Below are 57,671 nucleotides of genomic sequence, written 5' to 3' on the forward strand. Positions count from 1 at the left end.
CATCTTTCATTTTCCCCTATCATATCAAAGGAATTACCCTTTGTTAACTATCGTACGATTTGACATCTTTTGAAAACTATCACACATTCCGATTCCATCCCACTCCCCTATAATGAACTTATATCGTTACAAGGAGGGGTACTTAATGAATGATATAAGCACACAGCATCCGAAAGTAGTCGTTATTGGGGCAGGAAGCCTGTTTTTTGGTCGTCAGTCCATCTGGCAGATGGTTCACTCCCCCTATTTGAATCAGGGCACGCTGGCTTTGGTCGATACAGACGAGGAACGGCTCTCGAAAATGGTAACTCTGGCGGAGATGGTCGCTAGGCAGAACAACGTATCTTTAAAGATTGAGGGCTCGGTCGATCGTAAACAGGTACTTCCAGGAGCTGACTTCGTTGTACTCAGCTTTGCGGAGCAATCGGTGAAATATCGTGGCATCGACTGCCAGGTCTCTCTAAAATATGGGATTCGCATGTGTTCTGGTGATACGATCGGCCCGGGTGGGATCTTTCGCGCGATGCGAGAATTGCCGGTGATTATGGAATGTGCCAAGGATATTGAGGAACTGTGTCCAGAGGCCTGGGTGATCAACTATATTAACCCGTCAACCGTTCATGGCATCGCATTACATCGCTATGCACCGAAGCTTAAGTCGTTTGCGCTGTGTGATAGTCATCATATGCCGCATAAAAAAGCCTATTACGCGGTAAGAGCTGGCATCATTGAAGAGAAGAGTCAGTTCACCACAGAAATTGACCGAAAATTCGATTTTCGGATCGCTGGAGTCAATCATTTCACTTGGCTGCTCAAAGCCGAGTATGAAGGAAACAATGTGATGCCCACGATCGCTGAAGCCATGCGCAAGATGGCAGGTGAAGAGAACAACGGCGGTGATCGGGGAGCCAAAGCTCTTTTTAACGATGCCATTACCTACGAACTGTATAATATTTTCGGAATCATTCCTACTTGCACGGCACATACGAAGGAATACGTTCGATATTGGCAAGGGCTTGGCAAGACAACGGACACGATTCCACCGTTATCAATCTGGGAGACAGAGGACAGGTATCAGCGGCATGATGAGATGTGGCAGCAGGTGGATGACTTCCTTGCAGGTACTATACCGATTGCCGACTATATGAACACATTTGGCCCGGATCATGCGACCGATATCATTGAAAATATGGTGGGAAATTTGGGCAAGAAGTTCTTTGTCAATACACTCAATCAAGGTGCGGTAACCAATATGAATGCAGATTCCTTCCTGGAACTACTATGCGATGTAGATATGAATGGTGTGAGACCACTCCATGTAGGCGAGATGCCGCGTGGGATCAGAGGGATGCAAGAAATTGTACTGGATACGCATGAGCTTACGGTGGAAGCTGTGCTAGAACAGAGCTATGAGAAGTTGCGAAGAGCGATGCTCACTGACCCGCTCGTGAGTTCCATCCATGACGCGGACCAGATCATCCGTGAATTGTTGGAACTGGAGCGTCAGATGATTCCAGACGTTTGGTACAAGGATAGACTACAGTTCAACTAGGAACAGATATCGATAGAAGACCACGTCGTTTCCTTCAAAAGGATTAACGTGGTCTTTGTTTTTTATCATTACCATATGTCATTTAGGAAGATATTCTATTGCACTTTAAACAAGCCAGCATGGTCTTCATAGTACGAAGTAATAAAATCACGAAATTCTCCAACAGAAGGGGATAACCATTTTTGTTTGACCCAGGAGAGGCTAATTGGATATATCGCTGAATCATCAGCAATTTCTACATAGCTTAACCCGAGTGTTCTACATACGGAGATAGGAAGTAATGCAACACCCTGATCAAGTCTGATAATTTCGAGCAGGGTATGAGAATCGACCTCAAATGCAAGGTTGGGAAGGAAGCCTGCTTTCTCACAGAGGGTGGTTGTAAACCGGCTATATTCCTTATTATCTGCAAGCGAAATAAAGGGCTCATCTGCAACAACACTCAATGAGATGCTTGTCTCTCCGACGTATGCATGATTTGTTGGCACAACCAGAACAATATCCTCCTCGACAAGCACAACACTCTCAATTTCCTCATCCTGAATCGGATGCCCCGTAATGCCCAGATTCAACTCACCTTTCTTCAAACCTGTAATAATCTCAGCGCGCGTTCCAATGCCTTGATGGAGCTTGGTATCAGGAGAAGCGTTGATGTAGTCACTTATGAGACCGGTGAGGAAGCGGGTATTCGTAATGGAGATCCTGATCGTATTGGATATATGATGTTCCTCCGCTTTAATCTCCATCTCTGCATTTTCAATTTCAATAAAAATTCGGTTTACGTGTTTCAATAAGATTGCACCTGAGGCATTTAATTGAATGTTTCGTCCTCTCCTGTGAAATAAAGGCGTACCCAGTTCATCTTCAAGTCGTTTAATCGTCAAGCTTAGGGAAGGTTGAGCAATATTCAATTGTGCAGCTGCCTTGGAGATGTGTTCAGTATAGGCAACGGTCTGAAAGTATTTGAGCTGAAGCAATTCCATTTGTCTGCACCTCTTATTTATTTTGATAAATATATATAGTACTTATTATGTATTATATTAAATTTAAATATTGATGTAGAATTTTTTTATGAGATACAGTTCAAATTTTAAATAACAAAACTTAATTAATGTATGAGGCAGGTGTCTTTGATGAAAATCGATGTGAATAACATAGCTAAAAATCTGAATACACCCCTAACGGCTCCGGCATATCCAATGCCACCGTACAAATTCGTGAATCGTGAATACTTGAACATTATTTATCGAACTGATGAAAAAGCGTTGCGGGCAGCCGTGCCCGAGCCTTTGGAAATTACTGAACCTTTGGTTAAATTCGAAGTGATGTGGATGCCCGATGTATCTGGACTGGGCGCCTACACGGAAGCTGGACAAGTTATCCCTGTGCAATTCAATGGGGAGGAGGGCGATTATGTGCATTCGATGTATGTAGACAATTTCCCCGCGATTGCAAGTGGTCGAGAACTCACCGCCTATCCGAAAAAGCTGGGCGCACCGAAGTTGTATACCGATTCAGATACACTTGTCGGCACACTTGATTATGGAACGCTGCGTGTAGCCACGGCAACGATGGGATATAAACATGTAGAGATGGATAAAGAACTCGCCAAACATGAGATATGCCGACCTAACTTTATGATTAAGATTGCGACAGACTATACCGGGCATTTAAGAGTATGTGATCTGATCCGAACTCAGATTACAGACATCGAAGTAAAAGAGGCTTGGACAGGACCTGCGCGGCTTCAACTGTTCGAACATGCATTGGCACCTCTGGCAGATCTGCCTGTGTTGGAAGTTGTGTCCGCTTCTCATATCCTTACCAACTTAACCTTGAACGCTGCACAACCTGTATACAACTACCTGGAAGAGAAATAAGGAGGAAAAATAAAATGAGAATTGCAATTGTAGGAGCAGGATCATTGGGAACCATCGTAGGTGCATACCTGGCGGATGGCGGAATGGACGTTGAGTTAATTGATGCATACCAGGAGCATGTTGAAGCTTTAAATCAGACGGGTGCTAAAGTGACGGGTACTACGGAGTTTCAGGCAAAAGTAAAAGCTATTACGCCTGATCAGAAATCGGGACAATATGACCTCATTTTACTTTTGACCAAACAACTCTATAACGATTCCATTCTTCAGGAATTACTTCCATTCTTGAAAGAAGACAGCATGGTGTGTTCGTTGCAGAACGGGATTCCGGAAGAAAAAGTCGCTTCTATTGTTGGTGAAAAACGCGTCATCGCAGGCTCTGTTGAGTTTGGCGCTACGTTTATTGAACCAGGTGTATCCAGTCTCACAACGGAGTACACGCAATTTAAGCAGTATGCTTTTCAAATTGGTGAATTGTATGGTGACATCACTGAACGAATTCAACAAGTGAAATCGGTGTTGGACCTTGTGGGCGGAACACATATTTCCGATAACCTGGTTGGAACCAAATGGTCCAAATTGCTGATCAACAATGCATTCAGTGGGTTGTCAGCTGCATTGAATGGGGAATATGGGGACATTATTGATCATGAAGCCGGCATTGTGAGTGCAGCTCATATTGCAGACGAGACGATTAAAGTTGCTCGTGCTAATGGGGTCACATTGGTTAAAATGAATGGATTCGACATCGCTTCACTCGAACTGAACAGCGAAGATGATATCCCTGAACGAGTGAAAACATTACGTTACGTGATGGAGCCATCCAGACTGCTCAAAGCAAGCATGCTTCAAGATCTGGAGAAGAACCGCAAAACGGAAATTGATTATATTAACGGGGTAGTTTCAAGTAAAGCAGAAGGCACCGGAATTGCGACACCTTATAATGATTTGGTTGTAAAGCTGGTCAAATCTGCTGAAGAAACACAAACCGTTCCTGATTTTGACACGAATATAAAAGCTTTTGAAGAATTATTAAGCACACATAAATAAAATTTATTTATTTACAGGTTCATTAGCACAAAATCACATTAAGCAGGGATGTCCTCCGTCATATTTATGACTTGTGAGACATCCTGTTTGTTGTATTGGCTGTTGTATTAATAAATCTAGTCGGAATTTCAGGATTCTCCAACCAAACTCTGATGTGGAGCGTAATCGATATGGATCCGAGGTATGATATGAATAATCAGTTGTTATACAAATTAGGTTGAGCTAATGCCGAGAGGTGATTACGACAAAAAACAGCATGCTGTATAAGGGATTAATAACCGTTGGATAATAATGACATTGACAACTGCAGGTTTTTCCAAAATAATAGAATGTAATTGAATACTGGTACCTTTAATTCAGTCCAGAGAGGCTGGCAAGGGCAGCGGATTTCATAATCACGCGAGAATCAGGGCATATCCCGTCATGGGATGCTCTGTGTCTTCGCGCGGGTTATGATACAAAAAGAGGCTACTTGTCAGTGTAAAACCTGATGAAGTAGCCTCTTTTTTCTGCTTTTTTTGGTATCAGATACACTTTATGTTGGGGGTATTCTGATGAGCAAACAAGATCAAGAGTTTTCATGGCAAGCGGTGCCGAAAGGACAAAGAAACAACTTTTGGAAGACGTTATCCGTCATGCTCGGTTTTACATTTTTCTCAGCAAGCATGCTGGCAGGAGGCACATTGGGCGTCAGCTTGACGTTCATGGAGTTCATTGGCATCGTGCTTGCAGGCAATCTGGTGCTTGGTATCTATACAGGGGCACTGGCCCATATCGCTGCCAAAACAGGCTTGTCCACACATTTGCTCGCTAAGTATGCATTCGGTGCAAAAGGGTCGTATCTGCCTTCGTTCCTGCTAGGCTTCACACAGGTCGGATGGTTCGGAGTCGGCGTAGCCATGTTCGCCATTCCAGTCGCGAAAGCGATGGACTGGAACGTGTATCTGTTGATCATCATATTTGGACTTGCCATGACGGCATCGGCCATCTTCGGTATGAAGTCTCTCGTCATTCTCGGATATATCGCGGTTCCTGCGATTGCCATTCTCGGTGGTTACTCCATGTTCGAAGGTGCAGGTTCGCTGGGAGGTCTGCAAGGGTTGCTTGAATACACGCCAACACAGTCACTTACTGCTGCGGCCGCATTAACGATCTGTATCGGATCATTCATCAGTGGCGGAACACTGACACCCGATTTTGCCCGGTTCTCCCGGACATCCAAACAGGCAGTTACCGCAACCGTTATTGCTTTTTTCCTGGGCAACTCGCTTATGTTTCTGTTCGGAGCAGTTGGCGCAATGGCGTATAACCTGGCTGATATCTCGGAGGTCATGTTCCTGCAAGGATTGATCATCCCGGCGATCATCGTTCTGGGCTTGAATATCTGGACGACCAACGATAATGCACTGTACGCTTCAGGTCTTGGTTTTGCCAACATCACCAAAATTTCAAAGAAATTCTTCGTCGTTGTTAATGGCATCGTCGGTACCGTATTCGCCATGTGGATGTACAACAACTTCGTCAGTTTCCTGAACGTACTTGGCGCGGCGATACCATCCATCGGAGCTATTATTATTGCAGATTACTTCATTGTGAAACGTAGAAACTATAAGCCTTTTGCGGATATGTCTTTCAAAAATGTAAACTGGGTAGCGCTCGTCGCTTGGGCCATCGGCGTGGCATTCGCTCAACTGGCTCCTGGCGTAACACCATTGAATGCACTGCTTGGTACAGCAGTAGCTTATATCATCTTGATGTTGATTGTTCCTGCCAAAGAATCCAAAGAAATGGGGAAAATAAATGATTATACAGAACGCAAAATTGCGGGGTAAAGAAGGATTATGGAGTATTGTTGTGAAAAACGGGAAGTTCGAACAAATCACACAATCACTGGAAGTGACCGACAATGAAGAGATCCTTGATGTCAACGGATCACTTGTACTGCCACCATTTATCGAACCTCATATTCATCTCGATACAACGCTAACAGCAGGCGAGCCGGAGTGGAATCTAAGCGGAACGCTGTTCGAAGGCATCCAGCGCTGGTCAGAGCGCAAGGTATCCCTGACGCTTGAGGATGTCAAAACACGTTCCAAAACGGCGCTAAAGTGGCAATTGGCACAGGGCATCCAGCATGTAAGGACTCATGTGGACGTTACAGATCCAAGCTTGATCGCAGTTAAAGCGATGCTTGAAGTCAAAGAAGAAATGGCTCCATATATGGACATTCAGCTTGTTGCTTTCCCACAGGAAGGCATTCACTCTTATCCAAACGGTGCGGAATTGCTGGAGGAGTCACTGAAAATGGGCGTTGACGTGGTCGGTGGTATTCCACACTTCGAATTCACGCGGGAATACGGCGTTGATTCCATGAAAGTTGCGTTTGATCTGGCTGAAAAATATGATCGGCTCATTGATATCCATTGCGATGAGATCGATGACGAGCAATCTCGTTTCGTAGAAGTCGTTGCCAAGGAAGCTTACGAACGTGGACTCGGCTCACGCACAACGGCAAGTCACACAACAGCAATGGGGTCGTATAATGACGCTTATACGTACAAATTGTTCCGTCTGCTTAAGATGGCTGATTTGAACTTTGTCTCTAATCCGCTAGTCAACATTCACCTGCAGGGACGTTTCGACACGTATCCGAAGAGAAGAGGTCTGACACGTGTTAAAGAGTTGCAGGAAGCAGGTCTGAATGTATGTTTTGGTCACGATGACATTTTCGATCCGTGGTATCCGCTGGGTACGGGCAACATGTTGCAAGTGCTGCACATGGGGATTCATGCGTCGCAGTTGCTTGGTTACGACCAGATCGTGAATTCGCTTGATCTCATTACCAAAAACAGCGCAAGAACGTTACACATTGAAGATGTATACGGTATTGAAGAAGGCAAACCCGCTAACTTTATCGTACTTGAAGCAGAGAACGAGTATGAGGCTGTTCGCAAACAAGCCGGTGTACTGTATTCCTTCAAAGGCGGTCGTAAAATTGCGGAGTCGAAACCGAGGGACACTTCAATCATTTTTGAAGGCAGTTCAGAGAAAGTTACTTTCAATAAATAATCACACTTTCCTTGAAAGTCGCTATTTTAGCGGCTTTTTTTCTTTTTTGTACGGATCACACCGTGCATTATACAACCCAACATTTAACTTACCTTAAGGTTTCCACTAGCAGCTTGCTTCCCGCCTTTCTTACGAACAAAGCTAAGAATCAGCAGCAGCAGTGGTAACAAACCAAATAAAAAAATGGACATATTACCAAGAAAATCGCCCAAAGCTAGCGTTTCCTCCAGGTTTTTGGGTAAATAAGCAATCAAATAGAGCACGGGTAACATCGCAAATTGTATTCCGGTAATATTTTTGAGACGAAACAAATCTCGAATACCAATGGATGCAAAATAGTGCTTGAAGGCATAGGTTGCAAAAATTTGCATTAGCCAAAATACGATGAAAAGCGATTCATAGCGCTCAAATAAAAATCCTTCAATTTCAAAACTCCGAACCATATCAAACGTTGGCCACATCCGTGTCTCAACACCCGACAGAGATAAATTCCCCACGACTGTAACAATTGTTACCATATATATAATCGTACATATAAGTATACTGAAAATAGCCGTCTTATTACTTGCCTTCACGTCTGTCATATAAGCTGTGACGATGAGCAAAACTTCATATCCGGAATAGGAGAGACAAGAAGGCTTAAGTCCCTTCAATACAGGCATAATCCCCTCACCTAGCATGGGTCTGAGATTATTGATATCAAACATTTTCGTACTCAAAAGGAATACCAGTGCGAGCAATGCCAGCGTAACGGGCAGAACGATTGAAAAGACACGAATGATGACCATAAGACCACCCGTTAGCATGTAAATACCAATCCACAAACTAACCATAATGGTGACCCAGCTAGGGGTACGCTCAAGGATGTACATACTTGTAATTTCAGCCATGACTCTGACTTCGAATGAACATAGAACAATAAAATATACGATAATTAGAATTCCTAACAGATAAGAAATCCATTTTCCCGTGATTTCAGGAATAAACTCGAACACCGTTTTACCGGGGAATCTGCGACATAACGTTACAAGAAGAAGGCTGATTGTCATTACGATCAAACCAGCCAGAATGACGGAGATCCATACATCTGGTGTTTTTACCGCCTTGCCAATCGTACGAGGAAGCGTTAGTATTCCTGCACCAAGGATGGAGTTAATAACTACAATTATTACTTCAGAGGTACTGATTGTTGTTGCGGATGTCCTCACAGGCTTCACTCCAAACTGGGAAATTTGTTTGTAGTGTTACCCAATGAAGTTATTTTATGTTATTTAAAATAAATAGAAAAAAAGTGCAGGTTGTTTTCGGTCTGTTCGTAATTACACACAGTATCCTAATAAGTTCATGAATTTGTCTCACTAGTTCAGATATTTCTTGCGAAACAGAAGGGGAGATATTCCAACATTTCGCTTGAAACAGGTAGAAAAGTAGGGAGAATATTGAAATCCTATTTCAGTCGCAATACGATCTATCGACCATTCCGTCGAAACCAGAAGCTGTTTGGCCCGCTCTATCCTGAATTGATGTAAATATTGAACAGGTGTCACACCGTACTTCATTTTCATGCAACGAACGATGTAGCTAGGGTGGAAGTGCAATGCTGACGAGAGAGTTTCATTGGTGATCTCCTCTTGGTAGTTCTGTTGCAGAAATAAGGCTACGCTCTCAGCAAGGCGTGAAGCAGGTGTCTTGGCCATATCTGAGGTGTCATTTTCGAGTATAGCCAAAAAACGGAATAGCAGCTGTTGCTTCTCCCAGAAGGATTCTCCCACGGGCAATAGTACAAGCTGGTGCATCATATCAAATGCGAGCTGGGGGTTTAGCAATGTGGTTTTCTTAGGTATTCGTATGGACTTAGGCTTATCAAATGGCGATAGCGGAATTGCTGCTTCCGACTCTTCTATTAAGGGACCTTGATGCCAGTCCACATGCTCAAAATGAACCCAGTAAAACGTTGCTTCCTGTTCGCAGGGCCTGAACGAGTAATGCTCACCTTCCGGCAGTAATACTAGTGCATCACCTGTAGCAAGTGTCCATTCCGACCCGTTCTCACCGATATGTAGTTCTCCATCGACCACGAGTAGCACATCAAACAGGCCGAAATTTCTTCGATTCGGATGACGGTCTCCTACACGAAACGTTGAACGACCAGATTCCCAGTAATATGGAAGGGGTGGGGTTTGTAACGCAACAATGAATTCTTTGTCCAATGAATCAACCTCATTTTCAGTGTCATTTTGTATAGAAAAAAGCTCATTCCATTACTATTATGGCTTTACGAAAAAGCATATACTCGACGTTGTAAAGAGTCAAATTTTATAAATTCGAGGTGTGTGTAATGGGACAAAAGCAAATTGAAATTCAAGACCAATTTTGGAATACATATTCTGATCTTGTACGAGAAACAGTCATTCCCTATCAATGGGAAGCTCTGAACGACAGGGTGGAGGACGCTGAACCTAGTCATGCCATTCGAAATTTCCGTATTGCTGCTGGCTTGGAGCAAGGCGATTTTGGTGGTTGGGTATTTCAGGATAGTGATCTCTACAAATGGTTGGAGGCCGTTGCTTATTCGCTCCGTCACCATCCCGATCCGAGGTTGGAGCAGATCGCCGATGATTCTATTGAATTGATCGCTCAAGCTCAACATGACAATGGTTATCTGAATACCTATTTCACAATCCAGGAACCTGGGAGACAATGGACCAATCTTTATGAAGCGCATGAACTGTATTGTGCAGGTCATCTAATTGAAGCCGCAGTTGCGTATTATCAGGCGACAGGCAAGCGTAGATTACTCGACATCTCTTGCCGATTCGCTGATCTGATTGATCGTATGTTCGGACCCAAGCCCGGACAGATAAGAGCTTACTGTGGGCATCAGGAAATTGAGTTAGCGTTGGTCAAGCTTCATACCATTACAGGTGAAGAGCGATATCTGAATCTTAGTCGGTTCTTCATAGATGAACGTGGTAAACAGCCTAATTATTTTATCAAGGAGTGGGAAGGTGGTAACCGGACAAACATCTGGTCCCATGGAACGCCTAATCTGGAAATGTATCAATCTCACCTTCCTGTTCGTGAGCAAAAAGTAGCGGTTGGGCACTCTGTTCGGGCAGTTTACATGTACACAGCGATGGCTGATCTTGCGAGATTAACAGGTGACGACGGACTGAAGGAGGCCTGTGAACGACTCTGGTCGAACACAACAGGCAAACAAATGTACATTACCGGCGGCATTGGTTCGACACATCTCGGGGAAGCTTTTACGTTTGATTACGATCTTCCGAATGATTCCGTATACGCAGAGACCTGTGCTTCCATTGGTTTGATTTTCTGGGCGCGCCGCATGCTTCAATTGGAAGCGAAGAGTGAATATGCAGATGTTATGGAGCGAGCGCTGTACAACAATGTTCTCGGTAGCATGTCTAGGGATGGGAAGCATTTCTTCTATGTCAATCCACTTGAGGTATGGCCAGAAGCAAGTCTGAAAAATCCAGATAAACATCACGTCAAGCCCGTCCGACAAAAATGGTTCGGTTGCTCCTGCTGTCCTCCAAATGTCTCACGCTTACTAAGTTCATTGGACGATTATATATACGATATATCAGAAGAAGAGAGATCGATCTATACTCATCTGTATATTGGAAGCAAAGTTTCCTTTCAACTTGCCGACAGTACAATCACATTGCATCAACGTTCTAATCTGCCTTGGAACGGTCATGTTGAATTCTCGGTTCAGCTTCCCAAGGATAGCGAATCTGTCGAATTTGAACTTGCGCTACGTATACCGGATTGGTTCCAGGAGGAACAGCCCGTGTTGAAGGTGAATGGAGAAAGACAAGATTTTCATATTAAGAATGGGTACGCAAAAATAAAGAGAAGTTGGTCAGATGGAAATATAGTAGAGTGGTTGCTTCCGGTTAAGCCAAATTTAATTGCTGCACACCCATCCATTCGGGCAGATGCTGGCAAAGTAGCCATTCAACGCGGCCCGCTCGTGTATTGCATCGAAGAAGCAGACAATGGAGCCCCGCTCACTACAATCGCGTTGGCTGCGGAGCCACAATTAACGGAGTATGCTGATCCAGATCTACTAGGTGGTTGTGTCGTTGTAGAGGGGGTCGGTCGTGTGAATGACGACAGCGATTTATGGTTAGACGGGATACCGTACCGTTCTTATATTAATCAGAGAAAGGCTTTACGTTTTAAGGCCATTCCCTATTATTTGTGGGGGAATCGCCAGGCTGGTGAGATGAGCGTATGGCTACGTTTTTAAAGAGGACGTAGGATCACTGGAGGCTTTTTTCGCAGTCACTTTCCAAATAAGCATAATAGAAAAAACGAAGGCATTGACCTTCGTTTTTTTTCTGTTTTGATGAACTCCACCGACTAGTCATTCTGATAAAACTGAATTTATGTGACAATCATGACTCATGACATTTGGATGCTGCTAACCGTGGAGATATTCAAGTTCTGACAGACATAATCAACAAGTTCAGGAAAACCGATAAGTGAGCAACTACAGCCCAATATTGATAAAAAAGTTGCGAAGCTATGCTGCTTTGGATATGATTAATTAATTGATGATTAAGATAGTGAGGTAGAAAAAATGATCGCAAGAACAGAAGAAGACTTTAATGGTTTGAAAGAAATCGGAAAAATTGTTGGTGCTATTCGAGATGAATTAGTACAAAAAACAGTTCCAGGCATAACAACTAAAGAGCTTGATGATCTAGCCGGAGCACTTTTTGAGAAAGCTGGTGCAGTGTCTGCTCCAAAAAGTGAATATAATTTCCCGGGATTTACTTGTATCAGTGTTAATGAAGAAGTGGCACATGGTATTCCGGGAGAGCGGGTTATTCAAGAAGGGGACATCGTGAATATTGATGTGTCCGGCTCCAAGAACAGCTATTTCGCAGATACTGGAATTTCGTTTGTCGTAGGCGAAGGTGAAGAAGTATTAACGAAAATATGCGACGTTGTTAAACTGGCATTCGAAGCAGGACTTAAGAAAGCAAAACCGGGCTCCAAAAAAAGTGGAATCGGAAAAGCGGTATTCCAAACGGCCAGACAGCATGGACTAACGGTTATTAAAAACCTTACGGGGCATGGTGTTGGACGTGCGATACACGAAGCCCCTGACCACATCTATAATTATAATGATCCATCGGATGATGAATTGTTAAAAGAAGGCATGGTTATTGCATTCGAGCCATTTGTCTCAACTTCAGAAGAAGAAGTATTCCAGACCGGAGACGGCTGGACCTTTGCTACTAAAAACAGCCATGTAGCTCAGATCGAACATACGATTATTCTTACTAAAAATGGTCCAATTATTGTTACTCAATAAATTTGTGCAAACTTGAAGTCGCTAAATTTAGCGACTTTTTTGTTTTCTTGTGTACGTTATAGCAGATCGTAATATCTACGTTAACTTATTAATTTATGTTGAATTTATGGAAGGATTTAACGTATATTTAGGATCTGATGAAAAATAAGAAATCCCCCTAATGTTTCCTGTTATAATTTTGTAGTTTTATAGATTAACATAGCAATTCCAATACATATGTTTACTATTATAGTGCGGGCAGTGGTGAGGTAATGCGAAATGAAAATGAAGCATGTACATTCAACTTTTTCCACTCAGACTTGAAAGGATCGTAATTGTGCTAAAAATAATTAATTTTCTTCTCTTCTTGCTAATCATTTGGGTAGTCATTTTTTATCCTTTTCGTTTGGTTTGGTTTGAAGGTGTAAAACAGATTCCTGCAGACCTTCATGGTGTTTATTTACTTTTCTTGTTCTTTGGATATCTGATCATTTCATCTGCTATGGGACTTATGGTTGGCAAGATGTTTTTCAAACGAAAAGAACAGTAAGTCTGAGTAAAAATAATCAGCCTTTTAAGCCATGTATTCTCCAAAACAGGAGGCGACATATGAATACCATTCTGAAAGTTATAGAAAAGCTAAAGTTGAAGGTCTTACATATTGAAGATGTTCCAGAGTCATATAGTTCTGATGTATACAAACTTACTCTTGTCAGTGGAGAAAATGTATTTGTGAAAATCCCATTTAATAAGGATAAACTATACCGTGAATTTCAGATCCTCGAACGATTGAAGGGTGTAATACCTGTTCCTAAGGTATTGGACATTTGGTACGGGGATGAAAGTGCTGTTGGAGCGTTGCTCCTTTCAGCACTTCAAGGTATGCCTTTTACAGGAGAGATGGATGAGCGTCTTTCTTATCAGATTGGCATGTATCATGCTATGCTCCATGAGGTTAAAACTTCTGGGTATGGTTACCATGGAACTGATGGTTTTAAGTTACTTGACCAAAATAATTGGAGATTATATATCAAAAGTAACTTTGAAAAGTGGAAAGAGCCCTGTAAAGAAATTCTCGACTCTGAATTGTATGAGAGATGTATTCATCACTTTGATGGTGTTTTCTCTGCTTTACCGCATCCTGACGGACCATGCATTGTTCACATGGATTTTAGACCAGGTAATATATTAGTGAATGGTAACGAGGTTGCTGGTATTATTGATTTCGAGAGCGCTCGTAGCGGTTCCTCGGAAATAGATTTCACAAAAGTGAATCGATATATTTGGAAAGTCAATCCGAGAACTAAGATCCCGTATATTAAAGGCTATGAATCAATTCGACCTATGTTGGATCTGGAAAGAGTGCTGCCATTTTACGATCTGTACGATGCTTTCAGCGCAGTTGTTTGGTGTAAAAATAGAGGCATTGAAAAAAATCGTAGATTCCTTCAGGAGAATATTCTTATTTTAAGGAATTCAGTGGGTTATTGAGTAGAATTGATTATATATGATAGGGCTTAATCTCATATGTACTCCATATGATTGTATGCGGTTTCAAAACACCCTAATTGATATAATAAATTCCGTAATTACACCTGGCTTCAAAATAAAAAAATTTGATGAGCATCGTGACTGGGAAAACGAAAATATCCAATGGAAATTTACAATTGAGGCAAATAAATAAATTGAAGATTTATCCCTAGAAAATTTGCTCTTTTGTCGGAGTGACTTTTTCGTGCAGAAATTGCAAGGTATTCATTATGTATTTCCCATAAGCTTACCTTGAAGGGAGGGACTACTACGATGGATTGGTTGGACAGGATGAATGGTGCCATGGAATATATCGAATCAAATCTAGCGGACATTATTTCAATTGATGAAATAGCACAGAGAGCCTGTTGCTCTACCTATCATTTCCAGAGAATGTTTCCATTTATTACTGGCGTATCATTATCGGAGTATATTCGACGTCGACGGTTGACATTGGCAGCATTCGAACTGCAGACAACAGAATCAAAGGTTATTGATGTAGCTATGAAATATGGATATGATTCGCCGGAGGCGTTTGCACGAGCCTTTAAGAATCTTCATGGTATTATGCCTACATCTGCACGCAATACAGGCAACTCTCTAAAAGCCTATCCTCGAATGTCCTTTCACATTTCAATCAAAGGGGATGTCGAAATGAATTACCGTATTGAGCAAAGAGATTCGTTTGAGATGTTTGGAGTATATGGGATTATCAATGCAGATCAGAAAACAGCATTTGCTGAAGTACCTCAATTCCGTATAAAATGTGATGATGATGGCAGCGTTGATCATATGAATGACTTACTGGGACGTTTTGGTGATACCATGTTGCATGCCGCCCTCTATGATCACACGAAAGAATCTTTCAAATACATGATCTGTTATCATGCACCTAAAGGACTTGAGATTCCAGAGAGATTCACAAAACTTGCTGTCCCAGCATTAACGTGGGCGGTTTTCCCCGAGCCGCAAAGTGATATGCAAAAACTATGGGTACGAATCTATTCTGAGTGGTTTCCGACATCTGAATACGAACAGGTTGAGGGCCCTACTTTCGAAATGTATTATGGAATGGCACGGCATGGAAATGTTTCAGGAGAAATCTGGATACCGGTGAAGAAAAAATAACGCACTGATGTTTGCGAAATGCAGGCATTAACGAAGAAGACAACGGAATAAATTCAGCGTATAGTATGGGTCATCCCCACAAAGGATGGCCCTATAACTTGCCGTTACAGACAGCGCCATTAGAGGGAAAGGGAAGATTGTTTGATTATATTATCTTGAGGGGGTTAGATATGGATATTAAAATACGAGAAATAATATCAGATGATTATGCTGAGGTTGTTTTTTTATGGAACGATGTGCTTGGAATGAGCAATGTTAATATTGCAAACTTTCGAGAGACTATGGAAGAGATGAATAGGGAAGGGAATTATAAAACATTTGTCGCATTAATAGAAAATGAAGTGGTCGGATTTGTAACTATTGTTCAAGCTTTATCTGTTGGCGTTCCAATTGGTTATCTACATATTCAAGGTCTTGCGGTTAAAAGAAATGTTCAACACAGGGGAATCGGAACAAAATTACTAAGACAGACTGAAAATTATGCCAAAGAACGGGGAATAGCAAGTATTATATTATGTAGCGGAGTTAAGCGAATCGAAGCCCATGCTTTTTATGAACATAACGGCTATGACAGAGATTCATATTGCTTCGATAAGATGATCGAACTAACTCAAGGTTAAACGGCACTAAATAGGCCCAACTCACTCTGTAATCACAAGAGTAGGATGTTGGGCTTTTTCCGTACTGCATTACATATATCATTAAAACAACCTATACATACGAAGTCATTGATGGATTATATTTCTTCGGTATTGATAAGGCGTAACTCCGTATTCCACTTTGAACAACTGGATAAAATATTGATTTTTTTTGTAACCGACCATTTGCGCGATATCGTGGACCCGGAGTTCCGAATCTTGAAGCAATTGAGAAGCTTTCTCCAGCCTCTTCCTGGAAATGTAGTTTGACACATTTTCGCCCGTCTCCTGTTTAAACAGTTTGGAAAAGTAGACCGGATGCAGATGTGCAACTTTCCCCAGTTCATCCAAGCTAAGGCCATGTGACAGATGATCTTCGATATACGTTTGTACTTTATCGATGATGGTTTGAATGGACATCTGTTTGTTGTTTGTGATCCGACTGACCCGTTCCATGAGAGTTGACGATAGTTCATCAGGATACTGTAACTGGTTGAATATCCAATCCACGGTCTCGGAGGTATCACGATCCTTATCCGTCAGATACACATATCGAATGATCTCCATGAGAAAGATTACTTTTTGCTTTCGGGAACGGATATGATCATATTTTTTAATAATGTGTCCGGCTGACTCCCCATCACCACATGATGGAGAATGGTTGAATATGGCTATGAAGTCTTCTGAGTGTACATCTTCATTAAGGAAGAACCTGTAGAATATCTGTCGGGTCATGTTTCGATCAGTTAACAAAAATGGAGGAGACACGACCGATTGCTCCAGTTTGATAGTCAGTTCTCCAGCAGCTTCTTCCGGAATAAAAGCAGTCAGTCGGGTTCCAGTAGCCCATACTAGACGATCCAATTTGTCTCCGACAGCATATTTTATAACACTCTCCTGTTCTTGTGTGAAACCCTCCAGCTTGAGACAGCAAAAATGGCGTCCCCCTAGAAATGTAGTATAAGCCTCATACTCCTTACTTAATGTCCCGTTATGACCCAGCAGCGAGAGCAGAAACGCCAATCCATCGAAGTTTTCCCATACAATAGATTGGGCGGGCCTTGTCTTTGCAATATTGTTAATGGCTTTGGACATGGCTTTCTCCACGTCATCTTTATCGACAGGTTTGAGCAGATAGTCGAGTGCACCCAGACGAATTCCCTGTTGCGCATATTCGAACTCGGAGTAACCGGAGAGGATGATAACTTTGGTTGACAAGCCATGTTGGTGGACATGTTGAAGCAGATCGATACCAGAGACTTCGGGCATTCGGATGTCAGTAATCAGAATGTCGATGTGATTTTGAGTCAGCATGTCCCTTGCTTCAATCGAATTGGTCATCGTCTCGATCTGGTCAATGCCGAAAGTGTTCCAATCGAGCAAATGCTTCATGTACTCCACGACGTAATGTCCGTCATCCACAATTAATAAACGCATATCAGCTATCTCCTTTCATCTCGGGAATACGGATGAGCAGCAGGACGGACAAGCCGCCCCAATCATTGGTAGTAAAATGTAACCCACTACGTTCGCCGTACGTATTTTTCAGACGTCGATTTACATTCCAGAGCCCTACACCTTTGATTCCTTCAGGCGGGGAGTCGCTCTCAAGCCGAGTCTCCAGGTTGCGGATATCGTCCAGTGAAAGACCCTTCCCGTCATCAGAGACCTTGATCGTTATCGCATCCTCCGTCTGTTTTACATCAATAGTTACTCGATGGGCACCTTGTTGTCCTTCAATCCCATGTTGAATCGCATTTTCAACTACGGGCTGGATGATCAGCGGCGTGAGAGAAAGGGAGGCCAGCTCCGGCGGAAGATCAATGCTGTACTCCATTTTTTTGCTAAGCGCCATAATAATCAGGAAATGTTCTGCAAACTGAAGCTCGCTTTCCAGCGTGACCTCATGCTGATCCAATTTGGTTAAATAACGATAATATTCAGCTAGATGTTTGCTCATGCGCATGACCGAATCAGGTGAAAACTGGGCCACCGACATGATGAAAAACAAACTATTGTACAAAAAATGAGGGTTGATCTGAGCCTGGAGTTGTTGAAGTTCCGCACTTCGCCTGAGCTCCGTTTCGGTCTTCAAGGATACGAACAGATCCTGGATCTCGGTAACCATATGATTAAAACTTTTAAACAGGCTGTAGAATTCTCTATCCGTATTTTCGGTAATACGCGTGTTGTGATTGCCTTGTTCAACCTGTGAAAACTTTCGCTCCAACAAACGAATATTACGGTAATAGTTCCGGTAAAACGTAAAGATCACAACCAGCCCAAGCGTAAAAACGGCTAAAATACTGGCAAAAAAAACCTTGCGATTGCGGTCAAGCGGCTGCAGGAAATCATTCGTCTGTGTATATGTAATCAGATAGGCATCGATGGATTCAATATATCGGGAAAGAACATAGTAATCGTCCGAATTGGTGTGATAATCATATTTTAAAGTGACCTCCGGCTGTGGAGAAACCATATCGGTAACCGCTTTCAAGAGTTCGTTATCGACTTCTTTTTCACTCCATAACTGATCAGTGTTAAACAGAAATAGAGCGTTTGAGCTGTCATTGTTTACAGCCTTTTTCAGCAGATTTTTCAAATAATCGGTATTCAGCTTTACCCCAACAACGTACTGAGTCGGTTCATTTTGTCCGGATTTTTGGATGTAAGGATAGAGGGCAAAGTAATACAAGCTATTGCCGACGATTTGCCAACCCCGTTGATGAACATCCTTGAAAGGAATTCGTGCCTCTGGCGTATTGTTCGTGGACAGAAATGTTTCTTCAGACTTCCAATAGATGCCGATGGACTCGATGGAGCGACTGGATAGAAGCGTTTGCCGCAAGCGATCAACGATATCGTTTTTCTTCATTTGCGAATCGTAATTGCTCAGCTCGATCACATGCCTCTGATAAAACCGGACATCACTGTCAGCTGCATACTGAACCCCGTACATATTTGCCTCGTACATCACTCCATCAAGAATTCCTTTCACATAATCAAGCTGGTTTTTGGAAGCGCCGATCAGATTTTCTTCCAGTGTCTTGGAACTCAATTGATTCATTACGAAAAACAAACTCAACGTTAACAACAGAAAAAAAACAAAAAAATAAATGAATCGTTTCATATACATTTTTCTGATCATATGTGGTTCCTTTCATAACGCCAAACGTAGTAGTGCAAACTCCAGATCGGATTATCCTTAATATAAGCCAAACCTTCGAAAAGCGGAAGGGCAGCATAGGCAATACATGAAAGCGGTTTTAAATTGCTTCAGGTTGGGGTGATGATCTTGAAATTTTGGCATTTTGGAATGAAAGCGCTTTTGTTAAGCTTATCTTCAAGGATCGCTTTTGAAGAGCCATCATAGAGGAGGTATGCAACATTAACGAAACTGTGCCCGCCAGATCCCCGAAAAAAACAAAAACAAAGATTCCCCAGCCATCTTCATTGAAAAAGGAACTTAAGAAAAGCTGGCCTTTGTACGTACTGTGTATTCCCGCTTTTGTGTTTGTCTGCATCTTTTCCTATGGCCCGATGGTAGGATTGCTCATGGCATTTCAGGACTACAAACCATGGCTTGGCATCACAGGTTCACGATGGATCGGGTTAGATAATTTTGAACGAATTTTCCAGTACAAAGAAGCCACACAAGCAATCGTGAATACGCTGATTATCGCCGTTTCCAAAATTATCGTCGGCATTATCGTTCCAATCGTCATGGCTATTTTGCTGAGTGAGATCCGAAATATGGGCATTAAGAAAAGTGTGCAGACACTAGTGTATCTGCCGCATTTCTTGTCTTGGGTTACTGTGGCTGGATTAATGATCGACATTCTCGGATTAGACGGAGGCATCAATCACATCTTGACCCGGATTTTCGGAACCGATCCCATTTACTTCTTGGGTGATCCTGATCTGTTTCGATTCACGGTTGTCATCAGCGACGTGTGGAAGAGCTTTGGCTTCGGCATGATTGTTTATCTGGCTACCATTGCCGGGATCAATCCTTCCTATTACGAAGCGGCTGAGATCGACGGGGCCACACGCCGACAGCAAATTCGGTACGTCACTTTGCCAAGCATGTTGCCCATGATTATCGTCATTTCTACCCTGAGTCTAGGCAATATTCTGGACGCAGGCTTTGATCAAGTATTCAATCTGTACAACCCGCTTGTCTACAGTACAGGAGATATCATTGACACCTATGTCTACCGTTCATCCTTGTTAAACGGGCAATACGGGTTCGGGACCGCTGTTGGACTGTTCAAATCGGGAATCAGCTTGATTTTGATCGTTGTCTCCTACAGGCTGGCCTATAAATATGCCAATTACAAAATATTCTAACAAGGAGGGAGAGGGATCATGTACCATAAGACGACAGGCTATAGAGTATTCTCATATTTTAATTACGCGTTTATGATACTGGCTGGTCTGGCGTGTTTTCTGCCACTGCTTCATCTATTGGCACAATCGCTCAGCAGCAAAGCGGCCATTAGTGGGAATATGGTGTCATTTTGGCCGGTCGGATTCAACGTGGACGCCTATGTCAAAACGTTCAACAATTCCAATTTTAACGGTGCCATGCTGACATCCATTACTCGAACCGTGTTGGGTACAACCATCAGCATGTTTATCCTAATCTGTGCCGGATATGCCCTGTCCAAAGAATTCCGGGGACGCAACGTGCTCATGTGGTTTTTTATCTTCACCATGCTCTTCTCGGGGGGCTTGATACCTTCTTACATATTGATCACAGCCCTTGGATTAAAAGACACGATATGGGCTCTTGTGCTGCCGGGTGCTTTCGGTGCTTATAACCTGATTCTTCTCGTCAATTTTTTCAAAACGATTCCAAAAGCCTTGGAAGAAGCAGCTTTCATTGATGGAGCGTCCTTCTTCGTCATCCTCAGCAAAATATATTTACCATTATCTCTGCCTGGCATAGCGACCGTATCCCTGTTCATTATGGTGGGGCACTGGAACTCCTGGTTTGACGGAATTTTGTATATGTCGGATGCCAGCAAGTATCCGTTGGCTTCGTTCCTGCAAACCGTTGTTGTGCAGAGCAACATGCAGAACATGGCGATGAGCCAGTCCGAGGTGGCAGCCATGTCGGAGCAAAGTATCAAGGCAGCTCAAATTTTTGTCAGCACGCTACCGATCATTTTGGTTTATCCATTTTTGCAGCGTTATTTCGTGAAGGGAATCGTACTGGGAGCCGTCAAAGAATAGTTAGAGTAAAGGGGACATGAATTCATGAAGAAAAGAAATGATTTGTGGAAAACGGTAAGTCTGGTCATACTGTCGGCCATGCTTGTGGCTGGCTGTAGCAAAGGGGAGAGTGCTTCCGAGACCGCACCGGCATCGGTACTCAAAGACGGAAAATATGATCCGCCAATGACGATCACCATCGCCAAACAGCAGGATGAAAATGCGGGAAAGTATATCAATGGGGAGACCTTGAATGACAATGTCTTGACCCGTTGGGGTGAACAAAATCTGGGCATCAAGATCCAAACCACCCTGCTGGGCGGAGATGCCTCCCAGTATAATACCAAGCTGCGGCTGGCGTTGACGGGTTCGGAAAAACTGCCAGACGTTCTGCCCGTCTATGATACCATGCTGGTCAATGATCTGATCGAGTCGGGGCAGGTCAAGGAGATTACGGAAGACATCTCCACTTACATGCCTGACCGGCTTAAAGAAATATACAAACAATATCCGACCACTTTCAATCCAGTGGTTAGGGATGGCAAGGTGTACGGGATGGCCATCGCGCCCAATCTGACGGAAGGCGAAGTCATGTTGATCCGCCAGGACTGGTTGGACCAATTGAATTTGAAAGCGCCAACAACGATTGAGGAGTTTGAGCAAGTCATCGCTGCGTTCAGCAATGAGGACCCGGATGGGAACGGCAAGAAAGACACATACGGCTTTACATTCTCGGGTAAAGATTCCTACAACACAGGCTGGGTCAGCGATCCGGTCATGATTTTCAGCGCATACACGGGTAAACATCTTCCAAGGCAATGGCATAATGACAACGGCAAACTCACCTATGGATCTGTCGCTGCTGGCAACAAAGAGGCACTTGCCAAGTTACGCGATTGGTATGCAAAAGGGTACTTGAACAAAGAATTGGCCACCCAAGGGGCTTGGGACGCACTGTCCGATTTTACGGAGGGGAAAGCTGGCATCATCATTGGTCGTCCTTGGCTTTACGACAGTGTGAAGGACGTAGAGAAGAACGTAGAGGGTGCAAAAATTAGTGCTTATCCGACCATTCAAGGCGTGAACGGTGATAAGACCTATCAGTCCGCCCAATTGAACGATGGTGTGTTCATGTTTAATAAGGACTTTCAGAACATGGAAGCCTTCTTCCTATACTACGATAAAATGTACGACGCAGCGTTCAGCACGGGAGATTTCAAATACGGCTACGCTCAGGGATACGATTACGATATCGTCAACGACGAAGTGACTTTTGATCCAACGAAATTTAATAAGCCATTAGAGGCTATACAAGGCGTTGGGAAGATGGCATTCACCAAAAACACACCGAGTGTTGATGGTCCCGGCCAATCGTACTATGATCTGGCGAATGGTGTTAAAGCCGACACGGGCGTCCTCATTCAAAGCGCTTCAAAGGACCAAACGACCCAGGACGGATACCGGATTTCATATGAAAACAAGGATGTTTTGCTGCCCAATGCGTTTAATGGTCCACCAACACCAACGATGCAAAATGTATGGGAACAGCTGACCACCATGGAACAAGAAACTTTCACCAAAATTATATATGGCAATGAGCCGCTTGAGGCATTTGATACCTTTGTCACACAGTGGCACGAAAAAGGCGGAGACACGGTTATCGAAGAAGTTAACGAATGGTACAACCAAGCCAGCGAGACGGATGTTATGACACTGATGAATTTGAAATAAGTCAATTTTCACCTGAACCAGCCTTCCAACAACAGGGAGGTTGGTTTCCTAAAAAAGGAGATGATGAGACATGATCAAAGGTAAATCGTGGATGGCTGTCGTCATTGCATTGATGTTGTTAACTGTTCATTTAACGTCCTCAGCACAAACCGTTCATGCGGCTGGTGAAGAGACCAAGATAGCTGCAACACTGTTTGTGTTGAAAAATGAATCTGACGTATCCAATGCCAAAATCCATTGGGCACCTGTATCGGGGGCGACTGCATACGAGTTGTACAGATCCGAGAACAATGCGCCATATACGTTAATACAGACCTTAACAGGTATAACGACGGATGATTACGAGCTCAACTTGGGTAACACGTATAAATACCAAGTGAAGGCATACGGTGGGACTTCCTTGTTAACCTCTGCGATCTCGCCAGAATACACCCCTTACAGTCTTCCAGATAACCTCACAACTTTTGATAACACAACGCAATCCACTCTGATGCTTCCGAATGAACTTAAAGTGGGGGATACCTACTATAGGTTTAACTTTGTACAAAAGTCATCAGGCGGTTTTGGCGAAATGATTCAACAGACGTCAACAGATGACATCACATACGGTAACGACAAAGTGGTCCTTTCCTACACGGATCACCCCGATCTGGCGAATTCCAAGTTTGAAGGGATTAACATCCTGTACCATGCGCCTACGAATAAATTTGTTTTTTGGGCTCACTATGAAAACAGTACAGACTACACGCTTGCCAGAGTATCTGTGGCTTCAGCAACGCCTGGAGAAGACTTTATATTTCACAAAAGCTTTCGGCCGGAAGGGAACGAATCCAGAGATATCTCCATTTTCAAAGATGACGATGACTCAGCTTATCTGATCTCTACCGCCAATAATAATTCGGACACGATTCTGTATAAGTTAACCTCTGATTGGCTGGATGTGGATCATCAGGTATCTGTTATATATGAAAATCAACACAGGGAACTACCTAAAATGATCAAAAAGGATGGCATTTATTATTTGTTCTCTTCCCAAGCAGCAGGTTGGTATCCGAGTATTCCTTTGTATTCTTCCGCAGCAAGCATAGACGGAGATTGGTCTGAATTACGGACCATTGGCAACACATCAACCTTCTCGGCGCAATCGGGTTCCGTTATGCAGGTGAAGCCAAACACGGGTGACAACGTGGTTATGGTTGCGTATCGCTGGATGTTCGGTTGGGCAGGTACACAAAATGGAACAACAGAGGAACGATTGCTTCCCGTGTGGTTCTCCGATGGTTATGCATTTTATGATTATTTTGATCAAGTCCTGTACAACACAAGCGATGATACGCTAGTTCCAGTCCAAAATGGAAAACTACTGTCACAAGGTAAACCGGCAACAGCGCAAACGGCTACCGGAACGAACCCTGCAAGTTATGCGAATGACGGCAACTATCAAACCGAATGGGTGGGCACAGGCAGTTCCTGGCCACATTGGTGGAAGGTCGATCTTGGCTCCGTTCAAGCATTGAGTAATGTACAAATCTCCTGGTGGATGCAAAAAGGCTCTGAAGGATTTTACAAATATAAAATAGAAACCAGCACGGATAATGTAAACTGGACCGTGGCGTTGGATCGAACTAACAATACATCTTATGGCTTCACCTCAGATTCTATATCGAACACTGCCGCTAGGTATGTACGGATTAATATGTTAAATGCGACGCTCCATAATAACCCTAACAACTGGTATACCCCAAGGTTATGGGAAGTGAAGGTATTTGGATCGGGTACAAATTAAACGATGTTTTTAAAAGAAAAGAAGAGAAGAGAGGTAACGGTGTGATTAATCAATTAACCAATGGTGGCATCTGGTATGATTCAAGCGGTCAGCCGATCCACGCCCATGGTGGACATATATTATTCCATGACGATTATTATTACTGGTATGGCGAAGATCGAAGAGACGATATATATGTGAGTTGTTATCGTTCCAAGGATCTATTCAACTGGGAGTTTCGAAGCCATATCATTACGATATCTACTCCAGTGGCATCCATTCGAGTTCGGACAAATCTGAGATTAATGAGTGACAAAGGCGGAAAGGTCAATCTCGAACGCCCTAAAGTGCTGTTCAACGCGGTGACTAAGAAGTTCGTACTTTGGGTTCACTATGAGAATGGTGATAATTATAACGATGCCGCATGCGCCATCGCCACCTCGGATTATCCGGATAGCCATTTTGTTTATCATGGCAGCTTTAATCCCTATGGGTATATGTCGCGTGACTGCACACTCTTTCAGGACGATGACGGAAAGGCATATTTCATTTCAGCTGCAAGAGACAATGCGGATCTTCATATCTATCGACTACAGGAGGATTATCTTAATGTGGAACGTCTTGTCGAAACGTTGTGGCAGGGGGAGTATCGGGAGGCGCCAGCCGTATTCAAGCGGAATGGAAAGTATTATATGCTGAGTTCATTTTGCACCGGTTGGGAACCCAATCAAGGGAAGTTCGCGATAGCTGATACGATGGATGGCCCATGGGGAATGCTCAGCGACTTTGGGGATGAAACGACGTATCGAACGCAGCCAGCGTTTGTGCTGAAGCGATCAGAGGAGTACCTGTACTTTGCGGATCGCTGGAACGGATCGGACTACTTTCAGTCCAGCTATGTGGTACTGCCCATTGAGTTCAATGGGGACATTCCCATTCTAAAGGATTATGCCACGTTATCTTTGCGAGAAGATGCACATCTGATTCATTTTGAACGCTAATTTAACGATAAAACGACTGTGAGAAAAGACTTTGATTCTACGAAAAATGTAGGTTCAAAGTCTTTTTGCACAAATTTTATAATTCCAAATCTAACGAATAACGATCGCGAAGTACGGATAAATGGTGGAGCTCATGTCCAGCCATAACATATGCTATCGATCGAGTTGAAGCAGGATTCTCACTGACGAGTCCTCTACAGAGCCAAGCTTCCGGCGTGAGGCGACGGAGCATCAGAATGGTTGAGCGGCGTGTAACGGCATATTCTTCGCTCAAATCGGCCAGTGTATACGCATTGAAGGGATGGCTCTGCATAAGCACGTCCTGATCGTAACCGGGATGATTCGTTTTGTCACCTCTGGCGATACGAAGCAATCGGCTGCTCATAATGCGTTCGTTATCCAGAAGATGGCCGATGACCTCCTTCACGCTCCATTTGCCTTCGTCGTAACGATAATTTGCTTGCTCCTCTGTTAATGAAGAGAGCAACGTTGGTACGATATTGGCTTGCAGTTCCAAGCGTTCGATGATGTTCCCTTCAGGCACAAGCCGGATATAACCTTCATAAAAAGCTCCATATTCATCTGTGTTAGGTCGTTCAACCATGGTAATGCCTCCTTCGGTATTCATAACTATGGAATATATTGTAGCATATATCTTGCTACCAGCATTAAGATAGGCCGATCCGCTTGATTGGCAGAAGGGCCGTTTCATGTGATTTGAACATTATATATCGTTGGGGTGACTGAGTCTAATCTCTACGTCCTATGCCTTTTTTCTGAACAAACTTCTCCAATACCTCCAAAGACTCAGTCACATTTTTGAAGGGCAAGGTGTCCAGCACTTGTTCCCGGTAACTCTTTTTTGCCGCTGCGCTGAGACGGGAGTCAAGTATGCTGAGTATGCCAAGGTCGGTTTCACTACGAATCAAGCGACCCGTTCCTTGCCTTAACCGAAGAAGCATGTCTGGTACAAACACCTCCATGAACGGATTCTTCGTTACAGATGCCTTATATTCATACACAGGATCGGAAGGAACAGGGAAGGGCAGACGAAAGATAATAATCTGTGACAGGTCAGAACCCTCGATATTCACACCTTCCCAGAATACTCCGGTACCCAGGAGTACACCTTTGCTTTTCCTGAACTCAGCGATAACACTGTCCTGGGAAGATCCCTCTTTTTGAACATGGACTGCCCATGTATTTTCACTTCCCCTTGAAATCAACTTCTGGTGAATGTACTTCATGTCCTCCTTTGCTGAGAAAAGGACGATGGTTCTACCGTGAGTCAGATTACAGAGTTCAACCAGTTCCTTATAAGCTGCTTCAAGATAGTTTTCGCGCTGGTCATGGTCATAATATGGAACGTTGTTCGAGATGTACATCATGGCATGATTGGTGTAGTCAAAAGGGGAGGATTTGCGATCCATAAACTCCCCTCTGTAACCGAGGGAATGTGTCAAATATGAGTATTGTTCCTCCAGTGTATCTCCGCCTTGGCACAACGTCGCCGACGTTAGGATTACAGGCACCTTGTCATTAAATAAAGCGTATTTTAGAAATTGGCTTATATCTTTGGGACAGATGCTGATCGTGGCTACACCTAGGGGACTACTCGCCCATGAGAGATAGTTGTCTTCTTTTTCTATCAAGACATGAATGAGGGCAATAAGCCCGTTGATGGCTTCAAAAGCATCATCTATTTCCCGCTCGTGGCGAGAGGTCAAAATGGAAAGGCGTAGACTGAAATCTTTCAGATAACTCAACGCTTGGTTCAACGGTATTCCTATAATCTCCGACACTTTGATTCGGTCGTTATCCTGCTTGGCATGGTGGAGCAGATCCATATTTACCTGTTTGAATATATGCCGGGCACATTTTTTAATAAAATTGGATTGTGAAAAGAGCTCTTTATCCCCGGTCTGCTTCGTGAGCAGCTGCACTGTGGTATCCAGAACGCGGCAGATTCCCCGGTAAGTGAACTCCAGAGTTCTGGCGTCTCGAACTTTTGCTTCCAGATTATGCGCTTCATCAATGACGATCAGAGCAGGCTGTTCCGAGATAATACGCTTGGTTCCTTCTTTTTTCTTCATCAAATCCCGGATGAGCAGGTCTTGGTTCACGATAATAAAATCAATCTCGTGAGCTTTTGCATTCAATTTTGCTCTCATATCATAAAATAAACATGCATTTTTATGCTGGCAACGTTCAAATTTGCAATCATTCACGGAAACGTGGGACCATTCGGCATCACTAACTCCAGCTTTAATATCAGCTCGCTCATCAATCTCATAATCTAATATGCGCTGGGCAAGAGGAGACACGGAGGGGTAGGGATCATCAGACCTGATTAATTCCGCAGCCCTGCTTCGGCAAGCGTACTGACCCATGCCTTTCCCCACAACGGAACGAACCGTTGAGAATCCCAACCGACTGCCAATGATCCTTAAATCTTTATGTATCTGTTCCGAAAGCTGAATGGAGGATGTAGCTATAATGACAGGTTTCTGAGACATTTGATTCGTGAGCAGACTTGGTATCAGGTACGCAAAAGATTTGCCGATTCCAACACCAGCTTCAATCATCGCATGATGTCCATGGATATAAGCATCGGCGATATCGAGTGACATGTCTTGCTGTCCGATCCGCTCTCTAAGACCGATTCGGGGGAACCGGTCATATATTCGGAAGATCGCGTTAACCATAGAACGTTCGATTTCCTTTTGCGGTTCCCGTTGATTTTTTTTATAGAGTTCATTCAACCAATTCATAACGCTCGCCCTCCTTCCGAATGATGATCTTCTTGTACTGCATTTTGGAGACGATTTACTTCACAATGGAGTGTTCACGGCATTTTTTAATCTGGATACGCCTTCCTGTAATTGTTCATCTGACAAATGTGCAAAAGATAAATAGATCCCATACTTCGTACCATCAGACGTTGAACTGTTGACTTCTGAGTATACCACACCTTGTAATCTAGCTGATGCCCGAAAGGCCTCATAAGTGGTCACATTACCTCGCCACCAGCCAAACACGTGCAGACCTGCTTCATTCTCTACCCAATCAAACCATGTCGAGACCTGCTGGTTCAACAGTTTGAGTAAGAGATGGAATTTACGACTGTACAGACGATTCATTCTGCGCAGATGCCGCTCATATTGACCGCTCGTCATAAATGCTGCTAATGCTCGTTGTTCAATCAGGTTGACGGGTCGTGGCTCGTATAATGCCTGCGCCTTTCTAAAGGTATCCGCCAAGGTAGGGGGAAGAACCACATAGCCAAGTCGTACTTCTAAAGGCAAGGTTTTTGTGAAGCTGCCGAGGTAGATAACACGACCTGCTTTATCAAGTGTTTTTAGCGGTTCAACATGCATTCCACGATATCGGAATTCACTATCATAATCATCTTCGACAATCATGGCATCATGCCGATGTGCCCAGTCCAGCAAGGTTTGTCTGCGCTCAAGGCTGAGCATCTCGCCAGTAGGAAATTGTCGTGACGGCGTGACAAACAACATGCGAGCTTCCCAGTCTTGAGGTACAACTCCCTGGCCATCAAGATTGGCTTCTATCAACTTTGCACCCGCAGCCCAAATAGCTTGAGATATCCCGACATAACAAGGACTCTCTGTTACTACATAATCCCCTGGATCTGCAAGTAACTGAGTGAGTAGAGCTATGGCTTGCATGGAACCTGCAGTCACGGCGATATGATCCGGATCGACTTGAATTCCCCGCATTCTCCGAAGATAGGCAGCAATGGCTTCTCTCAATCTAGGCTCACCTGTTGAACTCACCATAGCAGAGGTTGTTTCCAGGTGATGCTCACGATGCCTTATCTCTGCATACAATCGATTATTCCATTCATCGTAAGGAAACTTGGAGAAATCAGGTTGGTATTTGCTAAAGTCGATCACTTCGTCGCTCTCCATACTGAAACTATTGGTATGTGTATCTCTTTGAATCGTCTGTTGTCCCAACTGCTGAATACGATTCCCCCAGGCTGATAAGTGATGGGTACACGTTTTCTCGGTGGACGCATCATTGTTCAAATCCAACTGATACGCGACAAAGGTTCCTCTTCCATGCTCAGAAAGAATGTAACCTTGCGCAGTCAACGTATCATACACTTGATTCACGGTTCCCCGGGAAATGTGATACGTCGCTGCTAACTCTCTAGTAGATGGTAACTTCTCGCCATGTATAAGATGGCCTTCATGAATAGCATCACGAATCGCATGATAAAGAGCCTTCATCTTGGTATATTTTCGGTTTAAATATGAACTGTAAGCTACGTGAAATTGCATATGCCCTCCAGAGTTATCATTGAAGTGGTACAATAAAAATCGAAATTATTGGATCTTTTTATATGACCATTCTCATTTTATACTAAATCATAGTTTAGAGCGATGCCTTTATTGAAAATCACCCAAAAGTTAATAGGAGGTCTACAATTATGCAAACAGGTACAGATCGTGTAAAAAGAGGAATGGCTGAGATGCAAAAAGGTGGCGTCATCATGGACGTTATGAATGCAGAGCAAGCTAAAATCGCTGAGGCGGCAGGGGCAACAGCAGTTATGGCTCTTGAGCGGGTGCCTTCTGATATTCGCGCAGCCGGCGGTGTAGCCCGCATGGCAGATCCAACGATCGTTGAAGAAGTTATGAAAGTTGTGTCTATTCCAGTTATGGCCAAAGCACGTATCGGTCATTACATAGAAGCCAAAGTGCTTGAATCACTGGGTGTGGACTATCTCGATGAAAGTGAAGTTCTTACTCCTGCAGACGAAGTGTTCCATATTGATAAACATGAGTTCACTGTACCATTTGTATGTGGAGCCAAAGATTTGGGAGAGGCTCTTCGCCGTATTGGCGAGGGAGCATCCATGATTCGTACAAAAGGCGAGCCAGGAACGGGCAACATTGTAGAGGCAGTTCGTCATATGCGCCTAATTAACAGCCAGCTTCGCAAAGTGCAAAACATGTCCAAGGACGAGCTGTATGCTGAAGCCAAAAACCTGGGTGTAGCTTATGAGTTACTCCGCGAAATTCATGAAAATGGCAAACTTCCTGTCGTAAACTTTGCAGCAGGTGGTGTAGCTACTCCGGCGGATGCAGCACTAATGATGCACCTTGGAGCAGATGGTGTGTTTGTAGGATCAGGTATTTTCAAATCAGATAACCCTGAGAAATTCGCTCGTGCCATCGTTGAAGCTACAACACATTACACGGATTACAAACTGATTGCCGAAGTATCCAAAAACTTGGGCGCCCCTATGAAAGGGATCGAAATTTCCAAATTGGCTCCAGAAGAGCGCATGTCCAACCGCGGTTGGTAAGATTGCAGGGTATCTGGTTGAATAGGTAGTTTGAACTTTTATAGAGAAGAGCCGATCAATTGAACTTAATTGATCGGTTTTTTTGTTGTTACTGTCTAGTTTGTTGATATGTTCAAAATGCTGTGCCTATAATAAGCGGTATGAAGGAAGGTGCGGACAATTCGCTATTTATATGAGTTTATTCAACATCAGGACGATCTGCCTATGAAACTCTTCGTGAACTCGGTGAAGCATATTGATTTTCATTGGCATAAGGAAGTGGAAGTTGTATATGTTCTTCATGGTTCAATCATCATGTATTCGGACCAGCAGCAATATACACTGCATGAAGATGATGTGATCGTGGTTAACAGTATGTCAGTCCATAAGATCGAACGCACCAATCAGGACAACGTGTTATTGACACTGCAGTTCGGTCCTGAGTTGATGAACAATAATGCGTTTATCTCCTGTAACTCTGCCTTGAATGTGGAGCAGGATGCTTCCTGGCTGCATAACATTAAACAATATCTTGCACAGATGGTATGGGAGATCAACAAAAAAACACCGGGTTATCAAAATTTCACTATGGGCAGATTACAGATGTTATGCGGCTGCCTGCAGAGGTATTTTTCCAGTGGAACAAATTTTGCATTGGAAAACGGCAGCAAGGATTATGACTATAAAAGACTGAACAGAGTCCTCACATATATTGATTTACACTACAATGAGAAGATTACGCTGCAGGATATGGCCGATTCCGAACATTTAAGTCTGCATTATTTCTCCCACTTCTTTACCGACAAAATCGGGATACCTTTCCAAAAGTATTTGACGCTCATTCGCTTGGAGAAGGCTCAGGCTCAACTCGCAGCAAACGATAAAAATATTTCGGAGATCGCGCTGGATTGCGGATTTGCGAACGTGAAGCTGTTTAACAAATACTTCAAGGAAAAGTACGGCTGCACGCCCGGTTCCTATCGCGAATCTTCGCGTACACCGGAACCCCATCAGTTGAATGTGAACCGCAAGCCCAAAACGTATGAGGAATCTTCAAGCGGAGATTATTACGAGATGGAAACGTTAAATGCGATTAGCTCACTGTATCGATATCTGGATGCTAAGGTAAACGCCGATCATGACACACTCCCTGTACGGTCTACACATATGTCAGAACAAACTAGCATTGAAATATGTGCGGATCAGACGTCGTCTGTCTATGAAAAGCATTGGAATATGACCATGACGGCAGGGAGAGCCATTGAAGGTTTGCGTGAAGATTGGCGAAAGCAGTTCTCCGAGCTGAAAGGAAAAATACCTTTTCAAAATATTCGGTTTCACGGCATCTTCAATGACGAGATGATGGTGTACAGCGAGAACGAGCAGGGCATGTCCCTCTATAACTGGTCTTATGTGGACAAGTTGTATGATTTCCTGCTGGATCAGGGTGTTCGGCCATTTGTGGAATTAAGCTTTATGCCGAGCCAGCTGGCGAGATCCAAAGAAACGCTGTTTTGGTGGAGGGGGAATATCAGCCCACCATCCGTCCCTGCCAAATGGCAGGCGCTTGTTGCCGAGTTCGTTCGCCATTGTTTAAATCGTTATGGGGCGGAAGAAGTGAGACAGTGGTATTTCGAAGTCTGGAACGAACCTGATCTGGCTGGTGTTTGTTGGGCAGGAAGCAAGGAAGAATACTTTGCGTTTTACGAATCGACCGTTCATGCCATCAAATCGATTTTGCCGGAACTGAAGGTAGGAGGGCCGGCTATGGGTTACGGATCTCTCTGGAACGATACCTGGGCTGAGGATTTTTTGGATTATTGCAGTAAACGGGAAGTGGCTCTCGACTTTTTTTCATTCCACATCTATTCGGAGTATCCCAAGCTCAAAGTTGAAGATGATCGTTTAACCCAAATCATGCATCCTGCTTTTTATAAAGAGAGTGTTGAGCTTATGCGACAAAAAATGAATGCGTCATCGTACGCTCATGTTGAACTTCATGTCACGGAGTGGAACTTTTCGCTGTATGACCGAAACTTGCTGCACGATACCATGTTCATGGCTCCGTTTGTCATGTACCACACCATGAACACGCTCGGTGACGTGAAAGCGATGGCTTTCTGGTCCTTTACCGATGTATTCGAAGAAAGTATCGTTCCCTCTTCTCCTTTCTACGGAGGTTTTGGCCTGATTAACCGCGATGGGCTGAAGAAACCCAGCTATTATGCATTTGAACTTATGCAAAAGCTTGGGAATGAGCTACTGGTTAAGGGAGACGGGTATGTCGCAACCCGAAAAAGTGATGGAAGCATACAGTTTTTGTTCTATCACTATGTGCATGTTGACCGGCTGTTTGCTAGTGGAGACTGGTCGGAATTATCCTGCTCAACCCGTTATGACGTATTTGAGGAAAAAGGCAGCAAAGCTTATGAACTTACCCTGAGTAATCTCGAGGGAACTTATAAATGCACCAGTTATCGACTGGACCGGGAGCATGGATCGGTATTTGATGAGTGGATCCGAATGGGATCACCCTATTCCTTGACGGAAGAAGAAATTCTCTATTTAAACGGAAGGAGCGGCCCGGTGATGGAGACAGAGATGGTAAGGGCTGATTGTTGGCGCAAGGAATTGGTGCTCCCTCCTCATGGCGTGATGTTACTCATTTTGGACAGACAATATTAGAAAAAAGTGCTCTTAAGACATCCTTTCAGTATTGAAGGGATGTTTTTTGTTGTTTAATTCTTTTGCAGGCTGGCAAGCTAGAACTGTAGCGATGAATTGGGCAAAAAACGATCCATGACGTGGCAAGTTCCAACAAGAAAGCGTTAACACAAATCGATATACTATGGTTGTAGCAGCATAGAGGAAGACAGGGGGAGTTTTGGATGAAGCGTTTCATGAAATGGATGACAGATTCGTTTGCGCCAAGATTGGAGGCGTTTACGAACAATATTTGGGTTTCTTCGATTCAAGAAGCCATCATGGTCGCCATTCCGATGATTTTCATCGGTTCAATTATCACATTGATTTCAATTTTGCAGGATTTCATTCCGGGAATGCCGGACCTGACACCCATCACAACATTCAGTTTTGGTTTGCTGGGGTTGTTTATTGCTTTTTTGACACCTTATGTCGTGATGGAAAAAAGAGAACGACACAAAATTAAGTTGCTTGCGGGAATGACGGGGATATCTCTGTTCGTCATGCTGCTTAACCCAACACTAAACGAAGACGGTACCATTCAGTTCATTCTTGAACGATTCGGACCTTCGGGGATGATTACAGCACTCTTAGTAGGTGTATTCGTTGCGCTTGTAATGATCTTGTGCAACAAATTTTCGTTCTTCAAAAAGGGATCTTCACTTCCCGAATTCATTATGGATTGGTTCGATTTTCTCGTCCCGATCGCTCTGGTATTAACAACAGGATGGGTGCTTGTATATCAGCTTCATTTTGATATTTTTGGACTGATCGTGAACGTATTTGAGCCGATCAATGCTGTGGGGCAAAGTTTAACCGGATTTTTATTGTTCAACTTTATCGGCGTAGTACTGTATTCCTTTGGCGTAAGCCCGTGGGTTATGACACCGATCTGGTACGCCATCTGGATACCTGCAATTGAAGAAAATGCAGCACTCGTCGCAGCGGGACAAGCTCCCGTCAATATCAACACATTTGAAACCTTTTTTTCCGGATGGCTGGGTATTGGCGGAATGGGAGCGACCTTGCCGTTAGTTGTTTGGTTCCTGATGGCACGTTCGAAAAAGCTGAAATCTGTTGGCAAGGCAACTATTATCCCATCCTTGTTCAACATCAATGAACCCGTCGTGTACGGAGCACCGATTGCCTTTAATCCATTACTCATGGTGCCGATGTGGATTAACTCACTTATCACACCGGTGATTGTATACTTGGCTCTCGACTGGGGTTGGGTTCGAATTCCGAGCCAGATCTTCCAGCTATGGTATACACCGATCGGCCTGTCCACCTACATTATGTCCGGATTCAATGGGCTCATCTTGCTAGCGGTTGTTCTGGTGATTGTATTTATTGTCTGGTTTCCGTTTTTCAAACTGTATGATGCACAGGAACTGAAGAAAGAACAGGAAGAAAATTAATATCAGAAGGGTGAATACTATGGATAAATCAATCAATGAATTATTGTCAGCATTGACTCTGGCAGAGAAAGCTTCACTCTGCGCAGGATTGAATATGTGGATGACAAAAGGAATCGAGCGGTTAAACATTCCGCCAGTTCATATGTATGATGGGACAAACGGCATCCGTAAAACGAACAGCGATGAAGAAATGGGTATTACAACGGAAAATGTACCCGCAACCTGTTACCCTACGGGTTCAGCCATCGGTTCTTCGTGGAATACGGAATTGTTGCATGAAGTCGGTGTGGCACTGGGACGTGAATCGAAAACGATGGACGTCGAGCTGCTGCTTGGACCTGGTGTAAATATGAAAAGAACGCCGCTTGGTGGAAGAAACTTCGAATACTATTCGGAAGACCCATACTTGACGGGGGAACTTGGTGCGGCGTTTATAAACGGGATCCAAAGTGAAGGAGTGGGTGCTTCTGTCAAACACTTTGCAGGCAATAACCAGGAGTTCGAGAAAATGGTGACCAGTTCGGAAATCGATGAGCGGACGCTTCGCGAAATTTACCTAAGCGCCTTTGAACGGATTATTAAGAAATCCGACCCATGGACAGTCATGTGTTCCTATAATTTATTGAATGGAACGTATACAAGTGAGAACGAACATTTGCTGCATGACATTTTGAGAGAAGAGTGGGGATATGAAGGTGTTGTCTTGTCCGATTGGACAGCTGTCAATGATCGCATACGTGGTCTGAAGGCCGGGCTTGATCTGGAGATGCCGGGTCCCGCCCATTACAATGCCAAAGCGATCATTGAAGCGGTCCAGAACGGAAGCCTGTCCGTAGAACAGTTGGATCGAAGCGTGAGTCGTATTTTGAAACTGGTTGAGCGGGTAACGGGCAAAACAGACATGGAATCATCTCCAGATTCCGACTATCATGCACTTGCACGTAAAGCGGCGGCCGAGAGTATCGTGCTTTTGAAAAATGAAAACTCGATTCTTCCCCTGGGGAAGGAGTCCATTGGATCAATTGCCGTGATCGGACGATTTGCCAAAAAACCGAGAATTCAGGGAGCGGGCAGCGCGAAGGTAACACCTACAAAAGTCGATATTCCATGGGACGAGATAAAGAATCTGGCTGGGGACGCCATGACCATGAAATATGCAGAAGGGTACCCGGAGGATGACTCTGTCAATGATGAGCTAATTAAAGAAAGCGTCTCATTAGCCATGAATTCCGATGTTGCTGTATTGTTTGTGGGCCAACCGGAATATGCCGAATCGGAGATGCATGATTTGCAAGGCATTGATCTACCCGAGCATCAGGTAAAATTAATTCTCGCGGTAGCGGCGGTTCAGCCCAAGTGCATTGTTGTGACGAGTAGCGGCTCCGCACTGGCAATGCGTCCATGGGTACAGCATGTTCCTGGTGTGATTCATTCATGGTTGTCGGGTCAAGGCATGGGTAAAGTGATTGCAGATGTATTATTCGGACAGACGAATCCATCGGGCAAGTTGTCTGAGACCTTCCCTGTCAAACTGTCGGACAACCCCTCACATATGCGAATTCGCGGAGAGAACGGCAAGCTGTATTATCGTGAAGGCCTTTTCGTAGGTTATCGATATTATGACCGGAAAGAACTGGCACCTCAATTCCCGTTTGGACACGGTTTGTCATACACATCGTTTTTGTATACGGATCTGGAAGTGGCACAGACCCTTACCGGTGTGACTGTGTCTTTCCAATTGAAAAATACCGGCAAGCGCAAGGGGAAAGAAGTTGTTCAACTGTATGTTCACGATGAAGAGTGCACATGGACCCGTCCAGAGAAAGAATTAAAAGCGTTCACTAAAGTTGAACTCGAGCCGGGTGAAAAACGCAAGATTACTTTTGAACTGGAAGAGAGAGACTTTTCATACTACAACACCAAGTACAATCGTTGGGTGGCAGAGACCGGATTTTTCCAAATTTCACTTGGCAGCTCGTCCAAAGATCTCCGAATTACGGAACGTTTGCATTGTGACTTTGGTAAGGAAGAAATCACTTTCCACAAATTCAGTCTGCTCAGTGAGTGGATGTGTGATCCGGCAGCGAAAAAGGAATTGGAACATTGTCTGAATGAAATGAACAAGCATGTTACAGACAAGGTATATCTTAATGAGGAGTTTGTGGGATTCTGGGCAGATTTCCCGATGATCAAAGTATTCCAAATGTTCGGTCAACAATGGATGAATGAACGTTCACCTGACGAAATTATTCATGAACTTATCACCAAAGTTAATCAGGCACGAAGTGAAAGATAACGATATAAATATCGATTGATATGAGAAGACCTCCTAATGGGGGTCTCTTTGTATTCATCACGTAAATGATATTGATTATTGTTCTCATTTACAACCTTCGACATTTACTATATACTAACAATAATGATTTTACATATTGGTCAAAAAGATCAAAGAGAATTCAAAAGGGAGAGATTATTTACATGTTAGTATCCGTTAAAAAAGGGATGATTCTATGTTTGATTACTGCAATGATTCTGGTGCTCGCAGCGTGCTCAAACAACAATGGTGGCAGCGAAGATACGAATGGCAGCTCACAGCAAGCTGCGGAGAGCAGCGCCTCGAATGCAGCAACAAACGGGGAACAAACCGACGCAGACGCTTCAACACCTGCTGAAACAACTTACCCGGTAACCGTTTCAAACTATACAACAGAGAACGGCACATGGGTGAAGAAGGAGCAAACGTTTGACAAGGCACCTGAACGAGTAGTTGCTAATACCCAAGGTGCAGCCGAACTGATGATTCGCCTTGGTTTGACAGACAAGCTTGTAGGTGTAGCTGCACTGTTTGGAAGTGTACCTGAAGATATCGCTGATGAATTTAAACAAATTCCTGTGCTGGCTGAAGGTTATGTAGGCAAGGAAGTGACCATAGGGGCTTCGCCTGACCTGGTTGTGGGGCGTGGTGGATTGTTTGAGGATGCAGATTGGGGTGTTGGTACAGTAAGCAGCTTGAATGATATGGGGATCAAAACGTATGTACAAAGCACCAGTGTTCCTGATGCATCGTTAGATAGCCTGTATCAGGATATTACTGAATTAGGTGAGATATTCAACGTACAAGCGAATGCAGCGGCATATATTGAGACGCTAAAAGCACGCGAGACTGCGTTGTCGGCCCGAGCTAGCGCTGAAACGATCAACTATGCATCTTTTTCGGATAATGGTGATGGAACGATTGGAATCTACAACGGAAATGGAGATACGTTTATTGAAAGTGCAATGTCATTAATCAATATGCATAATATGCTGATTAATGAAACCGGCACACTCAGTCTGGAGAAGCTAATCGAGATTAATCCGGATGCCCTGATTATTTCCAGGTATGCTGGTGGCATTGATCCTGAACAGACAATTGAAAAACTGCTATCCAACAAGCAGGTACAGAACATCAATGCAGTTAAAAACAAGAAAATCTACATTATTGATTTCAACAACTTCTGGGGCTACGGAGATTCCATCTTCACAGGTGTTGAAGGGCTCGCTGATGATCTCGGGTTATAAATGAATCCCCTTAAAAGTCGCTATTTTAGCGGCTTTTTTTGTTACCAGGAACCAAGTCTCCGACTCTAGTTGAACCGGATTAACTCGTTAAATGATAATGAGAATGGAGTCAAACTTTATTTGGAATCTAACGTTACTATTATAAGATTAAAAATCACATGAATGGGGCGAGTCGATGTGAAAATGAAGTATTTGAAAAAAGTAGTTGTCGTTGCATTCGTGATGTCCGTCTTATTACCACTGGGGGCTCAAAAATCTGAAGCAGCAAAAAAATACGTTAATTTGGAAATTCAGTGGGCGGACGGCCGTATTAACCATGTTGAGACGTTACACAAGGATGGAATCACTTACGGAAGCTTGTTCTCACTTGGTATTAAGGCAGGTCTGCCGTGGGGGATGGAAGATGATAATACGGCCGTACTGAAGAACAGTCAGAAGCATATTGTAGTGCACTTGGGAAGTAAAATTGCCGAAGTGGATGGTCAAAAAGTAGATATGGGCAGTGAACCTGTATGGTATATTAGTAACCTTTATGTACCCATTAGTTTTCTTGCAACTGCTATGGACGGGGAAGTGACTCATCAAGATACGAAGACGAACAAGGTAATCGTGACTGGGCTGAGCAATTATACCGATACTTTTTATGGCAGCAACATGGGATACATCTATATGATTCGTGCTGCAAAAGGTGATCTTGAGATTACGAATGCAGTTACTGGACAAAAGAGTTTGATTCCATTAGGTATAAAGGATATGAATGTAAATACCCATGATCTCAAGATCAATTTCAAGCGGAGTCCTCAAAATCTACTTATTGTCCTCATAGAACATACCAACCGAAAAACGGAAGACTACGATCTTTACACGTTGGTATTCAAAAACAAAGGTCTGGTTCGCAAATCCATTGCTCACGGGGTAACGGGGCAGCATGAGATTTTAAATGAAGATAGTACCATTCAACTCATTGATGACAACAGTATACGTATTATCGAAGATGGAAGTGGTAAAGTGCTTGAAGTGCTTCCTCGTTAAATCGATATCTGATCGGATATTCTGAATTGTCATAATAACATAATGTCCAGTTATCATGCTCTTATATTATTGAATAAAACAATTATCTCAAAGAGCCGCTGATCAAAGTGATCGGCGGCAAAGATAACATTTAATTAGGGGCAATGGGGGATAAGTTAGGCATGACAACTTCACTTCCAGGCTCCATTAACATGATATGACATTCCTTTTCGGCGGAAGGCTTGATCTCGACTCCCTTGGGTACGATATACATCTCATCCTTACAAATCTTCACTTGCCCATCACGAAAATCTATTATCATTTCCCCTTCGAGCACAAAAAACAACTTATCGGTTTCCTCATGAACATGCCACTCAAAATCTCCAGCAATCTTTACGATCTTAAATTGATGATTATTCATTTCTCCAATGAGTTTCGGGGACCACAGATCGTTGATTTTAGCAAATTCCTCATTCAATTTAATAGCTTGATAGTGCATCGTAATTCCTCCTGTGTAATGTTCGTTTAAGTTCAGTATACTGATTTAGATTTAGGCGTAACATGGATGCCTGTTGAAATCAGGATGGATTATTGATGAACCTCTGACGATACGCAGTAGGAGAGACACCATTTTGTTTCTTGAACACTCTACTAAAATAATAGGGATCGGCAATGCCAACCGTTTCAGCAATCTGTTGCACAGAAGCGTCATTTGCCAATAACATTTGTTCAGCTATCTTTATACGATATTTCAATATATATTCTGCTGGCCCCATACCTGCATGTCTTCTAAACACATAGGAAAGCCGGTTACGATTAACGTTATTTTGTTCTGCAAGCGATGCGATCGTCAGACTTTGATCATAGTATTTTTGAATATAGGCAGAGACCCGTTCAAATAAAACAACTGATTCACAACTTTTTTGCCTATGGTCAACACATAACAAAGTTTCATTCAGCACATCGCGAAACAGCATTTCTGTCTGAAACCTTGAAATACCTCCATGCTGGTTATACACATACCAAAGACGCATAATTAATTCGATCAGACGAGGAGATTGGCCCGTTGATAATTCAAAATGCTGATGGGAGAAGCTTGACTCTTCCAGATCTGAACTACATATTCGGTATAAAACCAAGATATACTCCCAGTCATTTTTATTAAACACGGTCTGATCCAGTTTCATTTTTGCTCCCCCATGCACAACTTTTCCTGGTGAAAAGATATAGGGCGTCCCATCAAATTGAAATTGTATTTTTCCTGTAAGGGGGAACACGAATCCAGGGAAGGAATCGGTATAGTCAGCGTGAGGAACCCCTGGATTTCTAGCATATCGATATATTCCTTCTACTTGAAAAGGAATGTGTGCAAAATGCGCTGCTAACTGATTAACGTCTACTTTCACATTCCGTACCTCGTTTCAATAATGTTGCCAGTCCTGTTGAGATAAAAGGCTGTAGATCTTACTACAACACTATTGATAATCATTATCAATGTCAACATATTAAACAAAGACCTTTTCAAGAATCACGAGAGTACGAAACCTCTTTTTTACATCTGGGCAATTGAATCGATCTTGTGTTAACATGTGCACTAACTAATCCAAATGTCTGCTTGAGAAGGGGAACCCATGTCCATTCGAATTAAAATGCTGCTATCTTTCACGAGTATGCTTGTAATAAGTCTGCTGTTCATCCTGCTAACGGCAAGCCTGTACACGATTGCGGCCACAGGGGATCTGCAGAGTTTTCGTGATATATACAAGGTACATTATCAGATCAAACCACTGAGTGACCAGGGAGAATCGATCTTTCAAGAGATGAAGTTTCTGGCTAAAAATGATCCTGACGACCTGCAGAACAAGGTTTTGCTGCGTGAATATGACATGAAGCTGAGAGCTGAGAAGTCAGGGCTCTACGTCAGACGGGAGAATAGTCAGATCTTCGAATCGCTGACCTTCAACCAGCCGGAACTGAGACAAGCTCTACCTGCCTACGATCTTAACAACTATCAGATTCGAAGCACCTTCAATATAGGTGAGCGATTCTACGCGTATGCGAAATTTGATTTTCAATACTCGGATGGAGAACGGGGAAGTATCTTCGTTATTCGGGAGCGAAGCCCCTTTGCGGAACTTACTCGCAAATTACTGCCTGTGATGTCACTTCTGCTAATCGGTGTCCTGATTATCACCAATCTGCTACTGTTCCGCTGGATCACGCGCAGTTTTATTAAGCCGCTCAATCAACTACGAAGCTCAGCCGAACATATTAAAGATGGCAATCTATCCTTTGAGATTCAGCTGAATTCCAATGACGAGGTTGGGCAACTCAGCGAAGCATTTGAGAGTATGCGGAATCAATTGCAGCGCTCCTATGCGTTACGACAGCAGGACGAAGCGAACCGAAAAGAGCTTATCTCGAACATTTCGCATGATCTCCGTACGCCGATTACCAATATTAAAGGTTATATTGAGGGTATTCGTGACGGAGTGGCCAATACTCCTGAGAAAATGGAGAGTTACGTTAATATCATTCACTCCAAAGCAGTTAGTATGGATAAGCTGGTGGATGAACTGTTTTTATATTCGAAGCTCGACCTGAACCAGGAACCTTTCCTGTTCAAAACAGTTGATCTCGCTGATTTCCTGGAAGACAGTATTGAAGAGTTGAGATACGATCTGGAGGACAAAGGTGTTGCCTTGCATTGGAATAACCAGTTGTCTGGTCCCGCTATGTCTGCTGTGGATCCGGAGAAGTTAAAACGTACCGTTGTCAATGTGGTGGATAATGCACTCAAATACATGGAGAATGATAACAAACTATTCGAGATTACACTTCAAGCTGATGAGAAATGGATTACGATGGCGTTTAAAGACAATGGCAAGGGGATAGCCGAAGAGGCACTGCCTTATATATTTGAACGTTTCTATCGGGCAGAACAATCCCGCAACTCGTCAACGGGTGGCAGTGGACTTGGGCTAGCTATTGCCCGGCAAATTATTGATGGACATGGGGGCTTCATCTGGGCAGAAAGCAAGCCTCATAATGGCACGAGCATATATATCAAACTGAAACGGCTAAATGAAGAGAGGGACTAATGAGTCATGGCAAACATTTTGATCATTGAGGACGAAACAACGATTGCGGAACTGGAACGGGATTATTTTGAGCTCAATGGATTCTCCGTGGATCTCTGCCACAACGGAGATGAAGGTCTGAAGCAGGCACTTGAGGGGGACTACAATCTGATCATTGTTGATCTGATGCTTCCGGGACTCGACGGCTTCGAATGTTGCAGGCGTATTCGCGAGGTGAAGGAGGTGCCCATCCTTGTCGTTTCCGCGAAAAAGGAAGAAATCGACAAGATCAGGACATTTAATCTGGGTGTGGATGACTTTATTACAAAACCGTTCAGCCCAAGTGAATTGGTTGCGCGAGCAAAGGCTCATTTGACCCGATACGAGAGACTGCTTGGCAAAAACAAACCCGCTGAGCAGGATGAAATCCACATTCGGGGGCTTCACATTGACAAAGGATCACGCCGTGTTTTCGTTAATGGAGAAGAGGTGGCAATTACAACCAAGGAATTCGAGTTACTTGTATTTCTTGCGAGTCATCCCAATCGTGTATTCAGCAAATCCGATCTGTTCGAGCGCATCTGGGGCATGGATTCCACCGGAGACATAGCAACGGTTACCGTCCATATTCGCAAACTGCGTGGCAAGCTGGAGACAGACCCCAAAAATCCGGAGTATATTGAAACCGTATGGGGCGCAGGCTACCGGTTTACTGCATAAGTTTCGTGAAAATTTAGAGCTAGTTTATATTTTGTTAATAACTTTATCATTGGGAGTTTCTTTTTGTCCTCTATTCTATAGATACAGGCAACTACAACCTATAGAGGAGGAATTCAACCATGAATTCAACAACCCGCAAAATCGCTACATTTCTAACCATAACTGCATTAGGTACAGCAGTATTCCCGCTAACTGGGAATCAAGTACATGCAGCTACATACGTTAATACCATTGCGGCAACAACCACACAGCTTACTCCACAGCAGATTGATGCTGCTGTCAAAGAACTGAATAGTTTGGGGATCATGAACGGGTACGCAGATCAATCCATGGGTGAACATCGAGCAATTACCCGTGCAGAGTTAGCGTCATTGGTTTTTAAAACGTTTCATTTGGAGAGCAAAACAGGAGAAACCTTAGAATTAACAGATGTTAATCCCAATGCATGGTATTCGCCATATGCCTTAAAGCTTGTTGAACTCGGCATCATGGAGGCACACGATGGACAATTCCAGCCACAAGCTCAAGTGACAGATGCGGAACTCGAACAGGTCGTATCCAAAGCCATGCAGCGTGACGTGAAATCCGTTCAGCATTGGATGAGCGAGTTCTACTCCGAGAACGGTTCAGCAACGCGCGGCGAAGCAGCGGTGCTATTGCAAACAGCTCACCGAGCCATTCCTTCGGAGCAAGCTCAAATCCAGAGCGTTAGATCGCTGAATGCCATTACGTTAATCGTCACATTTGACAAACCACTGACAGCAACGGATGAAGCTTTTGCCAAGGCACAATCGGACTTTGCGTTTAGTGGTCGACTGACCTTAACCAATATGCCCCGTTTGAAAACAGGCTCGATTGCCACTTACATCGTTCCAACGTCCGTACAAGATGCTGGTGAAGTGTACAGCCTTACTTACAAAGGTCAAGATGCTGGTTCCTTTGAAGGCAGTGGCACGAAAATAAACATGACCACAGCTAGTCAAGTCACGAATGATACATTCGAGATTGAAGCATTGCAAGAGAACGGAGTCGTCGATTACGGTTACATTATCTCGGCTTACAGCGGTGGTCGAGGCGCGAATGCGTTCGTGCTGAATGATCAAGAACAAGCCGGAGGCAAAACGTTTCAAATCATCTCTTCCATGCAGGCAAGACAAGTTGTAATTACGCCAGAAGGCGGCGAGCCCATCATTGCCAGATATGTGCCGTTCACACAATCGACAGACGGCAAACAAGAACCGAAATTCCGTTTGCCTGAAGGTCAAGTGTTGAAACCAGGTGTAACATATACCGTATATTCAGACTGGGCGAACCTCGAAAATGCTTCATTCACTGCAAAATCGTTTGATGCGCTAGAGGTTGCAAGTGCTCAGGCTGTGAGTGAAACCTCCATTGAAGTTACACTTGCCCAAGATCCCGGAGATGAACTGTTCTCTGGTCGGAGTGTAACGTTAACAGCACCTAGCGGGGAAGTTCTGACAGCCACCTATAAATACTCAAGTCGAAAAGGATCTACAGGTGTATTCGACATTACGAATGACGGAAAGCTGACTCCAGGTACGACCTATACATTAAACCCAGTTGGGGATTGGAGCGTCTCTTCTTCGGTTACCCTGACCCTGGAGTAAAGGAGGCAGTATGAGTAAGTCGCTGATCATCGTTATACTAATAAGTAGTATGTTTAACTTGCAAGGCTGTGTACCTGAGTTGAAAAACGACTCGAATGTGGAGGAGAAGAACATGACTTCACTGGAAGAACAGTTGTTCAAGGCGGTAGAGGATAGAGATAACGAAAGTATTCAAAAATGGATTCAAGCCGGCGCCCATATCAATGCTCAGGATCAGAACGGAAGAACGGCTGCCATGATGGCAACTTATAACAACGATCTGGCCTCAGCAAAAATATTGATTGAAGCTGGTGCAGATGTAAATGTACAAGATGATATGAAGAATAACCCATTCCTGTATGCTGGGGCTGAAGGATACTTGGACATTTTGAAATTGACGATCGAGGCGGGAGCAGACCCAGCGATAACGAATCGATATGGAGGAACGGCACTTATTCCGGCTTCGGAGCATGGATATGTGGGGGTGGTACGGGAACTCCTGACCCAAACTTCAGTGAATGTGGACCATGTGAATCAATTGGGATGGACAGCGCTTCTGGAAGCGATCATATTAAACGATGGCAATGCACAACAGCAGGAGGCCATTCAATTACTTATTGAGCATGGAGCAGACGTAAACATAACAGATCGTGATGGTGTGTCACCGCTCAGCCATGCAAAGAAGAGAGGTTTTAAGGAAATAGAAGACATTTTGGTACGGGCTGGAGCCCAATAGAAATGATCTAGTGTCAATAAAGAAATCAAAATGTTGAGCTACATGTAAATGGTATTTATAGAGCGCCTGCTTCCTTCGATGCTGAGGGGCAGGCGCTTCAATATATTAAAAAATGAATATCTCTGCTTTGAAATTTTCTATAGTGTACCACTCTGCTTCCAGATAAAATGGAAATACCAACCATGTAAGCGCTATCTATTAGTTACAGTGCAGTTCTCTTTACCTTATTGACCTGCACTCAGTAATATTAACTTTTACATGTTGGAATCATTCATGGAGGTGTATGATGAAGAGGAAGTCTTGGTATACTTTGGCGGTAACAGGTATTGTTTCGTTGTTTTTTTCAGTAAGCGCTTTCGCGGGTTATGTGTTCTGGGAACCACTAACCTATTTTAACGCAAGTACATGGCAAAAGGCGGATGGGTATTCCAATGGGGGAATGTTCAACTGTACCTGGCGGGCTAACAATGTCAATTTCACAAGTGATGGAAAGCTTAAGCTTGGGTTGACCAGTTCTGCACAAAACAAGTTCGATTGCGGAGAGTACCGATCCACGAATACGTATGGGTACGGCTTGTATGAAGTCAGTATGAAACCTGCGAAGAACACAGGTGTGGTTTCCTCATTTTTCACATACACAGGGCCCTCACATGGCACCCAATGGGATGAAATTGATATCGAATTTTTAGGGAAGGACACCACCAAAGTGCAGTTTAATTATTATACCAATGGGGTTGGCAATCATGAGCAGATTATCAATCTGGGTTTTGATGCATCCCAAGGTTTCCATACGTATGCATTCGATTGGCAGCCGGGACATATCAAATGGTATGTGGATGGTGTCCTGAAGCATACGGCAACCAGCAATATTCCAAAAACACCAGGCAAAATTATGATGAATCTCTGGAATGGAACGGGTGTAGATAGCTGGCTCGGTCCTTACAACGGTGCCAATCCGCTGTATGCAGAGTACGATTGGGTCAAATATACGAGTAATTAAGTAGACTGAAGCAGCCGTTAGCGGCTGCTTTTTTCGCTATACAACGGTATTGTAATTATTCAATCTATATATTCAATATCCAATATCCTAAATTAATGCAATAAATGTTGCAATATTAGTATGGGCATAAATATCATTCATTCATTATGATTAACGTGTAAGCAACATTACATAGACTGGGGGAACGAAGTTGGACACAAGTAAAAAGAGACGCGTAGGCAGCTTGGTCATGATTGGTGTATTGGCCCTATCAGCAGCTTTGAGCGGATGCAGCAACGGAAACGACAAACAGACAGAAACGAGTGCACCGGCGACAACGTTGGAGCTCAAAGATGGGAAATATGATCCACCCGTATCTATTACATATTTACGGCCATGGGGTCCAGATGTGAAGTTTAAGCCGGGTGAGGATCAGGATAACAACGTGCATACCAAATGGGCCAAGGAGAAACTCGGTATTGAGCTGAAAAACCAGTGGATATCTCCTTCCACCAATAATGCATTTGAGACAAAGCTGCGCCTATCACTGGCGTCCAATGCTGAAATGCCTGACATCATTTCGTATCGCGGCGAGTTCAATCTGGTACGTGAATTGATTGAGTCTGGAAAATTTGTCGATGCTGGCGAGTTGTTTGACCAATATGCAAGCGATACATGGAAAGCAGCCGTAAACGAAGATCCTTCTGTATGGTATCCATACATGCAAGATGGAAAAAGAATCGGTATTCCCATTCTGGACTATGCCTATAACGGCGATCCTGTCATGTGGATCCGTGAAGACTGGATGAAGAAATTCAATTTGGAAGCACCTAAAACCATAGATGATCTTGAAGTTATTATGGAAACGTTTACGAACCAAGATCCAGATGGCAATGGGAAGCAGGATACCTACGGATTGACCATCGGCTTCAAGAACTGGCTTAACACCTGGATGTCAGAAGCCGGATGGGTATTTGGCGCTTATGGTACCATGCCGAACCAATGGAATCTGACGGAAGATGGAAAACTTGAATACGGTTCCGTGACACCCGGTGCGAAACAGGCTTTAGCCAAATTACAAAGCTGGATGAGCAAAGGATATATCCCGGAAGAAGCCGGTGTGTATGACGAGACAAAGGCAGCCGAAGAATTTACTGCTGGAAAAGCAGGTATTGTGGTAGGTCCTCACTGGATGCCATCCTGGCCACTGGAGGATGTGAAGAAAAACAATCCTGAGGCTGAATACAAAGCGTACCCGATTCCTTCCGGTCCGAATGGTCAGGCAGGAAGACATGGTACGTCGAATGGAAACGGCGTAGTTCTGATTAACAAAGACATGAAAAATCCGGAAGCCTTTTTCACCTATCAGAACTATCTCTTTGATCACTATGCAAATCCTAAAGAAGGCGACGAGTTCGAACATGGATTTGCCGAAGGATACGATTGGGTTATGGTCGATGGGAAACCATCAACTGATGCAAGTCTAACGGGCGGTTACGCTCCCGAGAAGTACACGTTAACTTTTGATGGAGCGCGTATTCCGAGTTTGAGCATGACAACACTCGCGAAGCTGGCAAGTGGTGAAGAACCAACAACGCCTTTTGAGAAAAAAATCAAATCAGGTGTACCTACACCTATGCTTGATGCAGCCAAAATTGTATTGGATCAAAAAGATATCGTGTTCAATCAGATGTTTACCGGTGCACCTTCCATGACGATGCAGATGAACAATGATATTTTGACGAAGATGGAGAAAGATACCTTCTCTCAAATTGTATATGGCAAAACCTCTGTGGATGCGTTCGACTCATTTGTTGAGAAATGGAAGTCTTCCGGCGGAGATCAGATTACGAAAGAAGTTAACGAGTGGTATGATTCCGTGAAAAGCGGAAAATAGTACGAGGACTGAGACGCGAGTATTACTTCGATGCATCGTGCTCACATAAGCAGACAAAAGGCATTGCTGGATATGAACTCCGGCAATGCCTTTTGCTATGCACTATGAAAACGGGGAAAACGGTGAGTCTGGCAAAACGTTAAAGTCTGGTCGGAGTATTGCCTAAACCGGCAGATTTTCCCGATATTCTTGAGGAGTAAGATCATAAAATTTCTTGAAAACTCGTATGAAATAGGCGGTATTGTTGTAACCGACAAGTTCAGCAATTTCAAATACCTTGGCAGTTGACGTTCGCAAATGATAGGCTGCTTTCTCCATCCTTAATCGGTATACATAGGCAGTAAGTGCTTCACCGGTCTCCGCCTTATATACCTTGGACAAGTATACTGGATGCAGATGCACATGGTCAGCAATGGCAGGCAGCGATACATCACCGGCCAGATGAAGGTCTACGAAACTCTTGACGCTGCGTACAATGGTGCTGTGATTGTCTCTGAGCTCTTGTTCGGCATCATCTCGTATGTAATAAAGCGTACGTATGGACCAGTCCTGCAACTGCTGTGCAGTAGAATAGCTGGGAGCATGAAAATAACGATTGGACTCCGCTGGAATCAATGATGATATTTGTTTACCATTTTTATGAATGATGTACGCAAATGCACCAGCAAGCGCAAAATACACCTCAATGGTTGACTCCACAATATCATGATGTTCACTCGAATGCAGCAATTCCTCAAAAATATGCCTGATTTTTTGTTCCACATCCTCAAACCGCCCAGCTTCCAATAGACTGATCAACGTTGGCGGCTGATAAAGTGACCTGATCGTATGAAGCGGATTGGCGTCCGTTTCATCGGAAGCTGTGACAAACAAGCCTTGAACTTGCCCCATCCGTTTACGCATGGACATAACGGCCCGCTCATAGATTTCCCCTATTTCGTGAGGGAACTTGCCCCAGTTAGAGACAGAAATCGAGATCGCACCCTTCAAGTATAACTTAACATTCGTTTGAATCTGGGCAGCATACTGCTCAAGCAGGGTCTGAGGTGTCTCGTTCCTGCTATAGCTCATCGTTGTGGAGTGCTTCATGCTAACCAGAACAACAATGTAATCGTGAACGTCTCGTGTGTGCCAGATATGAAAATGATTATGCATCACTTCACTAATGATATTACATATCGCATATTCCATTAGGGCAAGGTCACCGTGTGCCATTTCAGATAGATGTTTCTCCATGCGAATAACCAGCATACCCAGGTCTTCACCTATGGAGTAGGGAAGCTCCAGCAGATCAAGCTTGTCTGCCAGTGTCTTCGGATCATAGACTTTTCCAGTCAGCAATTCATGCAGCATTATGGATTGAAGCAAGGGCAGGTGATCCTGAAAGGCGTGTAAAGCTCGTTGATGGGAGGCTGCCGTTTCCCACTTTTCTTTTATTCGATGAACGAGGCGTTGGACCGTTTCAATAAGATCTTCATCGCTAACCGGTTTTAGCAAGTAATCAAAGCTTTCCTGGGCGATAGCCTGTTTTGCATATTCAAAATCAGCATGACCTGATAACAGAATCGTCTGTACATGGGGCCATTTTTCATGAATCGCTGTAATAAGCGCTATACCTGACATTTCGGGCATTCGTATATCTGTAATGACAATGTCAATGTCGTGGTTTTCCATGATTTCCAACGCTACCGAACCGGATAAGGCTTCGTGTACTGTGCCAATCCCGCAGCTTTCCCACGGAATGGTCTCGGCCAGCGTTTCCACGACTGATCGTTCATCGTCCACTAGTAATAATTGCAGCATGAGTTGCTCACCTACTTGTTAGTATTGTCGTGCCATACGATGTTAACTTTGATCCCACCTGATTCAGAATGATCATAGGCCAGTCCTGATCCATCACCATAGAGAAAAGACAAGCGTTGGTGGACATTCCATGTGCCACATCCCATGTTCTCATCCAGCGGTTTGGTAAGATTATTCCTTAATTGTTCAAGCTGTTCATCAGACATGCCAAGCCCGCTATCCTCCACTGTAATCGTGTACACATCATTCTCGCAATCGGCATAAATTTTGATCTCACCATTCTCGGATCTGGGTTCCAAACCATGAATAATAGCGTTCTCAATAATAGGCTGAAGGGTCAGTCTGGGAACTGTTTTATCCAAAATAGCATGGGGGACGTCGATTGTAAAATGCATTCGTTCCAATCGCAGTGACTGAATTTCCAAATAATTTTTGACCATCGTCAACTCTTCCCGAAGCGTGGCTTGATCCTTTTCAGACCTGGTTATGTATCGGTAATACTCTCCCAGATTAAGTGCCATGGCTACCACAGCTTTCTCATTTTTCATTCGGGCCATGTTCTTGATATAGAAGAGACAGTTATAGAGAAAATGCGGATTAATCTGCGATTGAAGCTGTTTAAGTGTGGCTTCGCGACTTCTCAATTTTTCCTCGTATACATTCTCGATTAACTCTTGAATTCGTTGTGCCATGATGTTGAAACGTGCAAATAAAAGACTAAATTCATTCCTCGCCGTATGATGCAACCGAACGGAAAAATCCCCGGTGGATAAACGATTCGTTCCTTTGACTAACTGTAGAAGTGGAAGTTGCACACTGCGATAGAGTGTATACAGCACAACAACACTCATCACGATCAGAACCGCAATTGAAGCGTAAAAGAGATTCCGGCTGCTCGTAATCGGTTTTAATATTTGCTGCATGGGAACATAGTCAACATAGTACCAGCCAAGGCTCTTGGATTGAATGTAAGAGACGTAATATTCCGTCTTGTTCAACGTTGTGCTGAATCCACCACTGGTTTTCAGATCTGCTTCTTTCAGAGAAGGCAGGATGGCCTTCAAGGTATCCTTTCCGGAGCTATTACTGATTAAACCATAATCCGGGTGGAACATAAACGGATCACCCTTGTTGTTTAACTTGTTTTGATTCAGCAGTGCGGTTAAATGGTAATCCGGAAAACTGATTTTGGTAATTAACCGAGCTTTGCCGGGTTTCGCCATCGCTGTCGTTGGATCGGTCGTATACCAGATAAACTGATGATCGGCATAGGTCCACGACTGGGATAGCGGCTCCGTGAATTCGTTATCCCTATAGGGAATATAGGCATAATAATCCGTTGATATCACTTTCTTCATCCGGGGGAAGTACAGCGTAATCGTCGAGTGCCATTTACTCGCTGCGTTATACAGATTCATCTTCTCCAGAATGGCGCTTCCGACTTTTACACGTTCATAAGGTACGTCCTTGTAGTCGGGACGTTGATATTCCTGAATACTGGAATCTTGTCCAATAGACATTCCATATAATGACAATTGGTATATATTGGATTCTACTGAATCCGCAAACGTCGAAAGATGATTCATCGTGTTGTTCTGAATCTCATGTTCGATAACTCTTACGCTTTCCCGGTTCGAGTACGTGTAGAGAAACAATACCAAAATAAGCAGCATCACAAACAACAATGTAATTTTGGTAAAGACATTCATGCGTGTGAGCAAAGTTCAACCTCCTTAATCTCATTAAAATAGTGATATCGTTGTTGCAATATTAGGATATAGATCGCAAATTTCCATTGCTATAATTTTAATATACAAGTTCACGATGACTTGTAAAATATAAATTTTAGAACATGGGGGATGCAGGAGTGAAGGAACATACGTTAGAAACGCCGCATAAACGGCGCTCCACCAGGGTCAAACAGCGCTGGAATATGCAACGGAATTGGACCTTGCATATGATGCTCGTACCAGCCGTATTGCTGGCACTGGTGTTTCAGTACATACCGATGGGCGGCATTGTAATTGCTTTTCAGGATTTTAAGCCTTACTTGGGATTTTCTGAATCCAAATGGGTTGGTTGGGACAATTTTAGATATTTATTCTTATATCCGGATGTAGGTCAGGTGATCTGGAATACACTAGTCATTGCATTTTTCAAAATCATCGCTGGACTGTTCGCCCCATTTTTGTTTGCCATTTTGCTCAATGAAGTTCGCTTGACGGCATTCAAAAGAGTGAGTCAAACGCTTGTGTATCTGCCGCATTTCCTATCATGGGTTATTCTCGGTGGGATTCTGCTCGACATCCTGTCTCCTCAGGGCGGCATGGTGAACCAGCTTGTCGTAGCCTTTGGAGGAGAACCAATTTTCTTCCTGGGAGATGGTACATGGTTCCGTATTACGCTAATCGTCAGCGATGTATGGAAAGAATTTGGTTTTGGTACGATCGTATTTCTGGCTTCTCTATCCGGAATCAATCCTGCGCTCTACGAGGCTGCCGAGGTGGATGGAGCCAACCGTTTCAAACAGACGCTGCACATTACAATTCCAGCATTGATGCCAATCACAATTGTATTGATGACGCTCTCTATCGGCAATATCCTGAACGCCGGATTTGATCAGGTGTTCAACTTGTACAATCCACTTGTGTATGACAAAGGCGACATCATTGACACCTTTGTATATCGACTCGGGATCTTGAACGGGAAGATGAGTTTTGCCACAGCAGTGGGGTTATTCAAATCAGTGGTAGCTACCATTTTGATTGTTATATCGTACAGAATGGCTTACAAACTGGCTAATTATCGAGTTTTCTAGAGAGGAGAAAAGGGCTTGTATTATAAAACAAAAGGATACCGCATATTTAGCATCGCTAACTATACTTTTCTTGGGATATTATCGTTACTCTGCATTTTACCAATTATTCATATATTGGCTGTTTCATTCAGCAGTATGGCGCCGGCATCATCGAATCTGGTCAGCTTCTGGCCCATTGGTTTCACAACGGACGCTTATGTGAAAACCTTCGGAAATTCAAATTTCATCAACTCGCTTCTGGTGTCTCTTAAACGGACTGTGCTTGCCACGATCATCGGTATGGTCATCATGCTCATTACCGCATTTCCGTTGTCGAAGGAAGATATCAGCTTTAAAGGTCGCTCGTTGTATACATGGTTCTTTGTATTCACCATTTTGTTCAGCGGCGGTCTGATTCCCAGTTACATTCTGATTCAGAAGCTTGGTCTGATGAATACGATCTGGGCGCTTATTCTGCCCGGCGCGCTGTCCGTGTGGAACGTCATTCTGATGATGAACTTCTTCCGTGGTCTGCCGAAAGAACTTGAAGAAGCAGCCTATCTGGATGGAGCAGGTCATATCAAAACGTTGATTCTGGTCTACGTCCCACTGTCGCTACCGGCAATCGCAACCTTGTCTTTGTTTACAATGGTGTATCAGTGGAACTCCTGGTTCGACGGAATGATCTACATGTCTGATATTAAAAACTATCCGCTTGCTTCTCTGTTACAGACTATTATTGTTCAGCAAGATCTCAGCAAAATCAACGTGGATCCTTCCATGTTGGAGAATATCTCGCAGCGGACCGTACGCGCAGCACAGATCTTTATCGGTGCGCTTCCGATTCTGATGGTATACCCGTTTTTACAACGTTTCTTCGTAAAGGGAATTGTTATTGGAGCAGTCAAGGAATAGCTAGACTATGCAAGGATAACTGAGCTGAGGGAGGAAGTAAGATGAGAAGAGGACTGGCATGGTTGGTCGCATCAAGTTTAATGGCTTCACTTGTTTATCCAGCAACTGCTGGAGCAGAAAGTGTAAAGGGTCAAGCGGAGGTGGGAAATGTGCAGGCGAAAAGCCTGCACTCCTCTGTTCCCTATACAGACCTCACCGGGCATTGGTCACAATCTGCAGTTACACGGTTGCAAGAGTTGAATGTATTGAAAGGTTATACGAACGGTACATTCAAGCCTAATCAGGAAATTAGCCGAGCTGAATTCGTTATGATTTTGGATCGGGCCTTTGGTTTCACGGGTAAAGCGACGATTGATTCGTATGCGGATATGACTTCAGACGATTGGTACTATGATGTAATGGTACGAGCGAATGGTTCCGGCATCATCGAAGGCACAGACCGTAAACATCTCTCACCGCAAAAACCGATTACCCGCCAAGATGCAGCGGTTATGGTAGATCGAGCGTTTCAGCTTTCAACGATTACAGGTGAAGATAATGAACGATTGGAATTTCAGGATGCAGATGATATTTCCAGTTATTCAAAGAAAGCGCTTACCTATCTGGTGAAAGAAAATATTTTAAATGGCTTCCAAGGTAAATTAAATCCGAAATCTCCGATTACACGAGCAGAGACAGCGGCCATGTTGTCGGCGATGATTACCGATCTGAAAAGTGCTCCTGGTATATATGAGTCCCGGGTGGATGGCAACTTGATTATTAAATCGACGGATGTCACGTTAAAAAATATGATCGTCAATGGAAATCTTCTGCTGGCAGAAGGAATAGGTGAGGGTTCTGTGGTGCTCCAAGGCGTAACCGTTACAGGAAGTGTCATCATTAAAGGCGGAGGCAGTCATTCCATCGACATTAGCAACTCCAAGTTGAATCGAGTGGTCGTTGACAAACGGGGTGAACCTGTCAGAGTTGCCATTGCGGGAGAAAGTAACATTCAGGATCTGCATGTCATGCAAAAATCCATTCTGGAAATCTCTTCAGACAGCCTCATTAATTCTATGAATATTCATGCAGAAGCCACTCAGACTCGAGTGGATACCAAAGGTACGATTCAACAATTAAGTGTTGATGCGAATGATGTTGTTATTAATGGAGAGAAAGTGAAACAAGGTTTGCGTACATCCATGGCAGGGGAAGTTCAGCAACCTGCATCGTCACAGCCTGGGGATTCTACGAGTTTGGCAAACACGCCAACGCAATCTACTCCAGGAGGGCAAACACCATCCAACCCATCGACACCAAGCAATCCTGCGGGTGAAAAACCGGTGCCTGCTACAACGATTCCGCATGATCAATGGGAACTGGTCTGGAATGATGAGTTCAACGGGCCTGCAATTGATGCCTCCAAATGGACCGTGCAGGATACAGGTCTGGTTTATAATAATGAAATGCAGTATTACAGCCCGGATAACACTCGTATTACGAAAGATCAGAACCGAAGCGTACTACAGATTGAAGCGAAAAAAGGTCCGAAAAATGGTAAGGATTACAGCTCCGGCAAACTGATCTCTATGGGAAAAGGCGACTGGACCTACGGTAAAGTGGTAGTACGTGCGAAGCTTCCTATTGAAAAAGGCATGTGGCCTGCCATCTGGATGATGCCTACGGATGAAGCACATTATGGCGGATGGCCAGCATCTGGTGAGATCGACATTATGGAGCTCATTGGTGGCAATGAGAGTAATAACAAGGTATATAGCACATTGCACTATGATAGTGTGAAGCCTGATGGTTCCCATGGACATGATCAGGGAAGCCTTACTCTTCCGGAGGGAGAAACCTTTGCTGACGATTATCATGATTTCCAGGTGGAATGGTTGCCGGGCATGATCCGCTTTTATGTAGACGGTAAACTGCATCATGAAGTGACTAACTGGCAAACCAAGGCCGCGGGCCAACCTGAGTATTATACGTTCCCTGCACCATTCGATCGTCCATTCTATCTGATTCTGAATCTGGCAGTTGGCGGAGACTGGCCGGGCTCCCCTGAGAGCGACTTCACTTCTGAAACGATGAATGTTGATTTTGTACGTGTGTACTCTTATAAAAATCTCAACACATGGCCTGATGTAACAACCAATCCCATCGAGCCTGTACAACAGCGTGAACCACAAGCCGATGGCAATCTAATCTACAATGATCGTTTTACGGAAGGGTCTGAAGAAAATGGATTGCCTCTACAGTGGAAATTTATTACGAATGCTGACGGAGCGGGCAGTGTGCAAGTTGTAGAGGATGAGCAGAAAGGCAAAGCAGCACAAGTTAGTATTGATGCATCAGGGACTGAGAACTATGCGGTTCAACTTACTCAGATGCCCATGTACATGAAGAAAAACAAAAAGTACAAGATACAGTTTGATGCGAAGGCTTCTGCTAACCGCACGATTATGTCCAAAGTGAACCAATTCGAAAAGAGTTGGACGAATTATTCGGGTGAGAACACCTTTGAACTCACGACTGATTGGCAATCCTATGACTATACCTTCAATATGCGGGATGGATCGGATAACAATGCCAGATTCGAATTTAATTTGGGATTGGATGATACAAGCGTTTGGTTTGCCAATGTCAGGCTGATCGAGGTGGGTGAGGCAGATTCGCTAACGGTTGAACGTAATGCGTTACCTGATGGCAACTTCATTTATAATGGAACGTTTGATCAAGGTAAAGAGCGTCTGGGATTCTGGTCAAGCAACATTCAAGAAGGTGCAAAGGCTCAGATCAGCGTAAATAACTTTTTGAAATTCCCGATTATGGAACGTCAACTGGTTGTGGATGTTACGCAAACAAATGGTGAACCACAACAGGTTTCGGTGAACCAACCGGAGTTGAAACTGGAAGCCAATTCAACGTATGGATTCTCCTTTGATGCCAAGGCAGATTCACCACGAAGTATGGATATCGATCTTGTCAGCAGTAATGGGCATACGGTGCAGGTTCATCAAGGGCAAAACCTCTCATTGAGCCAAGAAATGAAAACGTATACCGGAGAGATCATCGTTGGAGATGGGCCAGCAATCGCACAATCCGAACTACAACTGTTATTCGGCAGTTCGAAAGGTAAGGTATATGTAGACAATGTTCGACTGACAAAACGCGGAAAACCTCTCTCGGTGAATGGCTACGCACATGTGCCTGCAACCGAAGCTTGGGCGATGCAGGGCTTACAGCTGGA

The 57,671-nt window shown here is 43.8% G+C and carries 42 protein-coding genes (1 of these 42 only partly in view); 30 read left to right on the top strand and 12 right to left on the bottom strand.

Going from position 1 to position 57,671, the window contains the following annotated elements; translation table 11 throughout:
* Positions 1-145 precede the first annotated feature (145 nt).
* Entirely contained in the window at positions 146-1,552 is a 1,407-nt protein-coding gene (locus NLBNIHML_RS02090) for a family 4 glycosyl hydrolase (protein WP_494353638.1), read from the top strand.
* A gap of 95 nt (positions 1,553-1,647) precedes the next feature.
* Here NLBNIHML_RS02090 and NLBNIHML_RS02095 read toward each other — a convergent pair whose 3' ends face one another.
* Positions 1,648-2,535: a LysR family transcriptional regulator gene (locus NLBNIHML_RS02095; protein WP_342573215.1), complete on the bottom strand. Its 888-nt coding sequence runs from the start codon at positions 2,533-2,535 to the stop codon at positions 1,648-1,650.
* 150 nt (positions 2,536-2,685) lie between these two features.
* On the opposite strand from NLBNIHML_RS02095, the gene NLBNIHML_RS02100 reads away from it, so the two are divergent.
* The 4 genes from NLBNIHML_RS02100 to NLBNIHML_RS02115 all read left to right on the top strand — a co-directional run bounded on the left by NLBNIHML_RS02100 (position 2,686) and on the right by NLBNIHML_RS02115 (position 7,550).
* On the top strand, positions 2,686-3,432 hold the full coding sequence (locus NLBNIHML_RS02100; protein ID WP_494354657.1) for an acetoacetate decarboxylase: 747 nt from the start codon (positions 2,686-2,688) through the stop codon (positions 3,430-3,432).
* A gap of 14 nt (positions 3,433-3,446) precedes the next feature.
* Positions 3,447-4,481: a ketopantoate reductase family protein gene (locus NLBNIHML_RS02105; protein ID WP_494353639.1), complete on the top strand. Its 1,035-nt coding sequence runs from the start codon at positions 3,447-3,449 to the stop codon at positions 4,479-4,481.
* Between the two features lie 554 nt (positions 4,482-5,035).
* A complete protein-coding gene (gene codB / locus NLBNIHML_RS02110; RefSeq protein ID WP_494353640.1) occupies positions 5,036-6,313 on the top strand; it encodes a cytosine permease in 1,278 nt (425 codons plus the stop codon).
* On the top strand, positions 6,282-7,550 hold the full coding sequence (locus NLBNIHML_RS02115; RefSeq protein WP_494353641.1) for a cytosine deaminase: 1,269 nt from the start codon (positions 6,282-6,284) through the stop codon (positions 7,548-7,550). The genes codB and NLBNIHML_RS02115 overlap by 32 nt, the downstream gene beginning before the upstream one ends.
* Positions 7,551-7,633: 83 nt before the next feature.
* On the opposite strand, the gene NLBNIHML_RS02120 is transcribed toward NLBNIHML_RS02115, so the two are convergent.
* Together NLBNIHML_RS02120 and NLBNIHML_RS02125 are read right to left on the bottom strand one after the other, a co-directional pair.
* A complete protein-coding gene (locus NLBNIHML_RS02120; RefSeq protein WP_494353642.1) occupies positions 7,634-8,758 on the bottom strand; it encodes a GerAB/ArcD/ProY family transporter in 1,125 nt (374 codons plus the stop codon).
* A 150-nt stretch (positions 8,759-8,908) separates the two neighbouring features.
* Positions 8,909-9,760, bottom strand: coding sequence for a helix-turn-helix domain-containing protein (locus NLBNIHML_RS02125; RefSeq protein WP_494353643.1), 852 nt, complete (start codon positions 9,758-9,760; stop codon positions 8,909-8,911).
* Between the two features lie 128 nt (positions 9,761-9,888).
* On the opposite strand from NLBNIHML_RS02125, the gene NLBNIHML_RS02130 reads away from it, so the two are divergent.
* The 5 genes from NLBNIHML_RS02130 to NLBNIHML_RS02150 all read left to right on the top strand — a co-directional run bounded on the left by NLBNIHML_RS02130 (position 9,889) and on the right by NLBNIHML_RS02150 (position 16,160).
* The gene (locus NLBNIHML_RS02130; RefSeq protein ID WP_494353644.1) at positions 9,889-11,829 is read left to right on the top strand and encodes a glycoside hydrolase family 127 protein; all 1,941 of its coding nucleotides are present in this window, start codon (positions 9,889-9,891) and stop codon (positions 11,827-11,829) included.
* Positions 11,830-12,162: 333 nt separating this feature from the next.
* Positions 12,163-12,903 carry a type I methionyl aminopeptidase gene (gene map / locus NLBNIHML_RS02135; RefSeq protein WP_339242788.1) on the top strand — a complete coding sequence of 247 codons (741 nt, stop codon included), beginning with the start codon at positions 12,163-12,165 and terminating at the stop codon, positions 12,901-12,903.
* Positions 12,904-13,491: 588 nt separating this feature from the next.
* Complete coding sequence (locus tag NLBNIHML_RS02140) at positions 13,492-14,373, top strand: phosphotransferase family protein (protein ID WP_494353645.1); 882 nt, start codon at positions 13,492-13,494, stop codon at positions 14,371-14,373.
* A gap of 312 nt (positions 14,374-14,685) precedes the next feature.
* Positions 14,686-15,540, top strand: a complete 855-nt coding sequence (locus tag NLBNIHML_RS02145) for an AraC family transcriptional regulator (protein WP_339302399.1) — start codon at positions 14,686-14,688, stop codon at positions 15,538-15,540.
* A gap of 170 nt (positions 15,541-15,710) precedes the next feature.
* Complete coding sequence (locus NLBNIHML_RS02150; RefSeq protein WP_494353646.1) at positions 15,711-16,160, top strand: GNAT family N-acetyltransferase; 450 nt, start codon at positions 15,711-15,713, stop codon at positions 16,158-16,160.
* Positions 16,161-16,265: 105 nt separating this feature from the next.
* Here NLBNIHML_RS02150 and NLBNIHML_RS02155 read toward each other — a convergent pair whose 3' ends face one another.
* Positions 16,266-17,615 carry a response regulator gene (locus tag NLBNIHML_RS02155; RefSeq protein WP_494353647.1) on the bottom strand — a complete coding sequence of 450 codons (1,350 nt, stop codon included), beginning with the start codon at positions 17,613-17,615 and terminating at the stop codon, positions 16,266-16,268.
* A gap of 1 nt (position 17,616) precedes the next feature.
* The gene (locus NLBNIHML_RS02160; protein WP_339242798.1) at positions 17,617-19,245 is read right to left on the bottom strand and encodes a sensor histidine kinase; all 1,629 of its coding nucleotides are present in this window, start codon (positions 19,243-19,245) and stop codon (positions 17,617-17,619) included.
* A gap of 488 nt (positions 19,246-19,733) precedes the next feature.
* On the opposite strand from NLBNIHML_RS02160, the gene NLBNIHML_RS02165 reads away from it, so the two are divergent.
* From NLBNIHML_RS02165 to NLBNIHML_RS02185, 5 genes are all read left to right on the top strand, one after another.
* Positions 19,734-20,528 (top strand): ABC transporter permease, encoded by a 795-nt coding sequence (locus tag NLBNIHML_RS02165; RefSeq protein ID WP_339255194.1) that lies wholly within the window; start codon positions 19,734-19,736, stop codon positions 20,526-20,528.
* An 18-nt stretch (positions 20,529-20,546) separates the two neighbouring features.
* Positions 20,547-21,416: a carbohydrate ABC transporter permease gene (locus NLBNIHML_RS02170; RefSeq protein WP_215077778.1), complete on the top strand. Its 870-nt coding sequence runs from the start codon at positions 20,547-20,549 to the stop codon at positions 21,414-21,416.
* A 24-nt stretch (positions 21,417-21,440) separates the two neighbouring features.
* On the top strand, positions 21,441-23,126 hold the full coding sequence (locus NLBNIHML_RS02175) for a type 2 periplasmic-binding domain-containing protein (protein ID WP_339255195.1): 1,686 nt from the start codon (positions 21,441-21,443) through the stop codon (positions 23,124-23,126).
* Between the two features lie 70 nt (positions 23,127-23,196).
* Complete coding sequence (locus tag NLBNIHML_RS02180; RefSeq protein ID WP_494353648.1) at positions 23,197-24,912, top strand: discoidin domain-containing protein; 1,716 nt, start codon at positions 23,197-23,199, stop codon at positions 24,910-24,912.
* A 41-nt stretch (positions 24,913-24,953) separates the two neighbouring features.
* On the top strand, positions 24,954-25,892 hold the full coding sequence (locus NLBNIHML_RS02185) for a family 43 glycosylhydrolase (RefSeq protein ID WP_494353649.1): 939 nt from the start codon (positions 24,954-24,956) through the stop codon (positions 25,890-25,892).
* Positions 25,893-25,968: 76 nt separating this feature from the next.
* Here the strand turns inward: NLBNIHML_RS02185 and NLBNIHML_RS02190 are convergent, their stop codons facing one another.
* The 3 genes from NLBNIHML_RS02190 to pdxR all read right to left on the bottom strand — a co-directional run bounded on the left by NLBNIHML_RS02190 (position 25,969) and on the right by pdxR (position 30,202).
* On the bottom strand, positions 25,969-26,496 hold the full coding sequence (locus tag NLBNIHML_RS02190) for a DinB family protein (protein ID WP_494353650.1): 528 nt from the start codon (positions 26,494-26,496) through the stop codon (positions 25,969-25,971).
* A 145-nt stretch (positions 26,497-26,641) separates the two neighbouring features.
* Positions 26,642-28,663, bottom strand: coding sequence for an ATP-dependent DNA helicase (locus NLBNIHML_RS02195; RefSeq protein WP_494353651.1), 2,022 nt, complete (start codon positions 28,661-28,663; stop codon positions 26,642-26,644).
* 60 nt (positions 28,664-28,723) lie between these two features.
* Positions 28,724-30,202 carry a MocR-like pyridoxine biosynthesis transcription factor PdxR gene (gene pdxR / locus NLBNIHML_RS02200; RefSeq protein WP_494353652.1) on the bottom strand — a complete coding sequence of 493 codons (1,479 nt, stop codon included), beginning with the start codon at positions 30,200-30,202 and terminating at the stop codon, positions 28,724-28,726.
* Between the two features lie 149 nt (positions 30,203-30,351).
* On the opposite strand from pdxR, the gene pdxS reads away from it, so the two are divergent.
* From pdxS to NLBNIHML_RS02230, 6 genes are all read left to right on the top strand, one after another.
* Positions 30,352-31,233, top strand: a complete 882-nt coding sequence (gene pdxS, locus NLBNIHML_RS02205) for a pyridoxal 5'-phosphate synthase lyase subunit PdxS (protein ID WP_301289953.1) — start codon at positions 30,352-30,354, stop codon at positions 31,231-31,233.
* Positions 31,234-31,437: 204 nt separating this feature from the next.
* Positions 31,438-33,897 carry a GH39 family glycosyl hydrolase gene (locus NLBNIHML_RS02210; RefSeq protein WP_494353653.1) on the top strand — a complete coding sequence of 820 codons (2,460 nt, stop codon included), beginning with the start codon at positions 31,438-31,440 and terminating at the stop codon, positions 33,895-33,897.
* Positions 33,898-34,100: 203 nt separating this feature from the next.
* Positions 34,101-35,333 (top strand): PTS sugar transporter subunit IIC, encoded by a 1,233-nt coding sequence (locus NLBNIHML_RS02215; RefSeq protein WP_494353654.1) that lies wholly within the window; start codon positions 34,101-34,103, stop codon positions 35,331-35,333.
* Between the two features lie 19 nt (positions 35,334-35,352).
* A complete protein-coding gene (locus tag NLBNIHML_RS02220) occupies positions 35,353-37,629 on the top strand; it encodes a beta-glucosidase (RefSeq protein WP_494353655.1) in 2,277 nt (758 codons plus the stop codon).
* A gap of 182 nt (positions 37,630-37,811) precedes the next feature.
* The gene (locus NLBNIHML_RS02225) at positions 37,812-38,894 is read left to right on the top strand and encodes an ABC transporter substrate-binding protein (protein WP_494353656.1); all 1,083 of its coding nucleotides are present in this window, start codon (positions 37,812-37,814) and stop codon (positions 38,892-38,894) included.
* A gap of 183 nt (positions 38,895-39,077) precedes the next feature.
* On the top strand, positions 39,078-39,926 hold the full coding sequence (locus NLBNIHML_RS02230) for a stalk domain-containing protein (protein WP_494354658.1): 849 nt from the start codon (positions 39,078-39,080) through the stop codon (positions 39,924-39,926).
* Between the two features lie 130 nt (positions 39,927-40,056).
* Here the strand turns inward: NLBNIHML_RS02230 and NLBNIHML_RS02235 are convergent, their stop codons facing one another.
* Together NLBNIHML_RS02235 and NLBNIHML_RS02240 are read right to left on the bottom strand one after the other, a co-directional pair.
* Entirely contained in the window at positions 40,057-40,404 is a 348-nt protein-coding gene (locus tag NLBNIHML_RS02235; protein WP_494353657.1) for a cupin domain-containing protein, read from the bottom strand.
* A gap of 79 nt (positions 40,405-40,483) precedes the next feature.
* Entirely contained in the window at positions 40,484-41,311 is an 828-nt protein-coding gene (locus tag NLBNIHML_RS02240) for a helix-turn-helix domain-containing protein (RefSeq protein ID WP_494353658.1), read from the bottom strand.
* Positions 41,312-41,536: 225 nt separating this feature from the next.
* Between NLBNIHML_RS02240 and NLBNIHML_RS02245 the strand changes: the two genes are divergently transcribed.
* The 6 genes from NLBNIHML_RS02245 (at position 41,537) to NLBNIHML_RS02270 (ending at position 48,924) form a co-directional block, all read left to right on the top strand.
* Positions 41,537-43,006 (top strand): sensor histidine kinase, encoded by a 1,470-nt coding sequence (locus NLBNIHML_RS02245; protein WP_494353659.1) that lies wholly within the window; start codon positions 41,537-41,539, stop codon positions 43,004-43,006.
* Positions 43,007-43,012: 6 nt separating this feature from the next.
* The gene (locus NLBNIHML_RS02250; RefSeq protein WP_472478085.1) at positions 43,013-43,705 is read left to right on the top strand and encodes a response regulator transcription factor; all 693 of its coding nucleotides are present in this window, start codon (positions 43,013-43,015) and stop codon (positions 43,703-43,705) included.
* 119 nt (positions 43,706-43,824) lie between these two features.
* Positions 43,825-45,333, top strand: a complete 1,509-nt coding sequence (locus NLBNIHML_RS02255; RefSeq protein ID WP_494353660.1) for an S-layer homology domain-containing protein — start codon at positions 43,825-43,827, stop codon at positions 45,331-45,333.
* Positions 45,334-45,343: 10 nt separating this feature from the next.
* Positions 45,344-46,048 carry an ankyrin repeat domain-containing protein gene (locus tag NLBNIHML_RS02260; protein WP_494353661.1) on the top strand — a complete coding sequence of 235 codons (705 nt, stop codon included), beginning with the start codon at positions 45,344-45,346 and terminating at the stop codon, positions 46,046-46,048.
* 286 nt (positions 46,049-46,334) lie between these two features.
* Positions 46,335-47,048, top strand: coding sequence for a beta-glucanase (gene bglS / locus NLBNIHML_RS02265; RefSeq protein WP_253442587.1), 714 nt, complete (start codon positions 46,335-46,337; stop codon positions 47,046-47,048).
* Positions 47,049-47,238: 190 nt separating this feature from the next.
* On the top strand, positions 47,239-48,924 hold the full coding sequence (locus tag NLBNIHML_RS02270; RefSeq protein ID WP_339255226.1) for an extracellular solute-binding protein: 1,686 nt from the start codon (positions 47,239-47,241) through the stop codon (positions 48,922-48,924).
* Between the two features lie 162 nt (positions 48,925-49,086).
* On the opposite strand, the gene NLBNIHML_RS02275 is transcribed toward NLBNIHML_RS02270, so the two are convergent.
* Both NLBNIHML_RS02275 and NLBNIHML_RS02280 read right to left on the bottom strand, forming a co-directional pair.
* Positions 49,087-50,727, bottom strand: a complete 1,641-nt coding sequence (locus NLBNIHML_RS02275; RefSeq protein WP_494353662.1) for a response regulator — start codon at positions 50,725-50,727, stop codon at positions 49,087-49,089.
* Positions 50,728-50,738: 11 nt separating this feature from the next.
* Positions 50,739-52,448: a sensor histidine kinase gene (locus NLBNIHML_RS02280; protein ID WP_339242820.1), complete on the bottom strand. Its 1,710-nt coding sequence runs from the start codon at positions 52,446-52,448 to the stop codon at positions 50,739-50,741.
* Positions 52,449-52,594: 146 nt separating this feature from the next.
* Here NLBNIHML_RS02280 and NLBNIHML_RS02285 point away from each other — a divergent pair, with 146 nt between their 5' ends.
* The 3 genes in view from NLBNIHML_RS02285 to NLBNIHML_RS02295 are tightly spaced (at most 41 nt apart) and all read left to right on the top strand, a layout consistent with a single transcriptional unit that may run on beyond the window.
* Positions 52,595-53,545, top strand: a complete 951-nt coding sequence (locus NLBNIHML_RS02285; protein WP_421889768.1) for an ABC transporter permease — start codon at positions 52,595-52,597, stop codon at positions 53,543-53,545.
* Between the two features lie 15 nt (positions 53,546-53,560).
* A complete protein-coding gene (locus tag NLBNIHML_RS02290) occupies positions 53,561-54,439 on the top strand; it encodes a carbohydrate ABC transporter permease (RefSeq protein WP_253435956.1) in 879 nt (292 codons plus the stop codon).
* Positions 54,440-54,480: 41 nt separating this feature from the next.
* On the top strand, positions 54,481-57,671 hold the 5' portion of the coding sequence (locus NLBNIHML_RS02295) for a carbohydrate binding domain-containing protein (protein WP_494353663.1). It continues 1,267 nt past the right edge of the window; the window shows 3,191 of its 4,458 coding nt (coding positions 1-3,191); it begins with the start codon at positions 54,481-54,483; its stop codon lies off the right edge, out of view.

Source organism: Paenibacillus sp. JNU01, assembly GCF_059130585.1.

Bases quoted from the DNA above. Each gene is read 5' to 3' on its own strand.
- NLBNIHML_RS02100 (WP_494354657.1), top strand. From the start codon at position 2,686: ATGAAAATCGATGTGAATAACATAGCTAAAAATCTGAATACACCCCTA.
- NLBNIHML_RS02165 (WP_339255194.1), top strand. From the start codon at position 19,734: ATGGCATTTCAGGACTACAAACCATGGCTTGGCATCACAGGTTCACGA.
- NLBNIHML_RS02275 (WP_494353662.1), bottom strand. From the start codon at position 50,727: ATGCTGCAATTATTACTAGTGGACGATGAACGATCAGTCGTGGAAACG.
- NLBNIHML_RS02160 (WP_339242798.1), bottom strand. From the start codon at position 19,245: ATGAATCAATTGAGTTCCAAGACACTGGAAGAAAATCTGATCGGCGCT.
- NLBNIHML_RS02150 (WP_494353646.1), top strand. From the start codon at position 15,711: ATGGATATTAAAATACGAGAAATAATATCAGATGATTATGCTGAGGTT.
- NLBNIHML_RS02170 (WP_215077778.1), top strand. From the start codon at position 20,547: ATGTACCATAAGACGACAGGCTATAGAGTATTCTCATATTTTAATTAC.
- NLBNIHML_RS02255 (WP_494353660.1), top strand. From the start codon at position 43,825: ATGAATTCAACAACCCGCAAAATCGCTACATTTCTAACCATAACTGCA.
- NLBNIHML_RS02245 (WP_494353659.1), top strand. From the start codon at position 41,537: ATGTCCATTCGAATTAAAATGCTGCTATCTTTCACGAGTATGCTTGTA.
- pdxR (WP_494353652.1), bottom strand. From the start codon at position 30,202: ATGCAATTTCACGTAGCTTACAGTTCATATTTAAACCGAAAATATACC.
- NLBNIHML_RS02195 (WP_494353651.1), bottom strand. From the start codon at position 28,663: ATGAATTGGTTGAATGAACTCTATAAAAAAAATCAACGGGAACCGCAA.
- NLBNIHML_RS02225 (WP_494353656.1), top strand. From the start codon at position 37,812: ATGTTAGTATCCGTTAAAAAAGGGATGATTCTATGTTTGATTACTGCA.
- bglS (WP_253442587.1), top strand. From the start codon at position 46,335: ATGAAGAGGAAGTCTTGGTATACTTTGGCGGTAACAGGTATTGTTTCG.
- NLBNIHML_RS02215 (WP_494353654.1), top strand. From the start codon at position 34,101: ATGAAGCGTTTCATGAAATGGATGACAGATTCGTTTGCGCCAAGATTG.
- NLBNIHML_RS02115 (WP_494353641.1), top strand. From the start codon at position 6,282: ATGATTATACAGAACGCAAAATTGCGGGGTAAAGAAGGATTATGGAGT.
- NLBNIHML_RS02090 (WP_494353638.1), top strand. From the start codon at position 146: ATGAATGATATAAGCACACAGCATCCGAAAGTAGTCGTTATTGGGGCA.
- NLBNIHML_RS02130 (WP_494353644.1), top strand. From the start codon at position 9,889: ATGGGACAAAAGCAAATTGAAATTCAAGACCAATTTTGGAATACATAT.
- NLBNIHML_RS02230 (WP_494354658.1), top strand. From the start codon at position 39,078: ATGAAGTATTTGAAAAAAGTAGTTGTCGTTGCATTCGTGATGTCCGTC.
- map (WP_339242788.1), top strand. From the start codon at position 12,163: ATGATCGCAAGAACAGAAGAAGACTTTAATGGTTTGAAAGAAATCGGA.
- NLBNIHML_RS02235 (WP_494353657.1), bottom strand. From the start codon at position 40,404: ATGCACTATCAAGCTATTAAATTGAATGAGGAATTTGCTAAAATCAAC.
- NLBNIHML_RS02140 (WP_494353645.1), top strand. From the start codon at position 13,492: ATGAATACCATTCTGAAAGTTATAGAAAAGCTAAAGTTGAAGGTCTTA.
- NLBNIHML_RS02250 (WP_472478085.1), top strand. From the start codon at position 43,013: ATGGCAAACATTTTGATCATTGAGGACGAAACAACGATTGCGGAACTG.
- NLBNIHML_RS02220 (WP_494353655.1), top strand. From the start codon at position 35,353: ATGGATAAATCAATCAATGAATTATTGTCAGCATTGACTCTGGCAGAG.
- codB (WP_494353640.1), top strand. From the start codon at position 5,036: ATGAGCAAACAAGATCAAGAGTTTTCATGGCAAGCGGTGCCGAAAGGA.
- pdxS (WP_301289953.1), top strand. From the start codon at position 30,352: ATGCAAACAGGTACAGATCGTGTAAAAAGAGGAATGGCTGAGATGCAA.
- NLBNIHML_RS02180 (WP_494353648.1), top strand. From the start codon at position 23,197: ATGATCAAAGGTAAATCGTGGATGGCTGTCGTCATTGCATTGATGTTG.
- NLBNIHML_RS02260 (WP_494353661.1), top strand. From the start codon at position 45,344: ATGAGTAAGTCGCTGATCATCGTTATACTAATAAGTAGTATGTTTAAC.
- NLBNIHML_RS02175 (WP_339255195.1), top strand. From the start codon at position 21,441: ATGAAGAAAAGAAATGATTTGTGGAAAACGGTAAGTCTGGTCATACTG.
- NLBNIHML_RS02095 (WP_342573215.1), bottom strand. From the start codon at position 2,535: ATGGAATTGCTTCAGCTCAAATACTTTCAGACCGTTGCCTATACTGAA.
- NLBNIHML_RS02210 (WP_494353653.1), top strand. From the start codon at position 31,438: ATGAAACTCTTCGTGAACTCGGTGAAGCATATTGATTTTCATTGGCAT.
- NLBNIHML_RS02105 (WP_494353639.1), top strand. From the start codon at position 3,447: ATGAGAATTGCAATTGTAGGAGCAGGATCATTGGGAACCATCGTAGGT.
- NLBNIHML_RS02190 (WP_494353650.1), bottom strand. From the start codon at position 26,496: ATGGTTGAACGACCTAACACAGATGAATATGGAGCTTTTTATGAAGGT.
- NLBNIHML_RS02155 (WP_494353647.1), bottom strand. From the start codon at position 17,615: ATGCGTTTATTAATTGTGGATGACGGACATTACGTCGTGGAGTACATG.
- NLBNIHML_RS02145 (WP_339302399.1), top strand. From the start codon at position 14,686: ATGGATTGGTTGGACAGGATGAATGGTGCCATGGAATATATCGAATCA.